This window comes from Catenulispora sp. MAP12-49, from assembly GCF_041262705.1.
Lineage (GTDB): Bacteria > Actinomycetota > Actinomycetes > Streptomycetales > Catenulisporaceae > Catenulispora.
On the sequence record NZ_JBGCCP010000003.1, the window covers coordinates 512409 to 569568 of the forward strand.

Sequence of the window (57160 nt, forward strand, 5' to 3'; positions counted from 1 at the left end):
GGCGCGTACCGCCGGGCCGCTGGAGAAGGGGATCGGCAGGCTGGCCACCAATTCGCGCCGCGGCGCCGGCCGGGCCTCGCAGGGGGCCAAGTCGCTGCACCCGGACCACCGGCGCGACGGCGTCGGCTTCGCGCTGATCGGCCTGGGGATAGTGATGGCCGCGGCGCTGTGGCACGGGTTCCCCGGCGCGGTGCCGCAGGCCATCGTCGCGGTCGTGGCCGGCGGCTTCGGCCGGGTCGGCGCGTTCACGCCGCTGCTGGTCTTCGGCCTGGCGGTGCGGGTGATCCGGCGGCCGGAGGAGGCCGCCGACACCAACCGGATGTCCATCGGCTGGGGGGCCTTCACCGTCGCCGCGGTCGGCCTGATCCACATCTCCGGCCACATGCCGCACCCCTCGGACGGGGCCACCGCGATGCGGGACGCCGGCGGCTGGATCGGCTACGCGATCTCCGCGCCGCTGGTCTCGACGGTGTCCTCGTTCGTCGCCGTGCCGCTGCTGATCCTGCTGCTGCTGTTCGGGGTCCTGGTCATCACCGCGACGCCGGTCTACCGGATCCCGGAGCGGATCCGCGCCGGCCGCGGGCACGCGGGCGGGTTCCTGCATTGGATGATCTTCGGCGAGCGCGAGGACCCGGACGCGTCGGCCACCGAGGAGGACGACCCGTACGGGATCCTCCCCGAGGACGACCCCTCGGACAACGAGGTCCGCAACCAGCGCCTGCAGCAGACCGTCGAGAACGAGCCGACGATCTTCATCCCGATGCTGGAGGAGTCCGGCACCGCGGCCGGCGACGCCGTGCCGGACGCGGTGCCGGCCGAGGACGACGGCACCCAGGTGACGATCCCGGTCGCCCGCACCCGCAAGGCCGGCGGCAAGAAGGCCGGCTCCGCCGCTCCGGCGGCCGGCGTCTCGCCCAAGGACGCGGTCCAGGCGGCGATGGAGCTGTACGCGGCCAGCGCGGACCCGAACGCCGAGTACAAGCTCCCGCCGCCGGACATGCTGCGCGTCGGGGCGCCGCCGAAGACCCGCTCGAAGGCCAACGACGCCGTGGTGGCCGCGCTGGTCGAGGTCTTCAAGCAGTTCAACGTGGACGCCAAGGTCGTCGGCTTCACCCGCGGCCCGACGGTCACCCGCTACGAGATCGAGCTGGGCCACGCGGTCAAGGTGGAGCGAATCACCGCGCTGAGCAAGAACATCGCCTACGCGGTGGCCTCGGCCGACGTCCGGATCCTGTCGCCGATCCCCGGCAAGTCCGCCATAGGGATCGAGATCCCCAACACCGACCGCGAGAACGTCTCCCTGGGCGACGTGCTGCGCTCGACGGAGGCCACCACCCAGACCCACCCGATGATGGTGGGGCTGGGCAAGGACGTCGAGGGCCGGCACATCGTGGCCAACCTGACCCGCATGCCGCACATGCTGGTGGCCGGCGCGACTGGCGCCGGCAAGTCCACCTGCATCAATACTTTGATCGTCTCGGTGCTGCTGCGTGCCACCCCGGACCAGGTCCGGCTGATCCTGGTGGACCCCAAGCGGGTCGAGCTGACCAGCTACGAGGGCATCCCGCACCTGATCACGCCGATCATCACCAACCCGAAGAAGGCCGCCGAGGCGCTGCAGTGGGTGGTCCGGGAGATGGACCTGCGCTACGACGACCTGGCCGAGTCCGGCTTCCGGCACGTGGACGACTTCAACGCCGCGGTGAAGGCAGGCAAGCTCAAGCCGCTGCCGGGCTCGGAGCGGGTGTACCAGCCCTACCCGTACCTGCTGGTGATCGTCGACGAGCTCGCCGACCTGATGATGGTGGCCCCGCGCGACGTCGAGGACTCCATCGTCCGCATCACCCAGCTGGCCCGGGCCGCCGGCATCCACCTGGTGCTGGCCACCCAGCGGCCGTCGGTGGACGTGGTGACCGGCCTGATCAAGGCGAACGTGCCCTCGCGGCTGGCCTTCGCCACCTCCTCGCTGGCCGACTCCCGGGTCATCCTGGACCAGCCGGGCGCGGAGAAGCTGGTCGGCCAGGGCGACGCGCTGTTCCTGCCGATGGGCGCCTCCAAGGCGCAGCGGCTGCAGGGCGCGTACGTGTCGGAGGCCGAGATCGCGGCGGTCGTGAAGTTCAGCAAGGACCAGCTGACCCCGGCCTACCGCGAGGACGTCACCGGCCAGGCGGCGTCGAAGAAGGTGGCCGAGGAGGAGATCGGCGACGACCTGGACCTGCTGCTGCAGGCCGCGGAGCTGGTGGTGTCCACGCAGTTCGGGTCGACCTCGATGCTGCAGCGCAAGCTGCGGGTCGGGTTCGCCAAGGCCGGGCGGCTGATGGACCTGCTGGAGACCCGGAACGTGGTCGGGCCCTCGGAGGGGGCCAAGGCGCGGGACGTGCTGGTGCGGCCCGATGATCTGGAGGGCCTGCTGGACTCGATCCGGGCCGAGGCCGGGGCGGGATAGGGCGGCAGCGCTGCCCGCACCCGCCGGCGGCCTGCGGGCCTACTTCGGTCCGGTGCTCCTGCCCATGGGCATGCCCTTGCCCATCGGCATGCTCTGGTCCGCCGGCACCGTGTGCCCGGATCCCGTCGTGTGCCCGGCGGGCACGTTCTTTGCCTGGTCGGTCAGGTCGACCAGGGTGGCGGCCTCGGCGTTGGCGCGGATCGACTGGATGCCGCTGATCGCGCTCGCCTTCGATTCGTACGCCTCGCCGACGGCGATGATCTCGCCGTTCCCGGCCTTGAGGCGGAATCGGAACTTCCCGGCCTTGTCCTTGTAGACCTCGAACTTCCCGGCCATCGTCCAGTCCTTTCGGTAGTGCGGTCCCCCCTCACGGTGGTCTGCCTTCGCCGCCCCGCGCCATCGCACGTGCGCCGTTCGTGCCCTGTCGACAAGTCGATGGAACTGACCCGCGCGACCTATCAATACGACATATGGGCGAATCCACTCTCCGGTTCGCCTCAATCCACTCGATATGGGGCATAGCCGTCTGTGCGGGGGTCTGCGCGGCGGGAGGTCCGGCGGGCTTACGGATCGGGTGAATCGAGGTGTGTCGCATGGGCGGTCAGCGGGCTGAGGACGAGCGGGACGGCACGGGTGTCGGGCTCGACGAGGCGGACGCGCTGCGCGGCGGGCGCTTCGTCGGGGATGAGGTCGCCGGCGGCGGGGTAGCGGGAGGCGCCGGTGGTGGCGCTGGTGGCAGTGTCGGTGCGCGGACTGCGGCGCGCACCGGCACTGCCACCGACGTCGCCGCCGAGAGGGCCACCGCCACCGCCACGGCCACCGGGACCGACGCCGCCGAGCCCTGCACGAAGGCTGCCGAGACGCCGGTGACGGCGCCGACGGCCGCCGTGCCGGCTGCGGCCTCCGAGCCGGGGTCGACACCGGATCCCGACAAGGTCCCGGCCGCCAAGGCCGCCGAGGCCGCGGCGGACCCGGCGGACCTGACCGACTCGCAGATCGTCGGCCGGCGCCTGGCGCTGGCCCGGCAGCACGCGGGCCTGTCGATCGAGGAAGTCGTGGCGGCCACCCGGATCCGGCCGGGCATGCTGCGCGAGATCGAGGCGGGGGAGTTCATGCACTGCGGCGGCGATGTCTACGCCCGCGGGCACGTGCGGGCCATCGCCAAGGTCGTGGGCATCGACCCGGAGCCGCTGCTGGAAGAGCACCCGCCGCACGTACCGACCGACCTGCCGGTGCGGGGACGGTCGCGCGTGGTGTCGCGGGCCGAGGCGCCCAAGGCCCCGGCCGCCTCGGCCGAGGAACAGAAGCCGGGCGCGGGTGCGGCATCGGACAGGCGGGCGGGTGCGCCGGCCTCCAATGTGATGCCGACCAACGCGGTGCCGACCAACGCCGTGCCGACCAGCGCGGCGCGCGACAACGCGGCGCGGTTCGCCGGGCGCGCGCCGAGCCGGGTGATCCGGCCGGCGGCTGAGGGCGCGACGCTGGTGGCCGCGAGCAAGGGCGCCGCTGCGGGCAAGGCGGCCGCGGCCGGCGCCGGTACCGGCGGCAAGGGCGGCTCCGGATCGGTTCGGCCGCCGCAGCCCCGCCGCAAGGACGACCCGGGCAAGATCGAGCGGTATCCCAAGTCGGCGAACTGGACCGCCGCGATGCTGGTGGCGCTGCTCGGCCTGGTGGTGTTCGCCGGCGTGCAGCTGATCGGCGACGACGGCGGCAAGGCCGCCCCGGCCGCGGCCCCGGCTCCCAAGCCGAAGCCGGTCGCGGTCAAGCCCACGCCTCCGCCGCTCCCGCCGGCGCCCAAGGGCGTCGCGGTCAAGATCGCCGCCGTCGGCTCCGACAGCTGGCTGAACGTGACCGGCCCGGACGGCCACGTCCTGTTCGACAACATGCTGCCGGCCGGCAGCACGCAGAGCTTCCAGGACCCCAAGCAGCTCGGCGTGACCCTCGGCAACGCCGCGGCGGTCCACATGACGCTGAACGGCAAGGACCTCGGTTCGGCCGGCGGCGACGGCCAGGTCGTGCACGTGACGCTGAACCCGACCGGCGAGGTGGCCGGCTGAGCGCGGGTTCCAGGGAAACGATGAGGGCGGCGACCATGTGGTCGCCGCCCTTGTCCGTACTCGCACACAACCCGCACAGCTTCTCCACCACGGGCTCACCGTCCGCTGTTTCGATGAAGCATGACCAGCTCAGCAGTCACCAGCGCCGCTTCGGCGTCCTACCTGGACGCGGTCGCGGCCACCGATGCCGCCCGTTCCTACAAGCAGGACCTGATCACCGCACTCGCCATCGCACCGGGCCACCGCGTGCTGGACGTCGGCTGCGGTCCCGGGACCGATCTCGCGGCCCTGGCCGAAGCGGCCGGTCCGGCGGGAACGGTGCTCGGTATCGACCAGGATCCCCAGATGGTCGCGACCGCCCGGGTACGGATGGCTGATCGGCCGACTGTCCAGGTGCGCCACGCGGACGCCCACCAGCTACCGTTCGCGGATCACAGCATCGACCGTGCCCGCGCCGATCGCGTCCTGATGCACGTCGCCGATCCGGCAGCGGTGCTGCGCGAGATCCATCGGGTGTTGCGGCCCGGCGGCCGTCTCACCCTGGCCGAGCCGGACTGGGACACGCTCGCCGTCGACCACACCGATCTGGCGGTCAGCCGTGCCTTCACCCGGTACGTCGCCGAGCGCGTCAACCGCAATCAGGCCGTCGGACGGCAGCTGCCGCGCCTCGCCGCACACGCCGGGTACACCCTGCGGGCTGTTCGCAATGAGGCCGTGGTGTTCACAGATTTCCAGACCGCCGAGACCATCCTGGGGCTGCGCCGCACCACCGAGCGCGCGGTGACCGCCGGTTACCTCACCGAGGAGGACGCCGCCGCCTGGCTCGGCCATCTCACAGCTGACACGTTCTTCGCGACCGTGTCCTTCGTGACCGTGGTCGCCGAGTCAGCACTCGCTCTCGTCTGAAGCCTTCTCCAGCAGCTCCGCCACGACCGCCAGCTCCTCGGCGCTCAGCCGGAGGAGCCCCGGGGCCGGCTCGGCGAGGATCCGGATCGCGGTCACGGCGGCGGAGTGCCCCTCGGGGGTGAGCTCGACCATCTTGGCGCGGCGGTCGTCCGGGGCGACGCTGCGGGTCACCAGGCCGCGCTCCTCGAGGTCGTCGACCACGGTGGTGGTGTAGGGCTTGTCCCAGCTCAGACGGGCGGCCAGTTCGCTCATCCGCAGCGGGCCGTGCACCAGCCGGCGCAGCGCGCGCGACCGGCCGAAGCTCAGGCCGGTCGCCCTCTCCACCGCGCCGCGTACGTCGCGCTGGTGGAGCACCAGCTTCTGCATCGCGGCGTGCGCACGGTACGCGTCGTGGCTGGGGTAGTCGGTCATCGCAGTGCGGGGATCCCCGTGTCGGTCGTCGGCTCGGCCGGCTCGGTCAGCCGGGCCGCGGTGCGCGCGGCCGTCGCCGCCGCGTGCTTACCGGTCGTGAGCATACCTAGTACGAACACTGCAAGGCCGCAGCCGAACAGGATCCACCAGCCCGCGTGGCTGGCCGCCGGCAGTCCGGTGCGGGCCGGGCCGGTCGCCCGGGCCACCACCACCGAGCCGATGATCGCCACGCCGAGGGTCTGTCCGACCTGCCGGCTGGTGGAGGCCACCGCCGCCGCGACGCCGGCCTGCGCCCGCGGCATTCCGGACACCGCGGTGTTGGTGATCGGCGGGTTCAGGGTGCCGAAGCCCACGCCCAGGATCGCGTAGGCGACCAGCAGCAGCGCCACCGGCGTCGTCGCGCTCAGCCCGGTCAGCAGCAGGGGGCTGAGCGCCAGCAGCACGCCGGCGGCGATCAGCGGGACCCGCGGGCCGTGGTTGGCGACCCAGCGTCCCGAGCGCGGGCCGACGATGACGCTGGCCACCGCGATCGGCAGGGTCAGCAGTCCCGCCTTCAGCGCGCTGTAGCCGAGGGCGTCCTGGAGATACAGGGTGTTCATGAACAGGAATCCGGACAGGGCCAGGAACCCCGCGACCGCCATCAGCGTGGCGCCGGAGAACGGCAGGCTGCGGAAGAACCGCGGGTCGATCAGCGGCTGCTCGCGGCGCAGCTCGTAGGCCACGAACCCGGCCGCCGCCGCGATCGCCGCGACGAACACCACGATGGTCTGCCCTGAGACCCACCCGACCCGCGGCGCCTCGATGATCGCGTAGGTGACGCCGGCCAGGAACGCGATGCCGAGCACCTGCCCGACCGGGTCGAAGCGGCGGGCCCTCGGGGCCTTGGACTCCGGCACGAAGATCCCGGTCAGCAGCACGGCCGCGACCCCGATCGGCACGTTCAGCCAGAAGATGGACCGCCAGCTGGCCGCGCTCAGCAGCAGGCCGCCGACCACCGGGCCGGCCGCCATGCTCACCCCGAACGCCGCCGACCACACGCCTATCGCCTTGGCGCGGTCCTTGTTGTCGGTGAACACGTTGGTGATGATCGACATCGCGACCGGGTTCATCATGGCGCCGCCGACGCCCTGCAGGGCACGCGAGCCGACCAGCGCCCCGAGGTTGGGCGCCAGCGCGCACAGCACCGAGCCGACGACGAACAACGAGGTACCGGTCATGAACACGCGGCGCCGGCCGAGCCGGTCGCCGAGCGAGCCGGCCAGGATCAGCAGCGAGGCCAGGGTGAGGGTGTAGGCGTCGATGGTCCACTGCAGCCCGGAGACCGGGGCCCGCAGGTCGCGCTGGATAGAGGGCAGGGCCACGTTCACCGCGGTGTTGTCCACGCCGACGATGAACAGGCTCATACAGCAGATGGCCAGGATGAGATAACGACGGTGCGCGCTCTCGGGCACGGAGCCTCCCCAAGAAAGATTGTGTCTGTATAACCATTGTAAGCACACAACTATTGTGTCTGGCCAACTATTCTTCGCGCTGTAGCCTGGTGGCCATGTCCGGCACCGTGTCCCCAGCGACTCCTCAGGCATCTCCGCGCCGCACTGTGGCCCTGGTCACGCTGGGCTGCGCCCGTAACGACGTGGACTCCGAGGAGCTGGCCGGCCGGCTCGCGGCCGACGGCTGGGATCTGGTCGACGATCCCAACGGCGCGGACATCGCGGTGGTGAACACCTGCGGGTTCGTCGAGGCCGCCAAGAAGGACTCCATCGACACCCTGATCGCCGCCGCCGACGCGAAGGCCGAGAGTGCTTCGGGGGCCGGCCCCAAGGCCGTCGTCGCCGTCGGCTGTCTGGCCGAGCGCTACGGGCAGCAGCTGGCCGAGGCGCTGCCGGAGGCCGACGCGGTCCTGGGCTTCGACGACTACCAGGACATCAGCTCGCGGTTGAACTCGATCCTGCACGGCGAGCGCCCGGTCTCGCACGTCCCGCGCGACCGGCGCACGCTGCTGCCGCTGACCCCGGTGGACCGGCAGGCCGCCAAGGGCGGCGTCGCGGTGCCGGGCCACGGCGACGCCGGCGACACCGAGGACGCCGCCGCGACCGCCGCGACCGCCGCAGTCGGGACTGAGACCGCTGCCGCCGAGCGCCCCGACGACCCGACCCTGTCCCCGGTCGCCCCGCCGACCCGCCGCGTGGTGCGCCGCCGCCTGGACGACGGCCCCTCGGCCCCGCTGAAGCTGGCCTCCGGCTGCGACCGCCGCTGCTCGTTCTGCGCGATCCCGGCCTTCCGCGGCTCCTACCTGTCCCGCCGCCCGCACGACATCCTCGACGAGGCCCGCTGGCTGGCCGGCCAGGGGGTGCGCGAGCTGGTCCTGGTCTCGGAGAACTCCACCTCCTACGGCAAGGACCTCGGCGACCTGAAGCTGCTGGAGACGCTGCTTCCGGAGCTGACCGCGATCGACGGCGTGGACTGGCTCCGGGTCAGCTACTTGCAGCCGGCCGAGATGCGCCCGACGCTGATCGACGTGATGGCTTCCACCGAGGGCGTCGTGCCCTACTTCGATCTCTCCTTCCAGCACTCGTCCCCCGGGCTGCTGCGCAGGATGCGCCGCTTCGGCGGCACCGACTCGTTCCTGGAGCTGCTGGAGGCCATCCGCACCCGGGTCCCGCACGCCGGGGTCCGCTCCAACTTCATCGTCGGCTTCCCGGGCGAGAGCGCCGCGGACTTCGAGGAGCTGGAGACGTTCCTGTCGCAGGCGCGGCTGGACGCGATCGGCGTGTTCGGATACTCCGACGAGGACGGCACCGAGGCCGCCGGCTACGAGGGCAAGCTCGACGAGGACGAGATCGCCGAGCGCGTGGCGCACCTGACCGGTCTGGCCGAGGAGCTGACCGCGCAGCGTGCCGAGGACCGGATCGGCGAACGTATCGACGTGCTCGTGGAATCCGTGGCGCACGACGGCGTGGCCGAGGGCCGCGCGGCGTTCCAGGGCCCGGAGGTCGACGGCTCGGTCATGCTGGTCCCGGCCCTGGAGCCGGGCGCCCCCGAGGTGGAGCTGGTGCCGGGCGCGATCGTGCCGGCGAAGGTGGTCGGGAGCGAGGGAGTGGATCTGCACGCCGTGGCGATCACTCCCCTAAGCTTGGTCGGGTGAAGCCCGCGCCCCCAGACCCGCTGACGCAGGAGGCGTCCCCGGCGGGTCTGTGGAACATGGCCAACATCCTGACGATGGTGCGGCTGCTGCTGGTCCCGGTCTTCGGGTACCTGCTCGCGCACGACCACGGCCAGTCGGCCGCGTGGCGGGGCATGGCCTGCGCGGTGTTCGTGGTCGCCAACATCACCGACACCCTGGACGGCAAGGTCGCCCGGTCCCGCAACCTGGTCACCGACTTCGGCAAGATCGCCGACCCCATCGCCGACAAGGCCCTGATGGGCACCGCGCTGGTGATCCTCAGCGCGCTCGGCGAGCTGAACTGGTGGGTCACGATCGTGATACTGACCCGCGAACTGGGCGTCACGCTGCTGCGGTTCTGGGTGCTGAAGTACGGCGTGATCGCGGCCAGCCAGGGCGGCAAGCTCAAGACCTTCCTGCAGGGCTTCGCGATCCTCTTCTACCTGATCCCGACCTCGGCGCAGTGGTGGCACTGGGTGAGCGTGGTGACGATGGCCGCCGCGCTGGTGCTGACGGTGGTGACCGGGGTGGACTACGTCGTGCGGGCGGTCCGGCTGCGGCTGGCCGGGGTGAAGCGGTGAGCGCGGACGGGGCCGCGGACGGGACCGCGGAGCTGGCGGCCAGGCTCGTCGCGGACGGGACCGCGCAGGACTTCACGGTCGCGGTCGCGGAGTCCCTCACCGGAGGGCTGCTGGCGGCGGCGATCACCTCGGTCCCGGGCGCCTCGCAGGTCTTCCGTGGCTCGGTGACCGCCTACGCCACCGACATCAAGGCCTCGGTGCTCGGCGTCGACGCCGACCTGCTGGCCCGCGAGGGCGCCGTGGACGCCGAGGTGGCACGGCAGATGGCGGAGGGCGTGCGGCGCTTGTTCGGGGCCACGGTGGGCCTGGCGACGACCGGGGTGGCCGGTCCGACGCAACAGGACGGCAAGCCGGTGGGACTCGTCTACATCGGGTACGCGAGCGCGGGTTCCGAGCCGGTCGCCGAAGAACTCCGGCTGGACGGCGACCGCGAGGCGATCCGCGCGCAGACCGTGCGGAACGCTCTGGCCCTCGCCTTCAAGAACGGCTGATCCGGAACCCGAGCACCCGCGCCACGCCGAAGAGCGCGGCGCCGCACAACGCGTACGACCCCAGCACGTCCGACACCCAGTGGTAGTCCATCCACACCAGCGAGAAGCCCACGGCCAGCGCCCAAAGCGTCATCGCGATGGCGATCGCGATCCGCGCCCGGTGCCCGGTGAACACGAAGGCCAGGATCAGCGCCGCGGTCCCGTAGCCCAGCATCGTGTTGCCGGTGTGGCCGGACGGGAAGTAGCCGAGGCCGCCGGACATCGCCTGGCCGGCCATGCTAGGGCCGGGACGGTTGCCGATCGCCTTCAGGAACAGCACGACCAGCAGGGCCGCGTAGCCGGCCGTCATCGCCAGGACCGGGCGCCAGCTGCGGCGCACGGCCGCCGCGTTGAGGCCGACCAGCGCCAGCGCGACCACGGGCACCTGGATCTGGAACGGCACCCCGTGGACCGAGACGCCGCCGCCGAGGTCGGCGATGCCCTTGAAGAGCGGCCAGCGGTGCTTGCCGTCCGTCGCGTGCGCGACGTCCTGGACGTGGTTCCGGGCCCACAGGTCGAACGAGGTCAGGAAGGTCGGCCGGGCCAGGACGAGCACCCACAGCACGAGGAAGACGCCCAGCAGGATCAGCGGGATCCGGATCTCGGGCTGCCGCAGAGCACGGCGCCGGTCCGGGGCCGGTTTCCCCGTGCCCGGTCCGGCGGCCGGGACTTCTTCCCGGACGGTACCGGGCTCGCCGGTGCCCGAGGCGGAAGCGGCGATCTGCGCATCTGTCATCAAGAGCAACTCTCGCATACGCCGACCGCTAGCGTGCCGGTATGGAACGCGTCACCATCATCACCGGGGGCGGCCGGGGCATCGGCCGGGCCACCGCGCTTCGCCTGGCCCGCGACGGCCACGACATCGCCTTCAGCTATCTCAGCGACGACACCGCGGCGTCGGCGACGGCCGCCGAGGTCCGCGATCTCGGGCGCCGCTGCGTGGCGGTCAAGATGGACACCACCGACGAGGGGGATGTGGAGCGGCTCTTCGACACGGCGATCGATGAACTCGGCGGGCTGACCGGGCTGGTGAACAACGCCGGCGTGACCGGGCCGCTGACCCGGCTCGTCGACGCCGACGCCGCGGACATCCGCCGGGTGGTCGATGTGAACGTGGTCGGTTATCTGCTGTGCTGTCGGCGGGCGGCCAAGGAGATGGCGTTGCGCGGGGGCGGCGCGATCGTGAACGTCTCCTCCGGCGCGGCCACACGCGGCTCGCCGGGCGAATACGTGCACTACGCCGGAGCCAAGGCCGCCGTCGACTCGATCACCGTGGGCTTGGCGCAGGAACTGGGCCCCGAAGGGATCAGGGTGAACTCGGTGCAGGCCGGGGTCACGCGCACCCGCATCCACGCCGACATGGGGGACGCGGACCGCGCCGAGAAGCGCGGCGCGATGCTGCCCCTGGGCCGGCCCGGGGAGCCGGAGGAGATCGCGGCGGCCATCGCCTGGCTGCTGAGCGAGGAGTCGAGTTTCACCACCGGTGCGGTGCTCCGGGTGGCCGGGGGCAATTGAGCGCCGGTGCGCGGGCCGGTCCTATCCGGCCCGTACCACGCCGCCTTCATAGGCGCTGATCACCAGTTGGGCCCGGTCGCGGGCCCCGAGTTTGGCGAGCAGCGCCGACATGTGGGTCTTGACCGTCGACATCGAGACGAAGAGTTCGGCGCCGATCTCGGTGTTCGACAGGCCGCGCGCGACGAGGGCCAGGACCTCGCGTTCGCGCGCGGTCAGCTGGTCCAGGGCGGCGTCCGGCGGCGCCACGGAGCGCTTCGCCGCTGTGCGTCCCCTGACGAACTCGGTGATCAGCCTGCGGGTCGCGGCCGGGGTCAGCAGGGCCTCGCCGCCGCGGATCACCTCGACCGCCTTGACCAGATCGGCCGGCGGCGAGTCCTTGAGCAGGAAGCCGCTGGCGCCGGCGAGCAGGCCCTCGTAGACGTACTCGTCGAGGTCGAAGGTGGTCAGGATCAGGACCCGGACGGCCGGGTCGGCCGCGGTGATCCGACGGGTGGCCGCGATGCCGTCCAGGACCGGCATCCGGACGTCCATCAGGACCAGGTCCGGGCGCAGTTCGCCGGCCATTTCCACGGCCTGCGCGCCGTTCGCGGCCTCGCCGACCACCACGCAGCCGTCGTAGCCGTTGACCAGGGCCCGCAGCGAAGCGCGCAGCAGCGCCTGGTCGTCGGCGATCAGGATGCGGCTCATGCCGGGAACCCCGCCGTCACCACGAATCCGCCGCCGTCCGCGGGCCCGGCCGAGAACGTGCCGCCGAACAGCGCGGCGCGCTCGGCCATGCCGCGCAGGCCATGCCCGGGCGGGCCGACGGGGGCGGGCGGCAGACCGTCGGGCGGCGGGGGATTGGCGATCGTGACCGTCACCTCGTGCGGCTCGAAGCGCAGCAGCACCGAGCCGGAACCGGTCCGGGCGTGTCGCAGGATGTTGGTCAGCGACTCCTGCACGATGCGGTACACCGCCAGGCCGACGGCGGCCGGGATGGCCCGGCGCTCGCCCTCCTCCCGCAGGCCGATACGCAGGCCTGCCTGTGCCGCCTGGGCGATGAGGGCGCCGATGTCGGGCAGGTCCGGGACCGGTTCGCGCTCCGGCGCCGTTTCGTGGGCAGACGTTGTGGGGGCAGACGCCGTGGGCCCGTCGGTGTTCGGTGTCGGCGCGGCGCGCAGGACGCCGAGCAGTCGGCGCATGTCACCCATCGCCGTGCGGCCGGTCTCCTCGATCGCGGTCAACGTGGTGCGCATCTGCTCGGCCTCGTGCTGGCGGAACACCGCCACCCCGGCCTGCACGGTGATCAGGCTGAGCGCGTGCGCCACGACGTCGTGCAGCTCCCGCGCGATGCGCAGTTTCTCCTCGGCCATTCTGGAGGCTACCTCGGCCTCTATCCGGCGGGCGCGCACGGCGGCGAAGGCCGAGCGGTACTGCCGCTGCTGGCGCACGAGATAGCCGGTCAGGGACGGCGCGACGCCGATCGCGACCCCGCTGAGCCCGACGACCGACGGCGGGTAGTGCAGGTCGGTCAAGATCGCCACCGCCACCACCAGCACCCCGGCGGAGGCCAGCGCGGTGACGCGGCCCGGGCGGGTCGTCGCGACGGTGTAGAGCGCGAACATCATCGCGAACGGTCCGTAGTCGTCGTAGGGCGGCACGGACGTGGCCAGCGTGATGGTCGCGGCGGTGAGCAGCAGGCAGACGGCCATCGGGAAGCGGCGGCGGGCCGGGAAGACCAGCGTCACCGCGATGACCAGCAGCGCCAACCACGGATTCTGGTGCACCGGGCCGCTCGGCCGGGCCCCTCCCACCGGCAGCAGGAACATCAGCGCCAGCGCGGTGTCCAGCGCGACCCAGTGCCAAGGGCGCATCCGAGGTATCCGCGGGGCGAGCGGGACGGGACGTGCCGCGACATCGGCCATCTGCTGACGGTAAGCCCGCGGACACGCGGTGATCAACGCCGTCGGCCGGAAACCATACCCGGGTAGGAGACCGGGGGATCGGCCCGTGCTCCGATGTGCCCGCGCCCGGTTTCTCCGACCCTTGATACATGATCGAGATCGAGGACCTGAGCAAACGCTACGGCGACAGATACGCGGTGCGCGACCTGACGTTCAGCGTGCGTCCGGGCCGGGTGACCGGGTTCCTGGGGCCGAACGGCGCAGGGAAGTCCACCACCATGCGCGCCGTCCTCGGCCTGGACCTGCCGACGTCCGGCCGGATCCGGGTCGACGGCCGGCCCTACGCCGCGCTGGAGCGGCCGCTGACGCATGTCGGCATGCTGCTCGACGCCGGGGGCGTGCATCCCGGCCGCAGCGCGCGTCAGCATCTGCGGGCCGTGGCCGCGGCGGGAAGGCTTTCCGGGCGGCGGGTGGACGAGGTGCTGGCCCGGGTCGGGCTGACCGACGTGGCCCGGCACCGGGTCGGCGGCTTCAGCCTCGGCATGCGGCAGCGGCTGGGGATCGCGACCGCACTGCTCGGCGATCCCGGGATTCTGATGTTCGACGAGCCGGTCAACGGCCTCGATCCGGAGGGCATCCGCTGGATCAGGGATCTGATGAAGGCGTTGGCGGCCGAGGGGCGCACGGTGTTCGTCTCCAGCCACCTGATGAGCGAGATGGAGAACACCGCCGACCACTTGGTGGTGATCGGGCGCGGCCGGCTGATCGCCGACATCCCGGCCCGCGAATTGATCGAGCGGTACAGCGGCGGGTTCCTGAGCGTGCGCACCGATGATCCCGGCCGGCTGATCACGGTGCTGGCGGCGGCCGGGGCGCAGGTCACGCCCGAGGGCCCGGACACGGTGCGGGTGGTCGGGTTGGCCGCGGACGTCGTGGCCCGGCTGGCGTACGGAGCCGGGGTGTTGGTGCTCGACCTGGCGCGGCATACGACGTCGTTGGAGGACGCCTATCTGCGGCTGACCGATGCCGCGGTCGAATACCGGGGGGCGCAGTCATGATCACAGCAGTCGGACACCGAGGGGGCAGGCGTGATCGCATCGGAGTGGATCAAGCTGTGGAGCGTGCGCTCGACGTGGTTCGCGCTGTACGTCGCGGCGGCCGGGACGATCGGGCTCGCGGCGACCTATGCGCTGGTCGCGAAGACCGGGGACGTCGAGCCGACGGACGCGTTGCAGGGCGCGGTCTTCGGGCAGCTGGCGTTCGGTGTGCTCGGTGTGTTGGTGGTGTCCTCGGAATTCACCACCGGGCTGATCCGCACGACGTTCGCGACCGTGCCGCAGCGGCGGGTGGTGATCGCGGCGAAGGCCGGGCTGCTGTTCGCGGTCCTGCTGGTCGTGGGGGAGGTGCTCGCGTTCGCGGCGTTCTGCACCGCGCAAATCCTGTTCGCGCAGCGCGGCGTGCACTTCTCGCCGGCCGATCACGACATGGTGGTCTCGGTGCTCGGGTGCGGGTTCTACATGGCGTTCATCGGGATGTTCGGGTTCTGCGTCGGGGTGCTTCTGCGGCGGACCACGGCCGCCGTGTCGACGTTCTTCGGGATCGTCTTCGTGGCGATGGGAGTGATCCCGGCTCTGTTACCGAACGGGGTGCGCGCGCAGGCCGTGCGGCTGACGTTCACCAAGGTCGGCGAGGCGATGGCCACCCCGGCGCGGAGCACGCCGCGGATGCCCGCGGACTACGTGCTCGGGACGGGGGAGGCGTGGGGTGTGTGCCTGCTGTACCTGGCGATCTCGGTCGTGGTGCCGCTGCTGGTGGTCACCCGCCGCGACACCGACTAGGCCGCTCACATGGGGACGGCGGCGTTTTGTTCTTCCGGGTCCCCCTTCGGCGCGCCCCATCGGTAGAGCAGGAAGCAGATCACCGTGCCGACGAAGAAGAACGCGGCGGACCAGCGGTAGGCGGTGGCGTAGCTGTGCAGGTTGGCCTGCGCGGTGACCAGCGACGAGGGGGTCTTGCCCTTGGCGTAGTCCGTCGCGGCGCTGGCCGCCAGGGTGGACAGCAGGGCGACGCCGATGGAGCCGCCCACCTGCTGACAGGTGTTGACCATCGCGGAGGCGACGCCGGCGTCGTCGGCGCGCACGCCGTAGGTGGCCATGGCCATCGCCGGGGCGAAGATCAGGCCCAGGCCGAAGCCGAGGACCAGCAGCGGCGGCAGGACATGCGCGGGGTAGGTGCTGGTCAGGTCCAGCCGGGTCAGCCACAGCATGCCGATCCCGCCGAGCAGCATGCCCAGCGGCACCACGGGTCGGGGGCCCACCTTCGGCAGCAGGCTGATCGTCGCGATCTGTGCGGAGATCATCAGCATGGCGACCATCGGCAGGAAGGCCAGCCCGGTCCTGACCGGCGAGTAGGTGAGGATCTGCTGCATGTAGTAGGTCAGGAACAGGAAGACGCCGAAGATCCCGGCGCCGGTGACGAACATGCCGAGGTAGGACGCGCCGCGGTTGCGCTCACCCGGCACCCGCAGCGGCAGCAGCGGGTGCGCGGCCCGTCTCTGCCACCAGACGAAGACGACGAGCAGCACACCGCCGATGATCAGGCTGACCCAGGACTGCGGCGAGCTCCAGCCCTTCGCCTCCGCCCGCGAGAAGCCGAAGACCAGCAGGAACAACCCGGTACAGGCGTAGGCAGTGCCCGGCAGGTCCAGGGACGGGCGGTTCTCGGGCCGGTGGTTCGGCACGTAGGCCAGCGCGCCGAGCAGGGCGATAGCGGCGATGAGCAGGTTGATGAACAGCGTCCAGCGCCAGTTCAGGTACTCGGTGAGCAGCCCGCCGAGCAGCAGCCCGATGGCGCCGCCGGCGCCGGCGACCGCCCCGTACACGGCGAACGCCCGGTTCCGCTCCGCCGGACGGGTGAAGGTGGTGGTCAGCGCGCTCAGCGCGGCCGGCGCGAGCAGCGCGCCGAACATCCCCTGCAGCGCCCGGCCGCCGATCAGCACCCCGACGTTCGGCGCGATCCCGGCCAGCGCCGAGGCCAGCCCGAACCCGACCAGCCCGCCGATCAGCGCCGTCCGCCGCCCGAACAGGTCGGCGAAACGGCCGCCGACGAGCAGCAACGAGCCGAAGGCCAGGGCGTAGGCGGTGACGATCCACTGCCGCGAGGCGTTGCTGAAGCCCAGATCCTGCTGCGCGGACGGCAGGGCGATGGTCACGACGGTCACGTCCAGCACCACCATCAGCTGCGCCAGGCTCACCACGCCCAGGATCATCCACTCGTGAGCCACACGCGGGCCGTACCGGGCGTCCTCCGCGGCTTGCTGTGCGGCTTGGGACTTGGTGGTGCCGCCGTCCGCCGGAGTTGTCATGTCGGTCCCTTCCTGGGCGACAAGATCAATGAGTCCGACGCTATGACGGAGCCGCGCCCGCCGCATGTCGAGGCGGCGGGCGCGGGGTGGGCGCCGTCTGTCTCAGCGGGAACCGACGAGGTGCGCGTAGACGATGACGTTGTCGGCGTACCCGGTCCGCCGGTCGTAGCGGCCGCCGCAGGTGATGAGGCGCAGGGCGGCGTAGCCGGTGGGGCCGTAGACCTCACGCGTGGGGAAGCCGGCCTTCGGGACCAGCGCGACCGAGTCGACGCGGAAGACCGCGACCCGCTGGTCGGCGCGCGTGACGTCGACATCGTCCCCGGGACGCACCGCGCCGAGCTCGTAGAAGGCGGCACGGTGCCCGGGCGCGAACCGCGAATCGACATGGCCGGTGATGACCGCGGGCCCGGCCTGCCCGGGCGCCGGACCCCGGTCGTACCAGGCGGCCGTCAACGGCTCCTTGACCGGCGGCACCCCGACCCCGCCGTCCCGGGTCGGCCCGAGCGCGAGCACATCGGCGTGGATGCCGACCCGCGCGATGGTGACGCGCGTCGGCCGCGCATACCCCAGCGGAGCGGCCCGATGCCCCACCGCGCCGACGACCCGCCCCGCCCACGCCGGCGGCACCGGCGGCGGCACGGGATCGGCGAGGGTCAGGGCCCGGATGAGAAACCCCGAGCCGACGACCAGGGCCGCCACGGAGGCGACGGCGAGCGCCCGGCCGGGATGGCGCACCTCGACCTCGGCGGGAACGCCGGCCGGCTTCGGCGGGGAGGGAACGCGGGCGCGGGCTTGGCCCTGGACGCCGACTTCGAGATGGGACTCGGGCGCGGGCGACCCGGGTGCGGCGATGGCCGGGCGCTCGAGGGTGGCGGGGTCGCCGATCACGTGGAAGATCGGGACTGGGACTGGGACTGGGGCGGATGGCGGCGGTGGGCTCGGAAAAGCTTGGCGCGCTGGACTGCCATCGAGAGGCTGCGCGGTGTCGGCAGCCGCTGGCGGACTTGGCACAGCTGTGCTGGCGATGTGCGCGGCGTCGGCGAGATCAGGCGGGTCCTCGCGTGGCTGGTCGGCGTCAGTCGCCGGCGTGTCCGGCAAAGCCCGCTGCGTCCCCGGTACCGGCTTCCCGATTGCCGACGTACTCCCGCCGACCCGCTCGGCGACCCGTTCGGCGACCGCGCCGCCGATCGGTATGCCGACCACCGTCGGCTCGCTCATCCGCGGGTGGCGGCGCGGCGGCGGCGGATGAAGGAGGCGGTGGCGAAGGCCATGCCGCCGGCCAGGAAGGCGCTGCCGACGGCCGCGTCGCCGATGCCGAGGTGGTCCTCGGCGGAGCCGTCGCCGGCGGCTGCGGCGCCGGTGGGGGCGCCGTTCGGGCTGACGTGGACGGTGGCGGTCAGGGTGCTGCCGCAGTGGAGGGTGATCGTGTAGGTGCCGGCGGCCAGGCCTTCGCGGAGTGTGCCGCCTCCGCCGGTCATGTTGGCCAGGGGGGCCAGGGCGATCGGGGCGGCGAGGGCCTGGCTGGTCGCGGTGCCGCTGGGGGCTGTGCACTCGTTGGCGTCGTAGACCCAGACGCGGGTGCCGGGGGAGGCCGGGTTCGGTTGGACCGTCGGGTCCGCCGGCTTGGCCGGCGTCGGGGCCGACATCGTGTCCGTGGTCGTCGCCGCGAAGACCGGGCCCATGCCCGCCATGGCTATCGCCGCCGCCACCAGTCCCGCACCCCCGGTCGCCATCAGCACCCTCACCAGCCAGCCTCCGTCTCTCTAGGCCTACTTCAGCGGCACAGTGCGACGGTAACGCCGGGTATGTGGCGATGCGCGCTGAGTAGTCCGGTGGGGGGGGTCGGCCGGGGCGGCGCGAAAAGGCCGCGGCCGGTACGGGATTCCGTACCGGCCGCGGCGAAGGCGTATGCAGGCGAGCTCAGGCTGCGGTGAACTCAGACCGCGGCGAAGGCCCCCTCGATCACGGTCAGGCCCTCGTCCAGCAGCGCCTCGCTCATCACCAGCGAGGGCAGGAAGCGCAGGACGTTGCCGAAGGTGCCGCAGGTCAGGATCACGACGCCGGCGCTGTGGCACTTCTTCGCCACCGCGGCGGCCAGGGCCGCGTCCGGCTCCTTGGTGCCCGGCTTGACCAGCTCGACGGCGATCATCGCGCCGCGGCCGCGGACCTCGCCGATGCGCGGGTCGGTGGCGGCCAGCTTGGCCAGGCGGTCCTTCATCAGCGCCTCGATCTTGCGCGCCTTGCCCGCCAGGTCCTGCTCCTTCATGGTCTCGATGGCGCCGAGGGCGCCCTCGCAGGCCACCGGGTTGCCGCCGTAGGTGCCGCCCAGGCCCCCGGGGCCGGCGGCGTCCATGATCTCGGCGCGGCCGGTGACGGCGGCCAGCGGCAGGCCGCCGGCGATGCCCTTGGCGGTGGTGATCAGGTCCGGGACCACGCCCTCGTGGTCGACCGCGAACCAGTCGCCGGTGCGGCAGAAGCCGGACTGGATCTCGTCGGCGATGAAGACGATGCCCTTCTCCTGACACCAGGCGGCCAGGCCCGGCAGGAAGCCCTCCGGCGGGACGATGAAGCCGCCCTCGCCCTGGATCGGCTCGATCAGGACGGCGGCCACGTTGTGCGCGCCGACCTGCTTCTCGATCAGCGTCTTGGTCTGCTCCAGGGCCTCGGCCGCGGCGTTGTCCGGGCCGGTGGGCCAGCGGTACGGGTAGGCCATCGGGACGCGGTATACCTCGGGGGCGAACGGGCCGAAGCCGTCCTTGTACGGGGCGACCTTGGCGGTCAGCGCCATCGTCAGGTTGGTGCGGCCGTGGTAGCCGTGGTCGAAGACCACGACCGCCTGGCGCTTGGTGTACGCCCGGGCGATCTTGACCGCGTTCTCCACGGCCTCGGCGCCGGAGTTGAACAGCGCCGAGCGCTTCTCGTGGTCGCCCGGGGTGAGCTCGTCCAGGGCCTCGCAGACCGCGACATAGGACTCGTAGGGGGTGACCATGAAACAGGTGTGGGTGAACTTCGCCAGCTGCTCGGAGGCCCTGCGCACGACGTTGGTGTCGGCGTGCCCGACCGAGGTCACCGCGATCCCGGAGCCGAAGTCGAGCAGCTGGTTCCCGTCGGCGTCCAGCAGCACCGCGCCGTCGGCGTCGGTGACGAACACCGGCAGCGTCGTGGAGATGCCGCGCGCGACCACCTTGTTGCGCCGCTCGAACAGCGCGAGGGACTTCGGGCCGGGGATCTCGGTGACGAGACGCCGTTCCTGCTTGAGCTGGGTCATGGTGCCTCCTGGGCGGATAGTCGCGCGGTTCTCTCGCAGCCTAAGCGCGCCGTGACGGCCCGGCACAGGACGCGGTGGCGGGTCCGGGGGCGGGGTTGAGCCGAATTGGCGAGTGGGCGGCCGTGGCGGGGTCGGGCAACAGTCGGGCGCCGTTCCCTTTCAGCGCGTCGTAGTTCTGATACACAGAACGTGTGACGACTGAAGGCCAGGGCCCCGGCCCGCTGCCGCCCGGCTGGTACGCCGACCCCTCCGGGGCCCCGCAGGTGCGCTTCTGGACCGGGACCGCATGGACCGAGCGCACCCGGCCCGACGTGCAGTCCTGGGTGCACGGCCCGCGCCTGGTGGACGTGCCGGGGGTGTTCGCCTACGGGCGCGACCCGGCGGCCGCCGCCGCGGTCCGGGTCAGCCGCGAGTCCCGGCAACGGGCCCTGCGATACCTCCTGTACGCACCGCTGGCCGGGGTGGTGCTGGCGGTGCCGGCGTCGATCATCCTCACCACCATCGGCCTGAGCGGCGCGCTGCTGTGGCTGGTGTACCTCGCCGCGGTGCTGGGCGCCTGCGGCTGGGCCGGGGGCTGGGTGCCGGTGGGCCGGGTGCTGTGGGAGCAGCACGGCGACCGCGTGCGGGCCCTGGTGGGCGCGGCCAAGAAGCGCAAGGCCCCGCCGCCGCCCAAGCCGGACATGTGGACGGACCTGCGCCAGGCCGGGCATGTCGCGGCGGCCAGCCGGCTGGACTCGGCCGCCGACCACGGCGAGCTCACCGACGTCGACTACGTCCGCGTGGTCCGGGTGATCCGGCAGGCCCGCGGTGACCAGGACCGGCTGGCCGCGGTGGCCGCCGAGATCGAGGACGCCGGGCCGCACGCCTGGCTGCACCCCTCCGGGCAGCGCGACCTGCCGGCCCGGCTCGGCGAGCACGACCTGATGACCGGCCAGGTGCGCCTGGGCGTGGCCTCGGTCTCGGCGAAGAACCCGGCGACCCACGCCGGCCAGACCTTCGCCCTGGACGCCGAGGTCCTGCGCACCTCGCTGCTGGTGATAGGGCCCACCGGCAGCGGCAAGACCCGCAGCTTCGCCCGGCCCATCGTGGAACTGCTGGGCCTGCAGACGCTGACCAACATGGCCTCGGTCGTGGTCATCGACCCGCACGGGGACTACGCGCTGCCCGGCTTCTTCGACGTGGACATCGACCCGCTGGACCCGGACTCGGAGTGGGGCTTCGACCTCTACGGCGGCGCGCGCAACCCGGCCGAGGCCGCCGACCGGCTCGCCGGCGCGCTGCTGCCGCCGGGTGTGGAGCCGGAGGCCGACGCGGCCGCGCACAACGGCCTGGACGCCGCGCTGAGCTGGTTCCGCGAGCGCGAGGGCCGCTACCCGACGCTCAAGGAGCTGATCGCCGAGCTCACCGAGGGTGGCCCGCGGCTGCTGGTGGAGCGGCTGCGGCTGCTGGACCGGCCGGCGCTGGTCGAGCTGTTCGACGGCAGGGGCGGCCGGAAGTTCTCGATGCGGCAGATCGACAAGCCCGTGCGGGTCCGCATCGCGCTGCCGGAGGGCGCCTACCCGCAGGCCGCGAGGATACTGGCGCGCCTGGCGGTCTCGCAGTTCGTACAGACCGTGTCCGCGCCGGACGTCGACCGGTCGATCTTCAAGGGCCTGATCGTCGACGACGCCGGCCGCTTCGTGGACGAGTACGTGGTCCAGGGCCTGCAACGGGCTCGCGCGGCCAACGCCGGGCTGATCCTGCTGGCCCAGTCCATGCGCGAGTTCCCCGAGGACCTGCGGGCCACGGTCTTCGCCAACACCGGCTGCAAGGCGGTGTTCGCGGGCATCGACCCGCAGGACGCCACCTACATCGCCGATTTCTGGGGAAAGCAGTGGGTCGCCGAGACCACGGTGACCACCGGCCAGGAGAACACCACCCGCTCCGGCACCATCACCGGTCCGCCGGAGCGCTCCCGCAGCGTGAAGTCGATGGGCCGCAACGCCAAGCGCCCCGGCCAGCTGCTGGCGCTGACCGGGGGCTCGTCGGTGGCGCAGCAGCGCTCGGTGTCGACCAAGCCGGTGGAGCGCTACGTCTGGTCGCCCTCGGAGATCATCAACGAGATCCCGACCGGCCACGCGCTGGTGTCGCTGGCCACGGCCGAGGGGTTCCGGACCCCGCCGGTGCTGGTGGACCTGCGGGGATAGCGGCCCCCCCGGCCGGCCGCCCGGCCGAGGGGCGGTGCTCAGCCGGAGCGCCAGGTGACGGTGAAGTCCCCGGCCGCTGAGAGCGGGCCGGGCGCCGCCTTGGTGGTCCCGCCGTTCGCCATGGTGATCGGGTCCGGCCGGAACGACCCGAGCGGGGTGCCGTTCGCGCTGGCGCCGTTGAAGGCCACCGTCCCGAAGTCGGACAGCGGCAGCACGCCGCCGGCGTCGGATGGCGCCTCGGCGATGACCTCGGCCGAGGCCAGCGCCGGGTTGTTCAGCTGCGCCTGGACGGTACGGGTCCAGCCCTTGGTCCGGTCGGCCAGGACCAGGGTGAAGTGCCCCGACCCGCCGGAGGTGACCGAGGTCTGCATGGCGTCGCCGGGGGAGATCGGGCTCGACAGGTCCACCGGGCCGTTGGGGTACATCTCGTACCACGTCGAGTACACCGCGCGGCCGCCGGAGCAGTCGGACTCGGTGCCGATCTGCTCGACCGAGTTGCTGCCGTCGCCGTCCAGGCCGATCCAGAACGAGGCGTACGAGGTCTGCGACCGGCAGGTGACGGCCGGCTCGGTCCAGCCGGCGCTGACCGAGCTGTAGCCCCCGCCGGTGGCGGCGTACCCGGACCAGTTCGCGGAGGTGCTGTCGCGGAAACCGTGGACGACCGCCAGGGCGGTTCCGTCCACGACGACCGCGGGCGCTGCCGGGGTGGCGAGCAGGGCAGCCGATATTGCGCCGGACAGCGCTACGGCGGCCGCGGTCCGGCGGCGGGGAGAAGACATCCTGTGTCTCCAATCTCTGTGAGCTGAGATGGAGACTAGGTAACTGTTTTGCAGATGTCTGCCATAAAGGCGGCGAAAGACCGATTCGCCAGGTTTCGCCCCACTTCGCCGCCTCCGCGCCTACGACCTGCTTGTCTTACTTCGCCGTCTCCGGGCCGGATGCCCGCCGCGAGTGCGTGGCCAGGCCGCGCAGCATCAGGTCCAGCCCGAACTCGAACCGGCCGTCCGGGCCGCCGGTCTCGAACAGCGGGTCGGCCAGCGCCACCAGGTTCGGGAAGACCGCGACCGGCAGGGCCTTGAGATAGGTCTTCATCTCATCGGCCCAGTTCTCCATGTCCTGCTCGGAGGCCTCGCCGTGGATCGAGTAGCGGATGTCGTCCTCGAAGACGCTCGCCACCACGTACAGCGAGACCACGTCGCCGGCCCAGGCGGCCACCTTGTCCGGCAGGTCGCCGGCCCGCAGCACGCCCATGAAGCCCTCGATCAGCCGCATCCCGTTCGGGCCCATCGGCACTCGGCCGAGCATGGCGCGGGCCAGGCCGGGGTGGGCCTGAAGGATACGGCGGGTCGTGCGCATCATTTCGCGGAGCTGGTCCACCCAGTGGTCCGGGTCGGGCTCGGCGAAGTCCGCGTCGCCGAACACCCGGTCGATGCACAGCTTCAGCAGCTCGTCCTTGTTGGCGACGTGCGCGTACAGGGACGCGGCGCCCGTGCCCAGCTCCGCGGCGACGTGGCGCATGGACAGCGCGTCGTAGCCCTCGGTCTCCAGGATCCGCAGGGCCGCGTCGACGATGGCCTCCTGGCTCAGCGGCGTGCGCGCGGGCGCCTTGGCCTTGCGTGTCGCGCGCTCCCACGGGGGCGTCGGGACGCCCGGAGTCTCGTTCGGTGCTGCCGGCTTGGCCATCGGGTCTGGCTCCCTTCCTCTACCGAACACTGTACGCCTGACGAACGCTGTTCGGAAGTACGAACAGTGTTTGACTCGAACGCCGTTCGCGTGTAGAACGGTGTTCGTAGAGATGCGAACGGCGTTCGTCAGCGAAACCGCCGCCACGATCCGAGGTTCGCGATATAGCTTGACATCCAGCACACGAGATATATCGTGAACATACGCGCCGACGAACGCCGTTCGCTCGTCTCGAACGATGTTCACCCGGATAAGCCGCAGCCACAGTCTTCGCCCGGAGGGGGCCCATCATGACCAGCACCATCGACACCTCGAACCACACCGTCGACCAGCCCGAGGGCCCACCGCCCGACGCAGGCCGAGAACAGGCGCAAAGTCCGGCCAAGTCCAAGCTCGGCAAGGCCGTGATCCTGGCGCTGTTCGCGATCATCGGCGCCGACATCATGGACCTGCTCGACACCACGATCATGAACATCGCCAGCCCGGTCCTGCGCACCGACCTCGGTGCCTCGACCTCGGCGCTGCAGTGGATCGTCGCCGGCTACACCCTGGCCTTCGCGGTCATGCTGACCACCGGCGGCCGGCTCGGCGACGTCTTCGGCCGCAAGCGGATGTTCATGGTCGGCATCACCGGCTTCATGGTCGGCTCGACCCTGTGCTCGCTGGCTCAGTCCTCGGGCGAGCTGATCGGCGCGCGCATCCTGCAGGGCGCCTTCGCCGCGGTGATGATCCCGCAGGGCCTGGGCATGCTGCGGGCGATGGTGCCGGCGGACAAGATGAACTCCGTCTTCGGCATCTTCGGCCCGATGATGGGCCTGGCCGCGACCTTCGGCCCGATCCTGGGCGGCTGGCTGGTCGGCGCCGACCTGTTCGGGCTGAGCTGGCGGGCGATCTTCCTGGTCAACATCCCGGTCGGGATCATCGCGCTGACCTTCGGCGCCAGGGTGCTGCCGCACGACGACCACGCTCAGGGCGGGACCAAGCCCAAGCTGGACATCATCGGCATGCTGCTGGCCACCGCCGGTGTCATGCTGCTGGTCTACCCGCTGGTCCAGGGCCGCGAGTCCGGCTGGCCGGCGTGGATGTTCGCCATGATGGCCGCCTCCGTCCCGACGTTCGGCGTCTTCGCCCTGCACCAGCGGCGCCGCAACGCCGCCGGCCGCGACCCGTTCGTGGTGCCGACCGTCTTCCGCAAGCGCTCGTTCGTCAGCGGCATCGCGGTGCTGTTCTCCTTCTCGGCGGCGATGAGCGGCGTGTTCTTCGTCTACACCCTGTTCATGCAGATCGGCCTGCACTTCACCGCGCTGCACGCCGGCCTGACGATGCTGCCCTGGTCCATCGGCACCATCGCCTCCATGGGCGCCTCCCAGGCGCTGATGCCCAAGATCGGCCCGCGCCGCACGCTGCAGACCGGCATGCTGGTGATGTCCCTCGGCACGGTGATCTCCGCGCTGCTGGTGCACAGCTACGGCGCTACCACGACCAGCGTCACGCTGATCGCCCCGCTGCTGGTCTCCGGCATGGGCATGGGCCTGATCTTCGGCCCGATCTTCGGCAGCGTCCTGGGCGACCTGGACGACGCCGAGGTCGGCTCGGCCTCCGGCCTGCTCAACGCGATGCAGCAGCTGGCCGGCGCCTTCGGGATCGCCGCGCTGGGCACGGTGTTCTTCGACAAGGCGGGCTCGCTGATGACCAGCGTCCCGACCGCCGCGGTCCTGGTGTTCGCGATCAGCGCCGCCATCCTGGTGGTCGCCTGGGCCGTCGCGTTCTCGATGTCGAAGCACACGCAGGAGGCTGAGGGGCACTAAGGGCAGACGCTGTGGGCCGGTGTCAGATGCAGACCGGCCCGTCCCCTCCCAGGAGTCCGAGGAAGGCCTTGCCTTCCTCGGCTCCGCTTTTAGATCGGCACAGCGTCCATGCTGCGTGGCCGAGGAACCAGTCGCGGTAGGCGATCTCGGCGTTCTTCTCGCTGCCGCCGGGGACGACCGACAGAAAGTAGTCGATCTCCGAGAGCTCGTACTCGGCGTGGCAGAGCGGGAACAGCAGCGGCAGCGCGGCGGATTCGGCGGCGCTGAGAGGCCGGACGGCCTTGTAGGCGTCCAGGAACTGCTGGAGCTGATGCGTGGACACCGGGGCCGGGGCGCCGTCGCGCAGGCCGACCCAGTCCACGGCGAACCGCTCGATCGCGATGGCCAGGTCGTAGGCGGCGGTGGTGCGGTCGGCGAGACCGAAGTCGAGGACCGCGGTGACGGCCGGCTGGTCGCGGCCGCTGTCCCACAACAGGTTCGTGCCGTGCCAGTCGTTGTGGGTCCACAGCGGCGCCAGGTCGTCGCGCAGCGGCGCCAGCCGCCGGTGGAAGGGGAGCATGAGGCGCTCAACGTCCGAGCGCCAATCGCGGGCCGCCAGGAAGTCTCCGAGCTGTGGCCGCTGCGCCGCGATCTGCTCGATGGCCGCGATCGGGTCCCCTGAGCCGAAGACGGAGAAGCCTGATTTCAACGGCCGCCACGGCCGGGCCGGGGCTTCGTAGCCCGCAGCGGCGGTGTGCAGGCGGGCCAGCATCGTTCCGGCGGGTGCGGCGTGATCGCTCGGGTCGTAGGGCGACCAGGAGAAGGTGCTCTGATACAGGTCCTCGCCGATGCCGAGGTTCTGGACCTCGTAGACGAAGTCGCCGCGGACTCCGGCGGTCCGGGCTTCCGGGACCGGGATCCCGCGCTCGCGCAGGTGGTCCATGAAGCCGTGCTCCTCGGCCAGCGCCTCGGGTGTGCGCAGGCCCAAGGGCAGCCGCTTCACGATCAGGCGCCGGCCGTCGGCCAGCAGGATGCGTGCCGTGGTGGACAGGGGGCGGGGACTGCGCCACTGGATCCCGGCGATCTCCTCGCCGAGGACAGCCTCGATCTCGGGCCGAGCCAGGCTCGGCCAGTCCCGCCGCACGACCGACTCCGCCCCCATCCCGAAGACGAGGTCGTCGCCGTCTTCGCTCACGCAGCCGCCCCGCGCCGCCGGTCGACCGCCACGATCGCGCCGGTGGCCAGCGCCGCCGCGGCGAAGGAGTACAGCGAGGCCGAGGCCCACCAGCCGGGGTGCACCCCGACCCAGTCCTGGACGTGCATCCAGCCGTGCGCCCACCAGTCCACCGAGCCCGGGTTCAGCACCTGGTAGACCACGAAGCCGATGGCCCACGGCAGCAGCATGACCGGCCGTGCCGGGGAGCGCTCGGACAGGTCCCAGCGGCCCTGGCGGCCTCGGCCCAGGAAGTAGTCGACGCCGAGCACCGCGGCCAGCGGCACGAACACCGAGCCGATCAGCCCCAGGAAGTAGGAGAAGCCGCCGAGGTCGTGGACGAACAGCGCGATCACCGTCACCAGCACGCCGACCCCGCCGGCCAGGATCCGCCGGTCCACCCGGGGCAGCAGGTTCTGGATCGACATCGCGGTGGAGTACACGTTGGCGAAGGACTGGTCCGACTCGCGCAGCACCAGCACCAGGAAGAACAGCCAGCCGGCGGTCACGCCGAGCATGGTGTGGAAGACATCGGCGTTCGGCGCCTGCAGCAGCGCCACGATGCCGATCGCGTAGCACCAGAACTGCGTGATGCTGTAGCCCAGCACCGCCGCGCCGCCGGCCTGGCGGGAGCTGCGCGCGTGCCGCATGTAGTCGGCGGCCATCGGCAGGAAGGACACCGACAGCGCCAGCGCGGCGTCCACGGCCGGGAAGAAGCCGCTCCAGGAGGTGCCGGTCTGGTGCGGGATCGGATTCCGCAGCAGCTGGACCGTGAAGTAGAGCATGGCCACCGCGACCGCGCCGGTCACGTACTTGCGCAGGACGCGCAGCACCGACAGCGGCCAGATCGCCATCGACGTGCACAGCGCCCCGGCGGCCAGTACCACCAGCGGGCGCGGGATGACGTGGGTGTGGGGCATGGCGTACACGCCCTGCGCGATGACCGTGATCTCGTACACGCCCCAGCCGATGAGCTGGAAGATGTTCGCCAGGCTCGGCAGCCAGGACAGCTTGGTGCCGAACAGGCCGCGCAGCACCGCCATCGACGGCGCGCCGGTGCGGGTGCCGACGACGCCGGCCAGCGCGGTCATCATCATGCCGACGACCGTGCCCAGCGCGAGGGCCAGCAGCGAGGCCGGGACGGGCAGCGGCGAGTAGCCGGTGGGGATCAGGACCACCGCGGCGGAGGAGAACCCGATCAGGCTGACGCCCAGGTTCGCCCAGAACGCGGCCTGGTCGCTGAAGGACAGAGTGCGCGGCGCCTCGGTGGTGAGGAGCAGCGGCGCCTCGGCGGCGGGGGCGGCGTCGGCCGACGTGGTGGTGGTCGTCATAGCGTGCTTCATAGTACGGGGAGGAGCACCGCTGTTCGAAGGGCGATCAGCGGCGATGCCCGCAGGGACCGGCGACGTAGGCTGGGGCTGTGCCCCCGACGATCGCCTCCCTGCTCGCCGACCGACCTCTGGGCCTGCGTCTGCTCACCACCGAGGGGCCGGCCGGGGACACCTCGCGCGAGGTGCGGTGGGTGCACACCACGGAGCTGAACGACCCGGCGCCGTTCCTGGAGGGCGGCGAGCTGCTGCTGACCACGGGGATGCGCCTGGCCGACCCGGGGTTCGATCTGGAGGCCTTCCTGTCGGGGCTGGTGCGGGCCGGGGTCGCGGGCCTGGGGTTCGGCGTCGGGCTGAACAACGCCTCGGTGCCCGAGCGCTTCGCCGCCGCCGCGTCGGCGCACGGCCTGCCGGTGCTGGAGGTGCCGAAGGCGACGCCGTTCATCGCGATCGCCAAGTCGGTGTCCAAGGCGCTGGCGGCCGAGGAATACCGCGCTATCACCGAGGGGTACCGGACCCAGCAGGACCTGGTGAAGTCGGCGCTGGCCCACGAGCCGCAGCGCTCGCTGGTGCGCTCGCTCGTGCGCGGCCTGGGGCCCGGCGCGTGGGCGGTGCTGGCCGCCGCCGACGGCTCGGTCCTGCACAGCGCGGGACCGGTGCCCGGGCTGGACCTCGCGCCGGAGCTGGCCCGGCTGCGCGGCCACACGCTGCCCAGCAGTTCCTCGATCCTCACCGAGTCAGGGCACGTCGAGGTGCACGCGCTCGGCGCCGGCAAGCGGGTCAGGGGCTTCCTTTCGGTCGGACTGCTGGAGCGCACCAGCGGGCCGGACACGACCGGCCGCCAGATCCTGGCCGTCGCGCTCACCCTGCTCACCCTCGGGGTCGAGCAGCCGACCAAGGACGTGACCGTCGCCGAGCTGACGCTGCGCCGCGCGGTGGTGCGGCTGCTGCTGGCCGGCCACGTCGACGCCGCGCACGAGGCCGCGGGGGAGCTGCGGGTGCCGTTGCCGCCCGAGCCGGTGCGCGTCGCGCGCGACTCGGTGCGCGACGAGGCGGTGTCCGACCGGGAGTTCGTGCTCGAAGAGGACGGCGAGCGCGTGCTGGTCGCCCCGGCCGACTTCGAGGGCTTCACCGGCGGCGTGTCGGACGCGATCGGCTACGCCGATTTCGGGCGCGCCTACCGGCAGGCCGGCGAGGCGCTGGCGACGGCGCGCAAGACCGGCCGGCCGGCGGTGTACTTCGCCGAGTCCGGCTCGGGGCTCGCGGCACTGTTCGAGGACCAGGGCGTCCGGGACTTCGCGGCCGGCGTGCTGCGGCCGCTGGTCGAGGCGGACCGCTCGGAGCTGGTGCCGACGCTGCGCGCATGGCTGGCGCACAACGGCCAGTGGGACTCGGCGGCCGCGGAACTCGGGGTGCACCGGCACACGGTGCGAGCCCGGATCGCGCGGGCCGGGGAGCTGCTGGGGAAGGACCTGACCGCCGCCGATTCGGCCGACGCACGGATGGAGCTGTGGCTGGCGCTGCGGGTGCGCGAGGGGTAGCAGCAGCGGGACAGAGGAAATGCAGTCGCACGGCCGCACCCGACGTGGTTGGGTCGGAGGATGGCCGCTCAGCTTGTCGCCCTCTGCGTCGACGCGCACGATCCGCTCAAGCTGGCCCGGTTCTGGGGCGGCGTCCTGGGCTGGCAGCAGGCTGACGATCGTGACGGCATCGCATTGATCCCGGACGACGACACCGGGTTCCGTCTCAGGTTCCTGCCCTCCGAGGCGGAGAAGGACCGGCAGAACCAGATGCACTTCGATCTGACGAGCGCTTCCCCCGAGACGCAGCAGCGGACGGTCGGGCGGGCGCTCGAACTCGGCGGGCGGCATCACGACGTCGGGCAGGGGCCGGACGCGACGCACGTGGTGCTCGCCGATCCGGAGGGCAACGAGTTCTGCGTGATCGCGGCGGGGAACAAGTTCCTGGCCGAGTGCGGATTCGTCGGGGCTCTGGCGAGCGACGGTTCGCAGCAGGTCGGGTACTTCTGGAGCCGGGCGCTGGACTGGCCGCTGGTGTGGGACCAGGACGAGGAGACCGCGATCCGCTCGCCGCACGGCGGTCCGAAGATCACCTGGGGCGGCCCGCCCTTCACGCCGAAGACCGGGCGGAACCGGCTGCGCTTCGACCTCGCCGCCGACGGTGACCTGGACCCGGAGCTCGACCGGCTCGTCCGGCTCGGCGCCGCCCGCGCCGACTCGGGCTCCGGTCCAGGTCCGCAGGGCGAAGTCGAGATGGCCGATCCGGACGGCAACGAGTTCACCGTGTGGCCCTGATGGCACAGCCGCCCCCGTCGACTGGCCACCGCGTACACCGGCGGGATCCCCTGCCCGCGCCTACCCTGAATTCCATGACTGAGCAGGCAACGCCGTTCTGGATCGCGGGTAAGCAGGTCGCGGGGACCGACAGCTACGAGGTGCGCTCGCCGTATGACGGCCGCCTGGTGGCGACGGTCTCGGTGCCGACCGAGGAGCAGGTGGAGGAGGCCGTGGCGGCGGCCGTCGCGTCCGCCAAGGAGACCGCCGACCAGCCCGCCTTCGTCCGCGCGGCCGCGCTGGACCACGTCTCCCGGCGCATCGCCGAGCGCGCCGAGGAGATCGCGGCGATCATCACCGCCGAGAACGGCAAGCCCCTGAAGTGGGCCAGGGCCGAGGTCGGCCGCGCCGTCTCGGTCTTCCGCTGGGCCGCCGAGGAGGCGCGCCGCTTCAACGGCGAGCTGCAGCGCCTGGACACCGACGCGAACGCCGCCGGGCGCACCGCCATCACGCGGCGCTTCGCGCGCGGGCCGGTGCTGGGGATCGCGCCGTTCAACTTCCCGCTGAACCTGGTGGCGCACAAGGTCGCGCCGGCGATCGCGGTGGGCGCGCCGATCGTGCTCAAGCCCGCGCCGGCCACGCCGCTGAGCGCGCTGCTGCTGGGCGAGCTGCTGGCCGAGACCGACCTGCCGGCCGGGTCGTGGTCGGTGCTGCCGGTGCCGAACGACCGGATGGCCGCCCTGACCGCCGACCCGCGGCTGCCGGTGGTCAGCTTCACCGGCTCCGGCCCGGTCGGCGCGATGATCGAGGCGCAGGTGCCGCACAAGCACGTCACGCTGGAGCTCGGCGGCAACGCCGCGGCCGTGGTGATGGCCGACTACTCCTCGGAGAAGGACCTGGACTGGGCCGCGCAGCGGATCGCCGCCTTCTCCAACTACCAGGCCGGGCAGTCCTGCATCTCGGTGCAGCGGGTGTTCGCCGACCGCGCGGTGTACGACAAGCTGGTCGAGAAGGTCGTCAAGGCGGTCGAGGCGCAGAAGACCGGCGACCCGGCCGACGGCGCCACCGACGTCGGCCCGATGATCAACACCGCCGCCGCCGAGCGCGTCGAGGCCTGGGTCGAGGAGGCCGTCGGCGCCGGCGCCACCCTGCTCACCGGCGGCGGCCGCGACGGTGCCAGCTACGAGCCCACCGTCATCGCCGGGGCCCCGAGCCACGCCAAGGTGGTGACCGAGGAGGTCTTCGGCCCGGTGCTGGTGGTCCGCGCCTTCGACGGCGCGGACGAGGCGGTCCGGCTGGTCAACGACTCGCAGTTCGGCCTGCAGGCCGGCGTCTTCACCAACGACCTGCACACCGCCTTCCGCATGCACCGCGATCTGGAGGTCGGCGGGGTCGTGATCGGCGACGCCCCCAGTTTCCGCGCGGATCAGATGCCGTACGGTGGTGTGAAGGGCTCCGGTGTGGGCCGCGAAGGCGTCAAGTACGCCATGGAGGACTACACATATGAGCGCGTGCTGGTGCTGACCGGGATCGACCTGTAGCGATCCCGATAGGCAGATACAGACCGGCGCACGTTCGGCCCCCTGATCCGACTCCCTCACCGGATCAGGGGGCCACTTCATGCTCCGGCGTCCCCCTCCGACGCCGGACGCGGGGCTTGTGCGCCGCCTACTTCCCCGCCGCCTCGATGTCCGCCTTCACGCCCTCGTGGAACGACGGGTACTGCGGCTGCCACCCCAGCTGCTCCTTGGCCTTGGCGTTGCTGATGATCCAGCGGCCGGTGATGAAGCAGTTCAGGTAGGGCATCGGCTTGGTCATCCAGGCCGGGAGGGTGCGCGGGGTCTTCGTCTGGAAGGCCGTCGCGATCTCCAGCGCCACGTTCGCGAACTGCGTCGGGGTGTCGTCCACGACGTTGTACGCCTCGCCGCCCTTGCCCCGCTCCAGCGCGGCCACGGTGGCGCTCGCCGCGTCGGCGAGGTGGACGAAGGAGTTGGTGCCGGCCTTGACGATCGGGAGCTTGCCGGCCTTGAGGATCTCCACCGAGGAGTAGGTCGCCTCGGCGCCGTAGAACAGGCCGTAGCGCAGGGCGATGCCGTCGATGCCGGGCTCGGAGAAGGCGATCTGCTCGTTGCGGAGCATCGCGTCGCCGTGCCGGGCGAACGCCTTGCGCGGGGAGGGGCCGAAGAAGGCGTCCTCGGTGATCGGGGCCGCGCCGAGGTCGCCGTAGCCGTAGCCGAAGATCATCGACTGGGTCAGGAAGCGGTGGGCGCCGGTGGCCTTGGCCGCCGCCATCAGGTTCTCGGTGCCGACCGTGCGCAGGGCGTTGGTGACGTCCATGTCCTTGTTGCGCATCGGCGGCTTCTTCAGAGCCGTCAGCTGGCTGATGACCGCGTCGAAACGCTGACCCCGGACTGCGGCGAGCAGTCCGTCGTGGTCCATGACGTCGGCGACCACCGCGCCGGCGCCCATGGCCTCGATCGCGCGGACGCCGTCGGGGGTGCGGGTGATGCCGACCACCTCGTGGCCCGCGGCGATCAGGGCCGGGGTGAGGACGCGGCCGAAGACGCCGCTGGCACCGGCGAGCAGGATACGCATGGTGAGCTCCTTGGAATCGGCTCGGCGGCTCTCTCCGCCGTTCTCGATGGCAAGGACGGGCCCGGTCCGGGATCTGTGACACGGGCCCCTGTGACCTGCGTCACGGAGTGTGATCCCAGGTCAGCCCGCTTCGCCCTCCAGCGCGCGCACCCCGCTCAGCTTCTCCGGGTTGGCCATCGCGAACACCGTCCGGATCTTGCCGTCCTCGTCCAAGTCCAGCGCGTAGACGTAGAGCACCTTGTCGTCGGCGTAGGCGATGAGCGCCGGGTCGCCGTTGATGCCGATCGGCGCGATCTCCATGCGGATGGCCATGCCGTCTTCGACGAACTTCTCGTACTTCTTGGCGATGCCCAGCAGGAACCGGGAGACGTTGTCCAGCCCGACCACCGGCCGGGTCGCCGCTTTGACCACGCCGCCGCCGTCGGAGATCACCGTGACCTCCGGCGAGAGCATCTCCAGCAGCGGTGCGACGTCGCCGCCGACGCAGGCCGCCAGGAAGCGCTCGGCGATGCTCTGCCGCTTGACGTCGTCCAGCGGGTAGCGCGGGCGCTTGTCGTGCACGTGGTTGCGGGCCCGGACCAGCAGCTGGCGCACCGCGGCCTCGGTGCGGTCCAGCATCGCGGCGATCTCGGCGAAGCTGTAGTCGAAGGCCTCGCGCAGCACGAACACGGCGCGCTCCAGCGGCGACAGCGTCTCCATCACCAGCAGCATGGCCAGCGAGACGGTGTCGTCCAGGACGACGCGGTCGGCGGCGTCCGGGGCGGTGTCGACGGCGTCCCGGGTCAGGACCGGTTCCGGGAGCCAGGGCCCGACGTAGGACTCCTTGCGGGTCTGGGCCTTGCGCAGCTGGTCGATGGCCAGCCGGGTGGTCACCGTGACCAGGAAGGCCTTCGGGTCCTCGACCGAGGCGTAGTCGGCGGCGCTCCAGCGCAGCCACGCGTCCTGCACCACGTCCTCGGCGTCGCTCCAGCGGCCCAGCACGCGGTAGGCCACGGACGTCAGCAGCCTGCGGTGGGCGTTGAAGACTTCGGCGGCTTTGGTGTCGTCCCACGTGGGGAGGTCCTGGTCCACGACGGCCAGCCTATTACCGGCGTGAGCATGGACGCTTGGCGCGGTGTGGCCTACCGTGCGCGGCATGACAGCTCTGGGGAAGATCGCACTGGTGACCGGTGGCGGGAGCGGGATAGGCCGGGCGACCGCGGAGCTGTTCGCGGCGCGCGGCGCGGCGGCGGTCGTGGTGGTGGACCGGACCGAGGCCGGGGAGAATTCGGGGCCGGAGACGGTCGAGCTGATCCGTAAGGCCGGCGGGACCGCGCTGTTCGTGCGCGCGGACGTGTCGGTGGAGGCCGAGGTCGAGGCGGCGGTGGCCGCGACGCTGGCCGAGTACGGCCGGCTTGACGCGGCGGTGAACTGCGCCGGGGTCGCCGGGACCGGGGCGAAGATCGGGGACACCTCGCTGGAGGACTGGAACCGGGTCCTGGGCGTGAATCTGACCGGGGTGTTCCTGTCGCTCAAGCACGAGATTCGCGCGATGCTGCCGAACAAGGCCGGGACGATCGTGAATATCGCCTCCGCCGCGGGCCTGGTCGCGGTGCCGTATCTGTCGCCGTACTGCTCGTCGAAGCACGGCGTGCTCGGGCTGACGAAGACCGCGGCGCGCGAGTACCGGAACTCGGGGCTGCGGATCAACGCGATCTGCCCCGGGGTCGTCGACACGCCGATGATCCGCACCTCGGCCGAGGAACGGCCGGCGGTGTCCAATCAATGGCGGGAGAACACCGGAGCCCGCGCCGGAGGCGCTATTGAACACAGCGTGGGGCAGCCGGAACAGATCGCCGCGGCGGCGGTGTGGCTGTGCTCGGAGGAGGCGTCCTTCGTCAACGGGGAGTCGATGGTCGTGGACGGCGGGACCATCACGCGATAGAGCGGGGCGGAGCAGGGCTCGATAGCGTGTGGTCATGCGCATAGACCTGCATGCCCACACCACCGCCTCCGACGGGACGTACGAGCCGGCCGAGCTGGTCGCGATGGCCGAGGCGGCCGGCCTGAACGTGGTGGCGATCACCGACCACGACGGGACCGCCGGCTGGCCCGAGGCCCGCCGGGCGCTCCAGTACGGGCGGGACGCCGGGGTCTGGTCCCACATCCAGACCGTGGTGCCCGGCGTGGAGATCTCGTGCAAGATCCACGGCATCGGCCTGCACATGCTGGGCTACATGTTCGACCCCGAACACCCGGACCTGGCCGCGGCGCTCGCCGAGATCCGCGAGTCCCGCACGCACCGCGCCGAGGCGATGGTGGCGAAGGCCCAGGAGCTGGGCGCGCCGATCACCTGGGAGCGGGTCCAGGAGATCGCCGACGGCGGCGTGGTGGGCCGGCCGCACGTGGCCTCGGCGCTCGTCGAGGCCGGCGTGGTGCCCTCGGTCGACGCGGCGTTCACGGCGGACTGGCTCGGCGAGGGCGGCCGCGCGCGGGTGGAGAAGCTGGACATGGACCCGATCCGCGCGATCACCCTGGTCAAGGCGGCCGGCGGCGTGACGGTGATGGCGCACTCGATGGCCTGGCGGCGCGGCCCGGTGGTGTCCGAGGCCGACATCGCGGCGTTCGCCGAGGCCGGGATGGACGGCATCGAGATGAACCACCCGGACCACGGGCCCAAGGAGCGCGATCAGGTGCGCGCGCTGGCCAAGGAGCTGGGGCTGCTGACCACCGGCTCGTCGGACTGGCACGGCTCGCGCAAGCCGAACATCCGCCTCGGCGACGAGACCACGGACCCGGCTGTCTACGAGGAGCTGGTCGCGCGGTCGAGCGGGACTCAGCCTTTCTGAGGCGGCCTTTGTGGCTCAGCCCTTCTGACCTTTCCCGCCCGACCCTTCTGAGGCGGCGGTTCCGGCCCGGCGGCTGGATCCGCGGCCTCAGTCGTGCCGCGCCCAGAAGCCGGCGAGCAGCCGCGCGGTGGCGGCGGGGTTCTCGGCGGCGGGGGAGTGCGCGGCGTCCTCGATCAGGACGAGGTCGGTCCCCAGGCGTGTGGCCGTCTCCTTCTGGAGTTCGACCGGCCAGGCGTCGTCGCCGACCCCGGCCGCCACGAGGATCGGCAGACCGGCGGCGGCGAGCTCGTCGGTCCGGTCGCCGGCCCCCAGGATCGCGGTGCCCATGCCGACGAACATCCCGGTGTCGTTGCTCTCGAAGCGCCGCTGCAGGAACGCGCGCACGGCCGGGTCCGGGTGCTGCGGTGCGCCCTCGGCCGCGGCCATCTTCTGCATCTCGGCCCAGATTTCGGCCGACGTCATGAACCCGGCGGCGGCGACCAGGAGCTTCGCCTGCTCGGCGGAACGGCCCGGGATGGCACCGGGGCCGGAGTCCAGGAGCGCGAGGCTGCGGACGCGGCCGGGGTGGGCCAGGGCGTATTCGCGGGCCACGAGGCCGCCGAAGGAGTGGCCCATGATGTGCACGGGGTGCTCCGTGCCGCCGGTGAGGTCGTCGACGACCTCGGCCAGGTCTTCGGCGAGCTGGACGAGTGTGTAAGCATCCGGATCCTCAGGCCCCGCCGACTCGTTCTGCCCCCGCTGGTCCAGGGCGACGACGTCGTACCCGGCTTCCGCCAGCGGCTCCAGCACCGCGACGAAGTCTTCCTTCGACCCGGTGTAGCCGGGCACCAGCACCGCGATTCCGCGCAGGGAAGCCCCGGCGGGCGGCGTGGCGCGAAGCGCGGCGAGCGGCCCGCCCGCGGTCGGCAGCTGGACCGCGACGGTGTGAGGCGGCAGGTCGACGAAGGGCGGGGTGCTCATGGGGACGAGGGTAGTTGACCGGCGTCGGGCGTCGCCGATCGCGTCCGGTATCAGGGCTTTCCCGCGACCGGCTCGCCGACCCGGACCAGCGTGGCGGATTCGGCGCGAAAAACGCCGACGGCCCGAGCCTCGCAAGGAGGTCTCGGGCCGTCGGCGCAGGTGACTACGAGTTGTAGTTGCCAGTCACGGCGACGCCGGTGGCGGTCAGGCCTTCGCCGTCGCCGAGGGCGCGGCGGGTGCGCTTCGGCTTGCCCGCGTCGGCCCCGGTGGCCTGCGCCGGGACGGTGGCCTCGGCGGCGGCCGGCTCGGCAGCCTTCGAACGGCTGCGGGTCCGGGGCTTGGTGACCGGTGCGGCGGCCTCGACGGCCTCGACGGCTTCGATGGCCTCGACGGCCTCGGCGCTGCCGACGGCGGCCGAGTGCGGCGCGGCGGAGCCAGCCTCGGCGGTCTCCGGCTTCCGGCTCCGGGAGCGGCTGCGCTTCGGCTTGTCGGCCTCAGCGGTCGCGTCGGTCGCGTCGGTCGCGGCCTCGGTGGCCTCGGTGGCGATGCCGCTCGGCTCGGCTGCCTGAGCGACCTCGGCGGCGTCGGACCGGCTCCGCGTCCGGGTGCGCTTCGGCTTCTCGGTCTCGGGCGTCTCGAACGCGTCGGTGCCCGGCACGGCGGCCTGGGTGTCGGCCCCGGTGGTCTCGGCGGCGATGCTGCCCGCCCCGGCCACGTCGGACCGGCTCCGGGTCCGCGTCCGCCGCTGCTTCTCAGCCTCGCCGGCGTCCTCGACCGTCTCCACCTCGGCAACCTCGGTGACCTCGGCCACCGCGGTCTCCAGCTTCGCCCCGCCGCGGCTGCGCGTCCGGGTCCGGCTGCGCTTCGGCCGCTCGGCGCCGGACTCGTCCAGCACCTCGGCCGCCGCGTCGGAGGCCGTCAGCGCCTGGTCGGAGCCTGTTTCGTCGTCGGCTCGGCGGCCGGCGCGGGTGCGCACGCGCTCCCGCTTCGGGCGGGCGGGCCGCTCGGTGGTGCGCGTCGTCGTGGCGCGGGCGCGCACGCCGGCGCCGCGGCCGGTCTCGCCGAGGTCCTCGACCTCCTCGGCGGCCAGGCCCGCGCGGGTCTGCTCGGACTTCAGCAGCCGGCCCTTGGAGTCGGCCGGGATGTCGAGCTCGGCGAAGAACCACTCCGAGGTGGAGTAGGTCTCGCGCGGCTCGTGGAAGTCCAGCCCGAGGGTCTTGTTGATGAGGTTCCAGCGCGGGACCTCGTCCCAGTCCACGAAGGTGACGGCGGTGCCCGACGCGCCCGCGCGGCCGGTGCGGCCGATGCGGTGCAGGTAGGTCTTGTCGTCCTCGGGGCACTGGAAGTTCACCACGTGGGTGACGCCCTCGACGTCGATGCCGCGGGCCGCCACGTCGGTGGCCACCAGGACGTCGACCTTGCCGTTGCGGAAGGCGCGCAGCGCCTGCTCGCGGGCGCCCTGGCCGAGGTCGCCGTGCACGGCCGCGGCGGCGAAGCCGCGGGAGTCCAGCTCCTCGGCGACCTTGGCGGCGGTGCGCTTGGTGCGGCAGAACACCATGGTCAGGCCGCGGCCCTCGGCCTGCAGCATGCGGGCCAGCATCTCGGTCTTGTCCAGCGCGTGCGCGCGGTAGATCCGCTGGGTGGTGTTGGCCACGGTGGTGCCGGTGTCGTGCGGGTCGGCCGCGCGGATGTGCGTCGGGCGGCTCATGTACTGCCGCGCCAGCGCGATGACCTGGCCCGGCATCGTGGCCGAGAACAGCAGGGTCTGGCGGTCGTTCGGAATCTGGGTGACGATGCGCTCGACGTCGGGCAGGAAGCCCAGGTCCAGCATCTCGTCGGCCTCGTCCAGGACCAGCATGCGCACCCCGGACAGGTCCAGGTGCCCCTGCTTGGCCAGGTCCAGCAGCCGGCCCGGGGTGCCGACGACCACGTCGACGCCCGCCGACAGCGCGGCGATCTGCGGCTCGTAGGCGCGCCCGCCGTACACGGACTGCACGCGCGCGGCCATGACCTTGCCGGCCGCCGCGAGGTCCTCGGTGACCTGCACGGCCAGCTCGCGGGTCGGCACGACCACCAGGCCGAGCGGACGGCCGGGGTTGCCGGTCGGCGCGGGGCCGGCGGGCTTGCGGCCGCGGCCGCGGGGGCGGCGGCCGCCCCGGGAGGCGGCGCCGGTGCCCGCCGCGGAAGCCGCGGCGGTGGAGTCGGTGGTGTCGGCGCTTTCGGCGGCGGCATCGGCGGACTCGGACGCCACGGCGCCCGCGCCGAGCGTGCCGACGGCGGCGTTCTCCGCGGCCGACGCGGCGGCGGCGATCTCGCGCACCATCCGCTGCAGGACCGGGATGCCGAACGCCAGCGTCTTGCCGGTGCCGGTCTTCGCCTGGCCGATCACGTCGGCGCCGGTGAGCGCGACCGGGATGGTCGCGGCCTGGATCGGGAAGGGGGTGATGATCCCGCCGGCCGACAGGGCCTCGGCGATCCGCTCGTCGACGCCCAGGTCGCGGAAGGTCTTCTCGACGATCTGGGGGGTGGTTTCGGGGGTGGCCTCGGCGGTGCCGGAGCCTTCTTCGATGTCGTTCTCGATGTCGTTAGTGACAGCGCTGATGATGTATGCCTCTTCTGTTGAGCGGCACTGCGCGAGGGGCCAGCACGGTGCTAGGTGTGCTGCTTGCGTACGTGCTCGCGTCGACCCCGGTGATGAGTCTTCCGGAGGAGCGAGCGACCTCGCGGCTTTGTGGGGATCCGCTGTGGATCCGGTTTGCCGCAGTGGGTCGGAGCCGATCGGGCCACCGACCGGGCATCCTGCTAGTCACGGACAGTGTACCCGACGGAAAAGACCTGAATAGACTGCCCCTATGACTTCTTCGGCGACCGCCATGTCGTATGAGATCGCTGTCACTGACTTTCTGGGTTTGGTCGCATACGGAGAGCTCACGGCGTTCGAACGGTTGGCCGCCGACTCCTCGCTGGCCCCGACGCTCGAGGGCAAAGCACAGGTCGCGGGCATGGCGGCGGCGGAGTTCGACCACTTCCGGCGGGTCCGGGACCGGCTGACCGAGCTCGGCGCTGATCCCACCGAGGCGATGGAGCCGTTCGCCGGGCCGGTCGACGCCTTCCACGAGCACACCAAGCCCTCGGGCTGGCTGGAGTCGCTGGTCAAGGCCTACATCGGCGACACGCTCACCGCGGACTTCTATCGCGAGGCGGCGCGGTACCTGGACCCGGACTCGCGGGCCGTGGTCGAGGGCGTGCTGGAGGACCTGGGGCACAGCGCGTTCGTCGTGGAACACGTGCGGGCCGCCATCGAGCAGGACCCGAAGATCGCCGGACGGCTGGCACTGTGGGGCCGCCGGATCATGGGCGAGGCGCTGACCCAGGCGCAGCACATCGCGGTCCGGCGTGCGGCGCTCGCGGCGCTGCTGGCCGGGGTGCTGACGGCGCCGGACTGCGAGAACACCGTGGACCTGGCCGAGTTCGGGAAGATGCTGACGCGGCTGACCGAGGCGCACGGGGCGCGGATGGCGACGCTGGGGCTCAGCGCGTAGCCGCCGGCGCACAGAAAAGCGCCGCTCGGGGGAGCGGCGCGTTCGTGGGGCCGGTCTGTGGCTCAGGACCCCTCACCCCGGGTCCGCTGCCAGCTCGTGATGGCCATGACCAGCAGCGCGGCCAGGGCCACGCCGAGCAGCGTGGCGACGAAGGTGTGTCCGTCGCCGAGGATCGCGTGGATGATGGAGCCGCCGCCGACGGCCCCGACCACGCCCACGATGGCGGTCATCCAGGTGGCCATCGGGGTGCCGTCCTTGACGACGGCGCGGCCCAGGGCGCCGATGCCCAGCCCCAGGGCCGCCAGCCACAGCAGTGTGAAAAAGGACATACGCCCCTTTTACCCCACCGGGATCACCCGAATCGGATCAGATGGTCCCGAACCCGACGCGGCGGCCGGTCGGCTCGCCGAGCTCGACATAGGCGATCTTGCTCCCCGGGACGAGGATCTTGCGGTCCTTCTCGTCGGTGAGGGTCAGCACGCTGTCGTCCTTGAGGGCGGCGGCCACGGCGGCCTCCACCTCTTCGGACGTCAGGTTGGTCTCCAGGCTCAGCTCGCGGGCTGTGTGCTGGATGCCGATCTTGATTTCCACGAAGGCTTCCTTAGGTGCTCGGGTGCAACAAAGCGCGTGCCGGACGGCCGGCGAGGGTTCGCCGACGGTCCAAGCGTGCCAGCTATCTAGACAGAATCCTTGCGCGGGAAGTTCCCGATACCGCGCCACGCCAGCTGCGACACGATCCGCGCCGCGGCGTCGCGGGGGATCTGGCCGCCGCCGCTGGAGAGCCAATACCGGGCCGTGACGTGCGCGATCCCGGTCAGGCCGACGGCCAGCAGCATCGATTCCTCGTCCGACAGGCCGGTGTCGGTGGCGATGACGTCGCGGATCGCCTCGGCGCACTCCTGGGTGACCCGGTGGGTGCGCTCGCGGACCGCCGCCTCGTTGTTCAGGTCGGACTCGAAGACCAGGCGGAAGGCGCCGCTCTCGTGCTCGACGTAGTCGAAGTAGGCGCCGATGGTGGCCGCGACCCGCAGCTTGTTGTCGCTGGTGGAGGCCAGAGCGCTGCGCACCTGGGCGACCAGGGCGTCGCAGTGCTTGTCCAGCAGCGCCAGGTAGAGCTCCAGCTTGCCCGGGAAGTGCTGGTAGAGCACCGGCTTGCTGACGCCTGCGCGCTCGGCGATGTCGTCCATCGCGGCGGCGTGGTAGCCCTGCGCGACGAACACCTCTTCGGCCGCGCCGAGCAGCTGGTTGCGGCGGGCGCTCCGAGGCAGCCTGGCGGACCGTTGCCGGGAGGTGGCGTTGTCCGCGTAGGCGGCGTCGGTAGTGGTCATGGTCAGCAGTCTACGCGCGAGTAGGTTGTTTCCACCCGGACGGTTCGGAACCGGATCGGAACAGCTGTTGATCTTGATATCGGTCCGGCCCCGGAGCGATCGTGAAGGGATCTCGGCAAATGGACGAGGCGACCGGGAATCGGGCGGAGCATGCGACGGTTGTCGTTGAATGCCGCGGATTACCCCAGGCGCCTCGAAGACTTCTCTGGGAGCTGTTGTGAGCAACCTACCCCCGCTGGTCGAGCCGGCCGCGGACCTGAGCGTGGAAGAGGTGCGCCGCTACTCGCGCCACCTGATCATCCCCGACGTGGGCATGGACGGCCAGAAGCGCCTGAAGAACGCCAAGGTGCTGTGCGTCGGCGCCGGGGGCCTGGGCTCCCCGACGCTGCTGTACCTGGCCGCGGCCGGCGTGGGCACGCTGGGCATCGTCGAGTTCGACGTGGTCGACGAGTCCAACCTGCAGCGCCAGGTCATCCACGGCCAGAGCGACATCGGCCGCTCCAAGGCCGAGTCGGCGCGCGACTCCATCAAGGAGATCAACCCGCTGGTGCAGGTCAACCTGCACGAGGAGCGGCTGGACTCCACCAACGTGATGGAGCTGTTCGCCCAGTACGACCTGATCGTCGACGGCACGGACAACTTCGCGACCCGCTACCTGGTCAACGACGCCTGCGTGCTGCTGAACAAGCCCTACGTCTGGGGCTCGATCTACCGCTTCGACGGCCAGGCCTCGGTCTTCTGGTCCGAGTACGGGCCCTGCTACCGCTGCCTGTACCCCGAGCCCCCGCCGCCGGGCATGGTCCCCAGCTGCGCCGAGGGCGGCGTCCTGGGCGTGCTGTGCGCCTCCATCGGCTCCATCCAGGTCAACGAGGCCATCAAGCTCCTGGCCGGCATCGGCGAGCCGCTGGTCGGGCGCCTGATGATCTACGACGCCCTGGAGATGACCTACCGCCAGGTGAAGGTCCGCAAGGACCCCGACTGCGCGGTCTGCGGCGAGCACCCGACCGTCACCGAGCTGATCGACTACGAGGCCTTCTGCGGCGCCATCTCCGAGGAGGCGGCCGACGCGGCGAAGGACTCGACCATCACCGTGACCCAGCTGAAGGAGTGGCTGGACGGCGACGAGAAGATCCAGCTGATCGACGTCCGCGAGCCGAACGAGTACGAGATCGTGAGCATCCCGGGCTCCACGCTGATCCCGAAGGGCGAGTTCCTGATGGGCGGCGCCCTGGAGAAGCTCGACCCGACCAAGCGCATCGTGCTGCACTGCAAGAGCGGCGTGCGCTCCGCCGAGGCACTGGCCGTCGTCCACGCCGCGGGGTACAAGGACGCGGTGCACGTCGGCGGCGGCGTCCTGGCCTGGGTGAACCAGATCGAGCCGGAGAAGCCGAGCTACTGATTTTCGCTGTTTCGCTATTTTGAGTGAAGTCGACCGCTGCCCCACGCTTGGGGCGGCGGTCGACGTGTTTGTGGGTCAATACGCTGATCGGCGTGGTGGTGGCCGATGTGGAAATGGATGACGTTCGCAGCGAGTTGCGCGGGCTGCGGAGCGGGAAGGACAAGACCCTTCATTGGCGCCGCGAACGGCCGGAACGGCTCCCGGCTCTAGCCGCGGCGGTGGGGTCTCTGCCGGTTCGTGCTGTCGCCACGGTGATGATGCACGATGCAGGGATCGACAGTGAACGGGCTCGCCGATTCTGCCTTTCACAGCTTCTCCGGGAGCTCCACGGCCTCCAGGCGGAACGTGCTGTGTTCGAGTCGCGGCAGGCGGAGGACCGCAAGGACATGCAGGTCATCGCCGCATGGCGGCGCGCGAAGCGTCCCGAAGCGATGGTGCGGGTTGATTTCCTGCCCGCGATCGCGGAGCCGGGCTTGTGGCTCGCCGACGTCATCGCGGGGGCGTTCATGTGGTGGCTGCGCGGGACCTGCGATCACTGGCTGGTGCTCGCCGACAAGTGCCGAGTCGTCGAGGTGAACGAGCCGTGAACATGCGCGAAGCCGGGGCACCGACCTCCGTCTGGTCACTCCCGGCTTCACTTCCGGCCCTCCGTGGGCACGGCTGGTTCAACACCGCAAAGTATGCCCGGATTGGCCTGAATCCCTCAACCCGAATCCCACGATCGGGCGACCTACAACTCCCCGCGCCGCGTCATGTAGTTGTACGCGATCCACCCGGGTAGCACCGGCAGCCAGAACGTCATCAGCCGGAACAGCAGCACCGCCGTGGTCGCCAGTCCGGTGTCCAGGCGGCCGAAGGTCGTCAGCGTGCCGATGAGGGCGCCCTCGACGCCGCCGACGCCGCCGGGGGTCGGGACGATCGAGCCTGCGGCCTGGGCGGTCAGGAAGACGATGGCCACTACCGCGAAGTTGATTTTCGCGGCGCGGTCGTCGGTGGCGGCGGCTTGGATGGAGGCCCAGAGGGCGAAGATGTACAGCAGGGACAGGATCACGGTGCCGCCGAGGCCGGTGGCGAGCTTGATGGGGTTCTGGGCCACGTCCATCAGGCGCGGGAGGATGCCGGCGACCAGGGGGCGGAGGCGGTTCACCGCGAAGCGGCGGAGTTGGGGGATGGTCGCGATCAGGAGGACCAGGAGGGCCAGGGCCAGGATGATGGCGATCAGGGTGGCGCTGGAGGCGTGGGAGCCGCCGCCGCTGTTGTCGCCGGAGCTGCCGGCGATGACGCCGAAGATCAGGATCAGGAGCAGGTGCTGGACCAGGCCCATGATCTGCTGGGCGCCGACCGCCGTCACCGCCGCGCGGGTCGGCAGGCCGGTGCGCTGTAGGTAGCGGGTGTTGATCGCCACGCCGCCGACCGCCGCCGGCGCCACCAGGGTCACGAACGAGGCCGCCACCTGGGACATGATCGTGCGGCCCCAGCGCAGGTTCTCCGGGACGAAGCCGTCCAGGGCCATCGCCGCCGCGACGTAGGTGCCCGCCGAGGCCAGGGCCACCGCGCCGGTCCACCACCAGTTCACCGCGGTGAGGCCGGACCAGGAGTAGTTCGAGGCCAGCAGCAGGTACGCCGCGAAGCTCAGGCCGACCGCGGAGAACAGGGCGCGGGGGCCGAACCGTTCCAGCTTCACCGGCTCGGGCTCCACCGAGGGGTGCAGTGCCTGGACCGCCTCCTGGACGCTGGTCAGCAGGCCCTTCGACTTCTTCAGCGCCGCACGGGTGTTGCGGGTCAGGATCACCGGCTGGAGCATCGGCAGCGCTGCGGCGACGTCGTCCTCGCCGAGGCGCGTCACGCCGGCCGCGACGCTGCGCTCGTGGCCGAAGTACAGGCTGGTGACGGTCAGCATCTCGGCGGTGTCCAGGCGGCGGGACAGCGTGCCCGCCGCGACCTCGCCGAGGCGCAGGTCGGTCAGCCAGGGCCGGCCGTCCTCGTCGATCAGGAACGCGTGCGCGGACAGCCGCCGGTGCGCCAGCTGGTGTTCGTGGAGCTCGGCCAGCGTGGACCAGAGCTGGCTGAGCAGGTCGTCGGTGAGCTCGTCGGGCTCCAGCTGCTCCAGGGTGCGCCCGGGGACCAGCTGGTAGGCCAGCATGCCGGTGTCCGGTCCCAGGTCGCGCACGGCCAGCAGCCGGGGGGTGCGGATGTCGGCGGCGGTGACCGCGTACGACATCAGCGCCTCTTGCTCCAGCATCCGGCGCAGGCTCAGCAGATTGCGGCGCTGTGCGGGCCCGCGCAGCCGGACCCGGCGGTAGAGCCGGTAGACCAGGCCCGCGGCCTGCTGGTCGCGGTCCAGCACGATCGCGTCGACGTCGCCGTGTGCTTCGGTGGCGACCACGTAGCGCCGCACGTCCTCGGTGTCCGGCACCCGGCGGACCGACAGCGGGTCCATCCTGGCGTCGGACAGCGCTTGATGGACCGCCTCGCCGGTGGGCCGGTCGTTGATCACCCCGCGGACCCAGCGCCAGCCGAAGGCCACCAGCCGGCCCAGCAGGACGGTCTCGGCCAGGCTGATGATCGTCGCGTCGCCCTGGATCAGCGTCACCACGCCGTAGGCGATCAGCGCGATCCAGGTCGCGGTCTGGAAGTTGTGTCTGTTGGAGAACCCGATGATCGTCAGATACGCCACGACGGTCGTCAGGTAGATGTGGAACGCCGCCGTGTCACCGGCGGCGTTGGTGGGCAGCGTGAGCGCGTCCCGGATGGTCTTCGGCGTGTGCGGCGAGGCGACGATGGCGTTCAGCCCCACCGCGGCCAGGTACGCCATGGCGGCGGCCAGCACCGAGTCCACCACGCGCCGCGTGTCGCGCCGGTAGAGCCGGTCGATGGCCAGCACGATGGGGACCACCGCCAGCAGCGCCGACGTCACCGCCAGGACCAGGCCCAGCGGGAGCTTCTGGTCGGCGGACAGCTTGGAGATGTCCGACTCCGCGCCCCGGGTGGTGCCGCCGGCGACCATCCCTATGACGAAGAACAGGAGCATGAAGACGAAGCTGGCCGCCGAGCGGAGCAGGTCTGCCGGGCGTCGTATGCGGCGCGGTTCCGGCGGCTCGTCGATGACCGGCGCGGGTGGCGCAACGGCGGCCCGTACCGCCCGCGCGCCGCTTGTGCCTGGGCTATCGTCGGTTCCGGGCACCAGGGACATGTCGGGTTCTTCAGACCCGGCGGAGGGCAGGCCGACGGCAGCCATGGCGGCCTCCACCGGACCTGGTCGGGCCGGCGAGGCGGTGCCGGGCTCCCCTGCCACTGTCCACCTGTCTTCTGCTCTTGTTGTCGTGTTGCGCTGTGCCGGACACAAGGACGATAGTCCCTGGCGCCCCGCGAGTGCGGCGACTGGTGTTGATCGTCCCACGAGGGGGTTCCCTGCGGCGCGGCGGATTACCTCGACAGGAGTGATGGACGTGACCAAACCACCCGAACTGCCTCCGTACGTGGAGCGGGTGTTCGACGTGGTGGACCGGATTCCGCCGGGCCGGGTGATGGCCTACGGCGAGGTGGCCGGATGGCTCGGCGAAGGCGGCCCGCGCCAGGTGGGGACCGCGATGGCCAAGTACGGAGGCGGGTCCCCGTGGTGGCGCGTGGTGCGCAGCGACGGCGGCTTCCTGCCCGGCCACGAGCGCGAAGCGCTGGCCAACTACCGCGAGGAGGGCACGCCGCTGAAGCCGGACGGCGCCCGCGTCGACATGGCCCGGGCCCGCTGGTGGCCCGGGGACGACGGCCCCGCGGGCGGCGGAGCCATGGACGAAGTGCCGAGCGACTTCGTCGGGGAATAGGGGACTTCCCTTATGGGGAGAGAAGCCGGAGAGCCTGAATCGGAGAGCTTTAAGGGGAGAGCGCGGGCGGCCTCACACCTCGTCCCCGGGCGCGACCAGACCGGTCTCGTAGGCGACCACCACCGCCTGCGCCCGGTCCCGCAGTGACAGTTTGGTGAAGATGTGCGCGACGTGGGTCTTCACCGTGGCCTCGGACAGGACCAGGCGTCCGGCGAGCTCCGTGTTGGACAGGCCACGGCCCATCAGCCCCAGGATCTCCCGCTCGCGCGGGGTCAGCGCGGCCAGGTCGCGGTGCACTGCCGGGGCGCGGTTGCCAGCCGCGCCGGCCGCGGGGTCGGGGGCCGCGAACTTCTCCACCAGCCGCCGCGTGATCGACGGAGCCAGCAGCGCGTCGCCGGTGTCCACCAACCGCACGCTGGCCACCAGGTGCTCGGGCGTGACGTCCTTGAGCAGGAAGCCGGACGCGCCGGCGGCCAGCGCCTCGTAGACGTACTTGTCCAGGTCGAACGTGGTGAGCATGAGGATCCGGATCGCCGGGTCGGCGGCCAGGATCCGGCGCGCCGCCTCCAGGCCGTCCAGGTTCGGCATGCGGATGTCCATCAGGACCACGTCGGGCTTGAGTTCGGCGGCGGCCGCGACGGCTTCGAGGCCGTCGGAGGCCTCGCCGGCGACGTCGATGCCGTTGGCGGTCAGGATCAGGCGGAAACCGGTGCGGACCAGGGCCTGGTCGTCGGCTATCAGGACACGGGGATTCATATATTGTCCACAGTGGCGCGTAGCGTCTCCATAACGGGCGGCGGTGGGTGACGGGTGGGCGCGTCCAAAGGTATCTTCGCGCGGACTCGGAAGCCGCCGCCGAGGCGTCGGCGGGCGTCCAGATCGCCGCCGTAGACCGCGACCCGTTCTTTCAGGCCCATCAGGCCGCGGCCGGTGCCGATCTTCTCGCCGGGCGGGGTGGTGGCGGCGTCGGCGCCGATATCGGCCAGCGAACCGCTTCCCGCGGTCAGCACCTCGATCCGCAGATAGCGGTCGTCGTACCGCACGGTCAGTTCGGCGCTCTTGCCGCCGTATTTGAGCGCGTTGGTCAGCGCCTCCTGAACGACCCGGTACCCGGTCGCGTCGATGCCGCCGGGCAGCGGCCGCGGCTCGCCGGAGATCCGGACGTCCACCGGAAGCCCGGCGAACGCGATCTTGTCCACGAGCGCTGAGAGCCGGGCCATCGTCGGCTGCGGGGTCAGGTCCGGGTCGCCGACGTCGCTGCCGTCCTGGGCCGGCGCCAGCACGCCGAGCAGGTGCCGCAGCTCGGTCATGGTCTCGCGGCCCGCGCTCTCCACCGCCAGCAGCGCGTCCTCGGCCACACCGGACGCCTCGGGACGTTCGGCGACCGGGCCCGGGGCGGCGGTCAGCACCTGCCGCGCCGCGCCGGCCTGGATCAGCATCATGCTCACGTTGTGGCTGACGATGTCGTGCAGCTCCCGCGCGATCCGCGCCCGCTCCTCGTCCACCGCCTGCTGCGCGGCGCTCTCGCGCTCCCGTTCCAGCAGCCAGCCGCGCTCCTCGATGGCCCGCGTGTGTTTCCCGCGTTCCCGGCGCAGCAGCACCGCGAGCCGTCCCGCGGTGGCGCAAGCCGCGAGCAGCGCCCCCACCAGCACCCACGTCATGTCTACATCCCCAGGATGAGAGGTCCCGACGATTACCACCACGGACCGATCCGCCGTGGTGCCGCCCAACCATACGTTGATCACATGACCGCTACCGCCGCCGAGTCCGCAGGGACCGCCTCGTCCCCCGAGTCCGGGTCCACCGGACCGATCGTCCGCCTCGACAACGTCCGCAAGGACTTCGGGGACACCGCCGCCCTCGACGGCGTCACCCTGCACATCCGCCAGGGCGAGGCCGTCGCCGTGATGGGCCCGTCCGGCTGCGGCAAGTCCACGCTGCTGAACCTGGTGGCCGGCCTGGACCGGCCCAGCTCCGGGCAGGTCGTCGTGCACGGCGAGGACCTCGGCGCGCTGAACGAGACCGGCCTGGCGCTGTTCCGCCGCCGCCGGATCGGGATGATCTTCCAGTTCTTCAACCTCATCGACGACCTGCCGGCGCTGGACAACGTGGCGCTGGCCGCGCAGCTCACCGGCGTCCCGGCCGGCCAGGCCCGGCGCCGGGCCCTGGAGCTGCTCGGCGAGCTGGGCATCGCCGACCGTAAGAACACCTACCCGCAGCAGCTGTCCGGCGGCGAGCGCCAGCGCGTCGCCGTGGCCCGGGCCCTGATGAACCGGCCGGCGCTGCTGCTGGCCGACGAGCCGACCGGCGCGCTGGACAGCCGCTCCGGCGAGCAGGTCATGGACCTGCTGATCGACCTGAACCAGCTCGGGCAGACCCTGCTGATGGTGACCCACGACCCGCGCCTGGCCGCCCGCTGCGCCAGCCGCCTGGTCGAGGTCGCCGACGGCCGGATCGTCGCCGAGCGCGCCGTCGAGAGGACCGCGTGAGCGCCATGAGGATCGCTGGAATCACCGGAATCACCAAGGGACCGGTCTGGCGCGCCTCGCGGGCCGCCGTGAAGCGCCGCAAGGTGCAGACCTTCGTCATCGGGCTCGTGGTCGCCCTGTCCGCGATGAGCGCGGTGCTCGGGCTGGGACTGCTGCAGGCCTCGAACGGCCCGTTCGAGCAGGTCTTCGGGCAGCAGAACGGGGCGCACGCCGTCGTCGCCTTCAACGGCGCCAGGACCACAGAGCAGCAGCTCGCCGCCACCGCCCACGCCTCCGGCGTCACCGGGGCATCCGGGCCGTTCCAGTCCGCCCAGGTCTCGTTCGCGATGGGCCTGGGCGGGGGCACCCGGCAGGCGACCGTGGTCGGTCGGCCGCAGCCGGGGTCCGGCGACGTGGACCGGGTGCACCTGTGGCAGGGCCGCTGGGCGACCGCGCCGGGGGAGATCGTGCTGAACCAGCCGGTCGGCCTGCCGTACTACGACAGCTCGCCAGCCTCGGGCGGTCCGGCCGCGGCGAGCACCGTCACCGGTCCCGGTCTGCCGACCCTCACCATCGTCGGCTACGCGTACTCGATCTCGGCCACCGCCGACGGCTGGGTCGCCCCGAGCCAGATCTCGGCGCTGCACCCGGACCACCTGCAGATGCTCTACCGCTTCTCCTCCTCCGCCACCGACGCGCAGGTCAAGGCGGACGTGGCCACCGCGACCGCGGGCCTGCCGGCCGGCGCCGTCACCGGCTTCCAGTCCTGGCGCACCACCCGCGCCGAGATGGTGGCCAAGCTGGAGTCCCTGCTGCCGATGATGATCGCCTTCGGCGTCCTGGCCGTCTCGGTGGCGGTGCTGATCGTGCTGAACGTGGTCAGCGGCGCCGTGGTCTCCGGCTACCGGGACATCGGGGTCTTCAAGACCATCGGCTTCACCCCGCGCCAGGTGGTCCGGGTGTACGTGGCCACCATGGCGGTGCCGGCCGTCATCGGGACCGTGGTCGGCGTCCCGCTCGGCAACGTGGTCGCCGCGCCTTTGTTGGAGAAGGCTTTCATGTCCCTGGGCGGGGCTCCGATGGTCAGCCTGCTGACCAACGCGGTGTGTCTGCTCGGGGTGCCGCTGGTGGTCGGCCTGGCCGCCTACGTCCCGGCGCGGCGCGCGGCGGGCATGTCGGCGATCGCCGCGATCTCCGCGGGCTCGGCGCCCAAGCGCGGCCGGGGTCTGAAGGTGCAGCGCAAGCTGGCCGGCTCGCGGCTGCCCCGCTCGGTGAGCATGGGCTTGGGGCTGCCCTTCGCCCGGCCCGCCCGCAGTGCCCTGACCTTCGCGGCGGTGCTGATCGGTGTGACCACCGTGGTGTTCGCCAACGGCCTGGCCCGCACCATGACCGACTTCAGCGCGGCCTCGGACCGTACCGGCGCGGTGGCCTTCGACATCGGCCACGACCCGGCGCGGCCGGCGACCAAGGACGCTGCGGCGATGGAGCAGGCGATCCGCGCCACTCCCGGCGTCGACGGTGTGGCGCTCACCAGTGGCGACATGGTCGGGGTCACCGGGATGACCTCCGCGATCAGCGTGCAGTACTACGGCGGCGACTCGGCCAAGATGGGCTGGACCCTGGTCAAGGGGCACTGGCTGAACGGCCCGGACCAGGTCGTGGCGCCGGCGCGGTTCCTGAACCTGCACCACCTCGCGATCGGCCAGAGCCTGACCGTCCAGGCGGACGGCCGCAGCGTGCGGGCGGTCATCGTCGGCGAGGGCATCACCGGCGGCGACAGCTCCCTGGACGCGGACTGGAGCGTCCTGCAGCAGCTGTCGCCGGGCCGCCAGGCCGACGGCTTCGAGGTCCACGCCGCGGCCGGCGCCGACAAGAAGGCACTGGCGGCGAAGCTGCAGGCGCTGGACTCCTCCTGGAACGTCAGCATCCGCGACTACGGCAACCCGAACGCCGAGATGCAGGTGTTCTCGGCGGTCATCACCCTGGTGCTCAGCCTGGTCGCGGCGCTCGGCGTGTTCAACACCGTCCTGCTCAACACCCGCGAGCGCCGTCGCGACCTGGGGATGCTGAAGTCCGTGGGCATGACCCCGCGCCAGGTGGTGGTGATGATCGTGACCTCGATGGGGATGCTCGGCCTGCTCGGCGGGATCGTCGGGCTGCCGCTGGGCTACGGCCTGCACGCGCTGGTCGTCCCGCTGATGGAGCACGCGCAGGGCCTGGACATGACCTCGAACATGGTCCACGTCTACTCGGCGCCGCTGCTGGCCTGGATGTTCCTGGCCGGGGTCGGGATCGCGGTGCTCGGGGCGCTGGTCCCGGCGCGGTCCGCGGCGCGGTCGTCGATCGCTGAGGTGTTGCGCAGCGAGTAGGACGGTGCGCTGTCAGTGGCGAGGGCCTGTGTTGGTGGCAAGGGCCTGTGGGGCGATCCCACAGGCCCTTCCGCCGTTCTGGCATGATCGGCGCGCGCGGGCGTGATCCATTGCCGAATCGGGCGTGACGGTCGGTGGTCTGTGTTGTCATAGAGGACCGTGGTGTATCGCTCGGGTATACCCGCCGGCAAAGGATTCGAAACCGTGTTCGACATGCAGGCCCCGCCTCAGGTCAGCGGACCGCCGCTGGACCCGGCGCAGCGCCGTGTCGTCGAACACCCCGGCGGTCCGCTGCTGGTGCTGGCAGGGCCCGGGACCGGCAAGACGCACACGCTCGTGGAAGCGGTCATCTCCAAGACTGATCCCGACCGCGCGGCGCTGCGTCCGGACCAGGTGCTGATCCTCACCTTCAGCCGCAAGGCCGCCTCCGAACTGCGCGACCGCATCGGCCGCCGGCTGTCGATGTCCGGCGTCGCGCCGCTGGCGACCACGTTCCACTCCTTCTGTTACGCCCTGGTCCGGCGCTTCCAGGACCCCGAGCTGTTCACAGAGCCGATCCGGCTGCTCTCCGGCCCCGAACAAGACGTGTTCGTGCGCGACCTGGTCTCCGGCAGCATCGATGTAGGAATAGGCGGGGGAGCGCTCGGCGAGCGCATCCATTGGCCGCAGGACCTGCGGGCGGCGCTCGCGACCCGCGGGTTCGCCGAGGAACTGCGGACCGTCCTGTCCCGCGCGCGGGAGCTGGGCCTGGACCCGACCGAGCTGGCGCAGGCCGCGCGGCGGGCCGACCGCGGCGACTGGTACGCCGCCTCGGCGTTCTTCGAGGAGTACCTCGACGTGCTCGACGTTCAGGGCGTCCTGGACTACGGCGAGCTCGTGCACCGCGCGGTGCTACTGGCCGGGCAGGACGACGTGCGCCGCGAGCTGCGCCACGACTTCCGCGCGGTGTTCGTGGACGAATACCAGGACACCGACCCGGCGCAGGTCCGCCTGCTCCAGGCGCTGGCCGGGGACGGCGCGGACCTGGTCGTGTTCGGCGACCCCGACCAGTCGATCTACCAGTTCCGCGGCGCCGATGTGCGCGGCATCCTCGACTTCCCCGAGGCCTTCCGGAACATGGACGGCACCCCGGCCGACACCGCGGTGCTGCGCACCTCCCGCCGCTGCGGCCCGGCGCTGCTGAAGGCCTCGCGCAACCTGACCCGGCGCATGCCGATCCCGCTGCTGCCGACCGACAAGGTGCGCGAGCACCGCGACCTGGCGGCGGAGGGGCCGGTCGTCGACGGCGCGCCGATCGAGGGCTCGCTGCAGGTCTTCACCTTCCCGACCCCGACCACCGAGCTCGACAACATCGTCGACATGGTCCGGCGCGCGCACCTGGAGGACGGCGTCCCGTGGGACGAGATCGCGGTGCTGGTCCGCTCCGCGACCCGCTCGATCCCGGCGCTGCGGCGGGCGCTGATCACGGCCGGCGTGCCGGTCGACACCTCCGGCGACGAGCTGCCGCTGGCCGCCGAGCCCGCGGTCGCGGTGCTGCTGCAGGCGCTGCGGGTGGCGGACAACGAGAACATGCTGACGCCGGAGGTCGCGCGCTCGCTGCTGTCCGGACCGCTTTGCGGGATGGACGCCTTCGAACTCCGTAAGCTCGCTCGCGCGCTGCGCGCCGAGGAGCGTGTCGCGAACCAGAACGCGGTCGCCGCCGAACCGCGCGAGGTCACGGACCCCACGGTCAACGGGGTCCGCCCGAGCGAAGTGCTCTTGCGCGAAGCCCTGGCCGAGCCGGGACGTCTGGTCGCCATGGAGGAGGACGTCTCCGAGCCGGCCCGGCGCCTCGGCATGCTCCTGCTGCGCACCCGCCAGATTCTGCGAGGGGGCGGCTCGGTCGAGCAGGCCCTGTGGGAACTGTGGAGCGGCGGCTCGGACGACCGCGGTCGCAACCGTGCCCACAACTGGCCGCAGCACCTGGAGCGGACCTCCCAGCGGGGCGGCAACATCGGCCGCTCGGCGGACCGCGACCTGGACGCGGTCTGTGTGCTCTTCGACTACGCCGCCCGCGCCGAGGACCGCGCGACCGGCCGCGGCGTCCGCAACTTCATCGCCGACCTGGAGGCCCAGGAGCTGGCCGGCGACTCGATGGCGGCGCAGTCCTCGCGCGGCGGCGCGGTGCGCCTGATGAGCGCGCACAAGTCCAAGGGCCTGCAGTGGCGCTTCGTGATCGTCGCCGGCGTGCAGGACGGTCTGTGGCCGGACCTGCGGCTGCGCGGTTCGCTGCTCCAGGCCGACCTCATCGGCCGCAACGGTTTACGGTCGATGGAGGAGATCCCGACGGCGGCGACGCTTCTCGCGGAGGAGCGCCGTCTGTTCTATGTCGCGGCCACCCGGGCCCGCGAGCGGCTGGTGGTCAGCGCCGTCGACAGCTCCCTGATCGGCGACGACGCCGCGGCCGAGGCGCCCTCGCGCTTCGTCCATGAACTCGGCGTCGACGTGCAGCCGCTGCCGGGCCTGCGCAAGCGGGCGCTGGCCATCCCGGCCCTGGTCGCCGACCTGCGCCGGGTCCTGACCGACCCGAAGAGCTCCGACCAGCTGCGGCAGGCCGCCGCCGAACGGCTGGCCCGGCTGGCCGACGCGCAGTCCGGGGACGGCCGGCCGCTGGTGCCCTCAGCCCACCCGGACAAGTGGTGGGGCCTGGTCGAGGAGACCGCCTCCGAGCAGCCGGTGCGCGACCCGGCCAAGCCGCTGCTGCTGTCGGCCAGCCAGGTCGCGGCCATAGACGACTGCTCGCTGCGCTGGTTCCTGGACCACGAGGCCGCCGCGCACGAGCAGAAGACCGTCGCGCTCGGCTTCGGCAACGTGGTGCACGTGCTGGCCGACGAGGTGGCCAAGGGCGACACCCCGGCGCAGCTGGACGTGCTGATGGAGCGGCTGGACCGGGTCTGGGACCGGCTGTCCTTCGAGGCCCAGTGGCAGTCGCCGCAGCAGAAGGAGGAGGCGCGCGCGGCCCTGGAGCGGTTCCTGGCCTGGCACGTCACCGACCGCGGCCGGCTGCTGCACTCCTCGGAGCAGGACTTCGACGTGCGGCTCAACGTCGGCTCCGAGGAGGGCGAAGGAGAGGGCTTCGACCTGCGCATCCGCGGGTCCTTCGACCGGGTGGAGACCGACGAGGCCGGGCTGGTCTACGTGGTCGACTTCAAGACCGGCAAGAACGTGCCGACCAAGAACGAGGCCCAGGAGCACCCGCAGCTCGCGGTCTACCAGCTGGTGGTGCGCGAGGGCGCGATACAGGGCGTCTCGAACGAGTCCGGCGGCGCCGAGCTGGTGTTCCTGCGCGAGGGCGACGCGGCCGGGCTGCCCAAGACCGCCGAGCAGGACCCCTCGCTGGAGCAGCCCGGCCAGACGCCGATCGAGAAGAAGCTCGCGAACATGGCCGCGCGGGTCCTGGACGAGAACTTCGCCGCGTACGGCGAGAAACAGTGCGGCACCTGCGTCTTCCGCAAGTGCTGCCCGAAACAGCCCGAGGGAAAGCAACTCCTTTGATCCGGGACACCGAAGATCTGAAAGCACTGCTCGGGGTTCCTTACACGGAAGAACAGCTGGAAGCCATCACGGCGCCGCTGGAGCCGGCCGTCATCGTGGCCGGCGCGGGGTCGGGGAAGACCACGGTGATGGCCGCCCGCGTGGTGTGGCTGGTCGGTACCGGGCAGGTGGGACCGCACCAGGTGCTCGGGCTGACCTTCACCAACAAGGCGGCCGCGGAGTTGTCCGAGCGCATCCGCAAAGCCCTGCGCAAGCTTGAGGAAGAGGAGCTCGACGACCCTGATTCGGACATCGAGGAGTCCGTCGGCGAGCCCACCGTCTCGACCTACCACGCCTATGCCGACCGCCTGATCAAGGAGCACGGGCTGCGTCTGGGCCTGGAGCCCTCGGCACGGCTGCTCGCCGACGCCACGCGCTACCAGCTGGCCGTCACCGCGGTGCGCGGCCCCAAGGAGCTGCGGTACTTCAAGGGCAAGGTCGCCGACCTCGCCGACAAGGTGCTGGCCCTGGACGGCGAGCTGTCCGAGCACCTGGTCACGCCCGAGGCGCTGCGCGAGCACGAGGAGGCCTTCATCGGGCAGGCGGAGTCCTTCCGCGATCCCAGGAACGGCAAGGCCAAGCGCGGCTACACCGACTTCCTCAAGGCCGCCGAGATCGCCCGGCAGCGGATCGAGCTCTCCGAGCTGGTCGAGCGCTACCGCGACCTGAAGGTGCGGCGCGACCTGATCGACTTCGGCGATCAGATGGTGCTCGGCGCGCGGCTGGCCGAGGAGCGGCCCGAGGTCGGGGCGATCGAGCGCGAGAAGTTCCGGGTCGTGCTGCTCGACGAGTACCAGGACACGTCGGTCGCGCAGCGCCGTATGCTGGTCGGCCTGTTCGGTGGCGGCCACCCGGTGACCGCGGTCGGCGACCCCTGCCAGTCCATCTACGGCTGGCGCGGCGCCTCGGTGGCGAACCTCGACGACTTCCCGGAGCACTTCGCGAACGCCGACGGCGCCCGTTCGCGCGGCTACGCGCTGAGCGAGAACCGGCGCAGCGGCGGCCACCTGCTGGAGTTCGCGAACGTGGTGTCGGACCCGCTGCGCCAGCGGCACACCGGGGTCCGGCAGCTGCGGCCCTCGGCGGAGAAGGCCGACCAGGGCTGGACCCGCGTCGGGCTGACCGAGACCGCCGAGGACGAGGTGAGGTGGGTCGCGCGGATGGTCGCCGACGCGCACTACCGGGGCGGGATCGCGTTGCGCGAGATCGCGGTGCTGGTGCGCAAGGGCAACCAGATCCCGCCGCTGTACGAGGAGATGCACGCGCAGGGGCTGCCGGTCGAGGTCGTCGGGCTCTCAGGGCTCGTGCACCTGCCGGAGGTGGCCGACCTGATCGCGATGCTGGACGTGCTCGACGAGCCGATCGCCAACGCCTCGCTGGTCCGGCTGCTGACCGGCCCGCGCTGGCGGATCGGCGCCCGGGACCTGGCGCTGCTGGGCATGCGGGCCCGGGAGCTCGTGCGGGACCCGGCCGAATACGCCGACCGGGCCGGCCGGGACCGGCTGGCCGAGGCGGTCGCGGGCTCGGACCCGACCGAGGTGGTCTCGCTGTCCGACGCGATGGCCGACCCGGGACCGGATCTGCCGTTCTCCGAGCAGGCCCGGGTCCGCTTCGCGCGCTTCGCCTCCGAGGTGCGGATCCTGCGCCGCCGGCTGTCCGAGC

47 protein-coding genes and 1 pseudogene (2 of these 48 only partly in view) are annotated in these 57160 nt (G+C 71.9%); 24 read left to right on the forward strand and 24 right to left on the reverse strand.

The genetic code is table 11. The features are described from left to right. A protein-coding gene (locus ABIA35_RS09460; protein ID WP_370338028.1) for a DNA translocase FtsK 4TM domain-containing protein crosses the window boundary here: on the forward strand, positions 1-2446 show its 3' portion. Its footprint begins 203 nt before the window's first position; only the last 2446 of its 2649 coding nucleotides appear in the window; the start codon falls outside the window, past its left edge; it ends in the stop codon at positions 2444-2446. A 162-nt stretch (positions 2447-2608) separates the two neighbouring features. Here the strand turns inward: ABIA35_RS09460 and ABIA35_RS09465 are convergent. Continuing rightward, positions 2609-2782: pseudogene (locus ABIA35_RS09465) on the reverse strand (YegP family protein); the annotation flags it as partial. A 257-nt stretch (positions 2783-3039) separates the two neighbouring features. On the opposite strand from ABIA35_RS09465, the gene ABIA35_RS09470 reads away from it, so the two are divergent. Both ABIA35_RS09470 and ABIA35_RS09475 read left to right on the forward strand, forming a co-directional pair. After that, a complete protein-coding gene (locus ABIA35_RS09470; RefSeq protein WP_370338030.1) occupies positions 3040-4503 on the forward strand; it encodes a helix-turn-helix domain-containing protein in 1464 nt (487 codons plus the stop codon). Between the two features lie 120 nt (positions 4504-4623). Continuing rightward, positions 4624-5409 carry a methyltransferase domain-containing protein gene (locus ABIA35_RS09475; RefSeq protein WP_370338032.1) on the forward strand — a complete coding sequence of 262 codons (786 nt, stop codon included), beginning with the start codon at positions 4624-4626 and terminating at the stop codon, positions 5407-5409. On the opposite strand, the gene ABIA35_RS09480 is transcribed toward ABIA35_RS09475, so the two are convergent. Continuing rightward, a complete protein-coding gene (locus ABIA35_RS09480; protein ID WP_370338034.1) occupies positions 5389-5820 on the reverse strand; it encodes a MarR family winged helix-turn-helix transcriptional regulator in 432 nt (143 codons plus the stop codon). The two genes, ABIA35_RS09475 and ABIA35_RS09480, sit on opposite strands and share 21 nt — an antisense overlap. Beyond that, positions 5817-7271, reverse strand: coding sequence for an MFS transporter (locus ABIA35_RS09485; RefSeq protein WP_370338035.1), 1455 nt, complete (start codon positions 7269-7271; stop codon positions 5817-5819). The genes ABIA35_RS09480 and ABIA35_RS09485 overlap by 4 nt, the downstream gene beginning before the upstream one ends. 95 nt (positions 7272-7366) lie before the next feature. Here ABIA35_RS09485 and rimO point away from each other — a divergent pair, with 95 nt between their 5' ends. From rimO to ABIA35_RS09500, 3 genes are read left to right on the forward strand one after another with little or no spacing between them, the layout of a single operon-like run. Beyond that, positions 7367-8965 (forward strand): 30S ribosomal protein S12 methylthiotransferase RimO, encoded by a 1599-nt coding sequence (gene rimO, locus ABIA35_RS09490; protein ID WP_370338037.1) that lies wholly within the window; start codon positions 7367-7369, stop codon positions 8963-8965. After that, complete coding sequence (gene pgsA / locus ABIA35_RS09495) at positions 8962-9564, forward strand: CDP-diacylglycerol--glycerol-3-phosphate 3-phosphatidyltransferase (RefSeq protein ID WP_370338038.1); 603 nt, start codon at positions 8962-8964, stop codon at positions 9562-9564. The genes rimO and pgsA overlap by 4 nt, the downstream gene beginning before the upstream one ends. Then, complete coding sequence (locus ABIA35_RS09500) at positions 9561-10055, forward strand: CinA family protein (protein ID WP_370338041.1); 495 nt, start codon at positions 9561-9563, stop codon at positions 10053-10055. Before pgsA ends, ABIA35_RS09500 begins: the two co-directional genes overlap by 4 nt. Here ABIA35_RS09500 and ABIA35_RS09505 read toward each other — a convergent pair. Continuing rightward, positions 10042-10830, reverse strand: a complete 789-nt coding sequence (locus tag ABIA35_RS09505; RefSeq protein WP_370338043.1) for a phosphatase PAP2 family protein — start codon at positions 10828-10830, stop codon at positions 10042-10044. The two genes, ABIA35_RS09500 and ABIA35_RS09505, sit on opposite strands and share 14 nt — an antisense overlap. Positions 10831-10871: 41 nt before the next feature. Between ABIA35_RS09505 and ABIA35_RS09510 the strand changes: the two genes are divergently transcribed. Next, a complete protein-coding gene (locus tag ABIA35_RS09510; protein ID WP_370338045.1) occupies positions 10872-11609 on the forward strand; it encodes an SDR family oxidoreductase in 738 nt (245 codons plus the stop codon). Positions 11610-11630: 21 nt separating this feature from the next. Here the strand turns inward: ABIA35_RS09510 and ABIA35_RS09515 are convergent, their stop codons facing one another. After that, positions 11631-12296, reverse strand: a complete 666-nt coding sequence (locus tag ABIA35_RS09515) for a response regulator (RefSeq protein ID WP_370338047.1) — start codon at positions 12294-12296, stop codon at positions 11631-11633. After that, positions 12293-13513: a sensor histidine kinase gene (locus ABIA35_RS09520; RefSeq protein WP_370338049.1), complete on the reverse strand. Its 1221-nt coding sequence runs from the start codon at positions 13511-13513 to the stop codon at positions 12293-12295. The genes ABIA35_RS09515 and ABIA35_RS09520 overlap by 4 nt, the downstream gene beginning before the upstream one ends. A 128-nt stretch (positions 13514-13641) precedes the next feature. Here ABIA35_RS09520 and ABIA35_RS09525 point away from each other — a divergent pair, with 128 nt between their 5' ends. Both ABIA35_RS09525 and ABIA35_RS09530 read left to right on the forward strand, forming a co-directional pair. Further along, positions 13642-14550 (forward strand): ABC transporter ATP-binding protein, encoded by a 909-nt coding sequence (locus ABIA35_RS09525; RefSeq protein WP_370338051.1) that lies wholly within the window; start codon positions 13642-13644, stop codon positions 14548-14550. A 30-nt stretch (positions 14551-14580) separates the two neighbouring features. Then, positions 14581-15330 (forward strand): hypothetical protein, encoded by a 750-nt coding sequence (locus ABIA35_RS09530; RefSeq protein ID WP_370338053.1) that lies wholly within the window; start codon positions 14581-14583, stop codon positions 15328-15330. Between the two features lie 5 nt (positions 15331-15335). Here ABIA35_RS09530 and ABIA35_RS09535 read toward each other — a convergent pair whose 3' ends face one another. The 4 genes from ABIA35_RS09535 to gabT form a co-directional block, all read right to left on the reverse strand. After that, positions 15336-16856 (reverse strand): MFS transporter, encoded by a 1521-nt coding sequence (locus ABIA35_RS09535; protein ID WP_370357589.1) that lies wholly within the window; start codon positions 16854-16856, stop codon positions 15336-15338. Between the two features lie 102 nt (positions 16857-16958). Next, on the reverse strand, positions 16959-17744 hold the full coding sequence (locus ABIA35_RS09540; protein WP_370338057.1) for a class F sortase: 786 nt from the start codon (positions 17742-17744) through the stop codon (positions 16959-16961). A 326-nt stretch (positions 17745-18070) separates the two neighbouring features. Next, positions 18071-18601, reverse strand: a complete 531-nt coding sequence (locus ABIA35_RS09545; protein ID WP_370338059.1) for a hypothetical protein — start codon at positions 18599-18601, stop codon at positions 18071-18073. A 191-nt stretch (positions 18602-18792) separates the two neighbouring features. Continuing rightward, positions 18793-20124 carry a 4-aminobutyrate--2-oxoglutarate transaminase gene (gabT, locus tag ABIA35_RS09550; protein ID WP_370338061.1) on the reverse strand — a complete coding sequence of 444 codons (1332 nt, stop codon included), beginning with the start codon at positions 20122-20124 and terminating at the stop codon, positions 18793-18795. 191 nt (positions 20125-20315) lie between these two features. On the opposite strand from gabT, the gene ABIA35_RS09555 reads away from it, so the two are divergent. After that, on the forward strand, positions 20316-22310 hold the full coding sequence (locus ABIA35_RS09555) for a DUF2510 domain-containing protein (RefSeq protein ID WP_370338063.1): 1995 nt from the start codon (positions 20316-20318) through the stop codon (positions 22308-22310). A 38-nt stretch (positions 22311-22348) separates the two neighbouring features. On the opposite strand, the gene ABIA35_RS09560 is transcribed toward ABIA35_RS09555, so the two are convergent. Further along, positions 22349-23089, reverse strand: coding sequence for a G1 family glutamic endopeptidase (locus ABIA35_RS09560; RefSeq protein WP_370338065.1), 741 nt, complete (start codon positions 23087-23089; stop codon positions 22349-22351). A gap of 136 nt (positions 23090-23225) precedes the next feature. Next, the gene (locus ABIA35_RS09565) at positions 23226-23993 is read right to left on the reverse strand and encodes a TetR/AcrR family transcriptional regulator (RefSeq protein WP_370338067.1); all 768 of its coding nucleotides are present in this window, start codon (positions 23991-23993) and stop codon (positions 23226-23228) included. Between the two features lie 290 nt (positions 23994-24283). On the opposite strand from ABIA35_RS09565, the gene ABIA35_RS09570 reads away from it, so the two are divergent. After that, entirely contained in the window at positions 24284-25801 is a 1518-nt protein-coding gene (locus ABIA35_RS09570; protein ID WP_370338069.1) for a DHA2 family efflux MFS transporter permease subunit, read from the forward strand. Between the two features lie 22 nt (positions 25802-25823). On the opposite strand, the gene ABIA35_RS09575 is transcribed toward ABIA35_RS09570, so the two are convergent. Together ABIA35_RS09575 and ABIA35_RS09580 are read right to left on the reverse strand one after the other, a co-directional pair. Then, positions 25824-26975: a phosphotransferase enzyme family protein gene (locus ABIA35_RS09575; RefSeq protein ID WP_370338071.1), complete on the reverse strand. Its 1152-nt coding sequence runs from the start codon at positions 26973-26975 to the stop codon at positions 25824-25826. After that, positions 26972-28324, reverse strand: a complete 1353-nt coding sequence (locus ABIA35_RS09580; protein WP_370357590.1) for a cytosine permease — start codon at positions 28322-28324, stop codon at positions 26972-26974. The genes ABIA35_RS09575 and ABIA35_RS09580 overlap by 4 nt, the downstream gene beginning before the upstream one ends. A gap of 89 nt (positions 28325-28413) precedes the next feature. Between ABIA35_RS09580 and ABIA35_RS09585 the strand changes: the two genes are divergently transcribed. The 3 genes from ABIA35_RS09585 (at position 28414) to ABIA35_RS09595 (ending at position 32156) form a co-directional block, all read left to right on the forward strand. Then, a complete protein-coding gene (locus ABIA35_RS09585; protein WP_370338075.1) occupies positions 28414-29862 on the forward strand; it encodes a PucR family transcriptional regulator in 1449 nt (482 codons plus the stop codon). A 60-nt stretch (positions 29863-29922) separates the two neighbouring features. Then, complete coding sequence (locus ABIA35_RS09590; RefSeq protein WP_370357591.1) at positions 29923-30636, forward strand: VOC family protein; 714 nt, start codon at positions 29923-29925, stop codon at positions 30634-30636. 74 nt (positions 30637-30710) lie between these two features. After that, entirely contained in the window at positions 30711-32156 is a 1446-nt protein-coding gene (locus tag ABIA35_RS09595) for an aldehyde dehydrogenase family protein (protein WP_370338078.1), read from the forward strand. Positions 32157-32283: 127 nt separating this feature from the next. Here ABIA35_RS09595 and ABIA35_RS09600 read toward each other — a convergent pair whose 3' ends face one another. Further along, complete coding sequence (locus tag ABIA35_RS09600; RefSeq protein ID WP_370357592.1) at positions 32284-33210, reverse strand: NAD-dependent epimerase/dehydratase family protein; 927 nt, start codon at positions 33208-33210, stop codon at positions 32284-32286. Positions 33211-33330: 120 nt separating this feature from the next. After that, positions 33331-34281 carry an RNA polymerase sigma factor SigJ gene (gene sigJ / locus ABIA35_RS09605; protein WP_370338082.1) on the reverse strand — a complete coding sequence of 317 codons (951 nt, stop codon included), beginning with the start codon at positions 34279-34281 and terminating at the stop codon, positions 33331-33333. A gap of 64 nt (positions 34282-34345) precedes the next feature. Between sigJ and ABIA35_RS09610 the strand changes: the two genes are divergently transcribed. Both ABIA35_RS09610 and ABIA35_RS09615 read left to right on the forward strand, forming a co-directional pair. After that, positions 34346-35134 (forward strand): SDR family oxidoreductase, encoded by a 789-nt coding sequence (locus tag ABIA35_RS09610; protein WP_370338084.1) that lies wholly within the window; start codon positions 34346-34348, stop codon positions 35132-35134. A gap of 34 nt (positions 35135-35168) precedes the next feature. After that, on the forward strand, positions 35169-36038 hold the full coding sequence (locus ABIA35_RS09615) for a PHP domain-containing protein (protein ID WP_370338086.1): 870 nt from the start codon (positions 35169-35171) through the stop codon (positions 36036-36038). 87 nt (positions 36039-36125) lie between these two features. Here the strand turns inward: ABIA35_RS09615 and ABIA35_RS09620 are convergent, their stop codons facing one another. Next, positions 36126-36998: an alpha/beta fold hydrolase gene (locus ABIA35_RS09620; protein ID WP_370357593.1), complete on the reverse strand. Its 873-nt coding sequence runs from the start codon at positions 36996-36998 to the stop codon at positions 36126-36128. 163 nt (positions 36999-37161) lie between these two features. Continuing rightward, positions 37162-39516, reverse strand: coding sequence for a DEAD/DEAH box helicase (locus ABIA35_RS09625; protein WP_370357631.1), 2355 nt, complete (start codon positions 39514-39516; stop codon positions 37162-37164). 334 nt (positions 39517-39850) lie between these two features. Between ABIA35_RS09625 and ABIA35_RS09630 the strand changes: the two genes are divergently transcribed. Continuing rightward, positions 39851-40540, forward strand: a complete 690-nt coding sequence (locus ABIA35_RS09630; protein WP_370357594.1) for a ferritin-like fold-containing protein — start codon at positions 39851-39853, stop codon at positions 40538-40540. A gap of 62 nt (positions 40541-40602) precedes the next feature. Here ABIA35_RS09630 and ABIA35_RS09635 read toward each other — a convergent pair whose 3' ends face one another. The 3 genes from ABIA35_RS09635 to ABIA35_RS09645 all read right to left on the reverse strand — a co-directional run bounded on the left by ABIA35_RS09635 (position 40603) and on the right by ABIA35_RS09645 (position 41868). Then, positions 40603-40869 carry a hypothetical protein gene (locus ABIA35_RS09635; protein ID WP_370338092.1) on the reverse strand — a complete coding sequence of 89 codons (267 nt, stop codon included), beginning with the start codon at positions 40867-40869 and terminating at the stop codon, positions 40603-40605. A gap of 37 nt (positions 40870-40906) precedes the next feature. Further along, positions 40907-41131: a DUF3107 domain-containing protein gene (locus ABIA35_RS09640; protein WP_370338094.1), complete on the reverse strand. Its 225-nt coding sequence runs from the start codon at positions 41129-41131 to the stop codon at positions 40907-40909. Positions 41132-41217: 86 nt separating this feature from the next. Next, on the reverse strand, positions 41218-41868 hold the full coding sequence (locus ABIA35_RS09645; protein WP_370338096.1) for a TetR/AcrR family transcriptional regulator: 651 nt from the start codon (positions 41866-41868) through the stop codon (positions 41218-41220). A gap of 169 nt (positions 41869-42037) precedes the next feature. On the opposite strand from ABIA35_RS09645, the gene moeZ reads away from it, so the two are divergent. Together moeZ and ABIA35_RS09655 are read left to right on the forward strand one after the other, a co-directional pair. Further along, complete coding sequence (moeZ, locus tag ABIA35_RS09650) at positions 42038-43267, forward strand: adenylyltransferase/sulfurtransferase MoeZ (RefSeq protein WP_370338098.1); 1230 nt, start codon at positions 42038-42040, stop codon at positions 43265-43267. Positions 43268-43359: 92 nt separating this feature from the next. Beyond that, positions 43360-43854, forward strand: coding sequence for a hypothetical protein (locus tag ABIA35_RS09655; protein ID WP_370357595.1), 495 nt, complete (start codon positions 43360-43362; stop codon positions 43852-43854). Between the two features lie 143 nt (positions 43855-43997). Here the strand turns inward: ABIA35_RS09655 and ABIA35_RS09660 are convergent, their stop codons facing one another. Then, positions 43998-46505: a lysylphosphatidylglycerol synthase domain-containing protein gene (locus ABIA35_RS09660; protein ID WP_370357596.1), complete on the reverse strand. Its 2508-nt coding sequence runs from the start codon at positions 46503-46505 to the stop codon at positions 43998-44000. Between the two features lie 205 nt (positions 46506-46710). Here ABIA35_RS09660 and ABIA35_RS09665 point away from each other — a divergent pair, with 205 nt between their 5' ends. Further along, positions 46711-47088: an MGMT family protein gene (locus ABIA35_RS09665; RefSeq protein ID WP_370338104.1), complete on the forward strand. Its 378-nt coding sequence runs from the start codon at positions 46711-46713 to the stop codon at positions 47086-47088. 72 nt (positions 47089-47160) lie between these two features. Here ABIA35_RS09665 and ABIA35_RS09670 read toward each other — a convergent pair whose 3' ends face one another. Together ABIA35_RS09670 and ABIA35_RS09675 are read right to left on the reverse strand one after the other, a co-directional pair. Beyond that, the gene (locus tag ABIA35_RS09670) at positions 47161-47844 is read right to left on the reverse strand and encodes a response regulator (protein ID WP_370338106.1); all 684 of its coding nucleotides are present in this window, start codon (positions 47842-47844) and stop codon (positions 47161-47163) included. Further along, the gene (locus tag ABIA35_RS09675) at positions 47841-48749 is read right to left on the reverse strand and encodes a sensor histidine kinase (protein WP_370357597.1); all 909 of its coding nucleotides are present in this window, start codon (positions 48747-48749) and stop codon (positions 47841-47843) included. Before ABIA35_RS09675 ends, ABIA35_RS09670 begins: the two co-directional genes overlap by 4 nt. A gap of 84 nt (positions 48750-48833) precedes the next feature. On the opposite strand from ABIA35_RS09675, the gene ABIA35_RS09680 reads away from it, so the two are divergent. From ABIA35_RS09680 to ABIA35_RS09695, 4 genes are all read left to right on the forward strand, one after another. Then, a complete protein-coding gene (locus ABIA35_RS09680) occupies positions 48834-49577 on the forward strand; it encodes an ABC transporter ATP-binding protein (protein WP_370338109.1) in 744 nt (247 codons plus the stop codon). Positions 49578-49582: 5 nt separating this feature from the next. Further along, positions 49583-51925, forward strand: coding sequence for an FtsX-like permease family protein (locus ABIA35_RS09685; RefSeq protein ID WP_370357598.1), 2343 nt, complete (start codon positions 49583-49585; stop codon positions 51923-51925). 213 nt (positions 51926-52138) lie between these two features. Further along, complete coding sequence (locus ABIA35_RS09690; RefSeq protein ID WP_370357632.1) at positions 52139-55459, forward strand: ATP-dependent helicase; 3321 nt, start codon at positions 52139-52141, stop codon at positions 55457-55459. Further along, a protein-coding gene (locus ABIA35_RS09695) for a UvrD-helicase domain-containing protein (RefSeq protein ID WP_370357599.1) crosses the window boundary here: on the forward strand, positions 55456-57160 show its 5' portion. The gene runs 1679 nt beyond the window's last position; only the first 1705 of its 3384 coding nucleotides appear in the window; the start codon lies at positions 55456-55458; its stop codon lies beyond the right edge, outside the window. The genes ABIA35_RS09690 and ABIA35_RS09695 overlap by 4 nt, the downstream gene beginning before the upstream one ends.

Bases quoted from the DNA above. Each gene is read 5' to 3' on its own strand.
- ABIA35_RS09470 (WP_370338030.1), top strand. From the start codon at position 3,040: ATGGGCGGTCAGCGGGCTGAGGACGAGCGGGACGGCACGGGTGTCGGG.
- ABIA35_RS09475 (WP_370338032.1), top strand. From the start codon at position 4,624: ATGACCAGCTCAGCAGTCACCAGCGCCGCTTCGGCGTCCTACCTGGAC.
- ABIA35_RS09480 (WP_370338034.1), bottom strand. From the start codon at position 5,820: ATGACCGACTACCCCAGCCACGACGCGTACCGTGCGCACGCCGCGATG.
- rimO (WP_370338037.1), top strand. From the start codon at position 7,367: ATGTCCGGCACCGTGTCCCCAGCGACTCCTCAGGCATCTCCGCGCCGC.
- ABIA35_RS09505 (WP_370338043.1), bottom strand. From the start codon at position 10,830: ATGACAGATGCGCAGATCGCCGCTTCCGCCTCGGGCACCGGCGAGCCC.
- ABIA35_RS09510 (WP_370338045.1), top strand. From the start codon at position 10,872: ATGGAACGCGTCACCATCATCACCGGGGGCGGCCGGGGCATCGGCCGG.
- ABIA35_RS09515 (WP_370338047.1), bottom strand. From the start codon at position 12,296: ATGAGCCGCATCCTGATCGCCGACGACCAGGCGCTGCTGCGCGCTTCG.
- ABIA35_RS09520 (WP_370338049.1), bottom strand. From the start codon at position 13,513: ATGGCCGATGTCGCGGCACGTCCCGTCCCGCTCGCCCCGCGGATACCT.
- ABIA35_RS09525 (WP_370338051.1), top strand. From the start codon at position 13,642: ATGATCGAGATCGAGGACCTGAGCAAACGCTACGGCGACAGATACGCG.
- ABIA35_RS09535 (WP_370357589.1), bottom strand. From the start codon at position 16,856: ATGACAACTCCGGCGGACGGCGGCACCACCAAGTCCCAAGCCGCACAG.
- gabT (WP_370338061.1), bottom strand. From the start codon at position 20,124: ATGACCCAGCTCAAGCAGGAACGGCGTCTCGTCACCGAGATCCCCGGC.
- ABIA35_RS09560 (WP_370338065.1), bottom strand. From the start codon at position 23,089: ATGTCTTCTCCCCGCCGCCGGACCGCGGCCGCCGTAGCGCTGTCCGGC.
- ABIA35_RS09565 (WP_370338067.1), bottom strand. From the start codon at position 23,993: ATGGCCAAGCCGGCAGCACCGAACGAGACTCCGGGCGTCCCGACGCCC.
- ABIA35_RS09570 (WP_370338069.1), top strand. From the start codon at position 24,284: ATGACCAGCACCATCGACACCTCGAACCACACCGTCGACCAGCCCGAG.
- ABIA35_RS09580 (WP_370357590.1), bottom strand. From the start codon at position 28,324: ATGACGACCACCACCACGTCGGCCGACGCCGCCCCCGCCGCCGAGGCG.
- ABIA35_RS09590 (WP_370357591.1), top strand. From the start codon at position 29,923: ATGGCCGCTCAGCTTGTCGCCCTCTGCGTCGACGCGCACGATCCGCTC.
- ABIA35_RS09595 (WP_370338078.1), top strand. From the start codon at position 30,711: ATGACTGAGCAGGCAACGCCGTTCTGGATCGCGGGTAAGCAGGTCGCG.
- ABIA35_RS09600 (WP_370357592.1), bottom strand. From the start codon at position 33,210: ATGCGTATCCTGCTCGCCGGTGCCAGCGGCGTCTTCGGCCGCGTCCTC.
- ABIA35_RS09610 (WP_370338084.1), top strand. From the start codon at position 34,346: ATGACAGCTCTGGGGAAGATCGCACTGGTGACCGGTGGCGGGAGCGGG.
- ABIA35_RS09615 (WP_370338086.1), top strand. From the start codon at position 35,169: ATGCGCATAGACCTGCATGCCCACACCACCGCCTCCGACGGGACGTAC.
- ABIA35_RS09620 (WP_370357593.1), bottom strand. From the start codon at position 36,998: ATGAGCACCCCGCCCTTCGTCGACCTGCCGCCTCACACCGTCGCGGTC.
- ABIA35_RS09630 (WP_370357594.1), top strand. From the start codon at position 39,851: ATGACTTCTTCGGCGACCGCCATGTCGTATGAGATCGCTGTCACTGAC.
- ABIA35_RS09635 (WP_370338092.1), bottom strand. From the start codon at position 40,869: ATGTCCTTTTTCACACTGCTGTGGCTGGCGGCCCTGGGGCTGGGCATC.
- ABIA35_RS09645 (WP_370338096.1), bottom strand. From the start codon at position 41,868: ATGACCACTACCGACGCCGCCTACGCGGACAACGCCACCTCCCGGCAA.
- moeZ (WP_370338098.1), top strand. From the start codon at position 42,038: ATGCCGCGGATTACCCCAGGCGCCTCGAAGACTTCTCTGGGAGCTGTT.
- ABIA35_RS09660 (WP_370357596.1), bottom strand. From the start codon at position 46,505: ATGGCTGCCGTCGGCCTGCCCTCCGCCGGGTCTGAAGAACCCGACATG.
- ABIA35_RS09665 (WP_370338104.1), top strand. From the start codon at position 46,711: ATGGACGTGACCAAACCACCCGAACTGCCTCCGTACGTGGAGCGGGTG.
- ABIA35_RS09670 (WP_370338106.1), bottom strand. From the start codon at position 47,844: ATGAATCCCCGTGTCCTGATAGCCGACGACCAGGCCCTGGTCCGCACC.
- ABIA35_RS09675 (WP_370357597.1), bottom strand. From the start codon at position 48,749: ATGACGTGGGTGCTGGTGGGGGCGCTGCTCGCGGCTTGCGCCACCGCG.
- ABIA35_RS09680 (WP_370338109.1), top strand. From the start codon at position 48,834: ATGACCGCTACCGCCGCCGAGTCCGCAGGGACCGCCTCGTCCCCCGAG.
- ABIA35_RS09685 (WP_370357598.1), top strand. From the start codon at position 49,583: ATGAGGATCGCTGGAATCACCGGAATCACCAAGGGACCGGTCTGGCGC.
- ABIA35_RS09690 (WP_370357632.1), top strand. From the start codon at position 52,139: ATGCAGGCCCCGCCTCAGGTCAGCGGACCGCCGCTGGACCCGGCGCAG.